The organism is Pseudomonas entomophila L48 (genome assembly GCF_000026105.1).
In the GTDB taxonomy this organism is placed as follows: Bacteria; Pseudomonadota; Gammaproteobacteria; order Pseudomonadales; family Pseudomonadaceae; genus Aquipseudomonas; species Aquipseudomonas entomophila.
Genome location: NC_008027.1, coordinates 2621311 through 2677834 on the forward strand (window position 1 = coordinate 2621311; position 56524 = coordinate 2677834).

Genomic DNA, 56524 nt, shown 5'->3' on the forward strand with positions numbered 1-56524 from the left:
AACGGGCCGATACCGATGCCAGCGATATCCACAGTGGGTAAGTCCTTCATCCGATCCATCTCCTTTGGTGCAGCAGTTCAAGAAGGCGCGGCCAGCGTTGCTGGCGCCGCGCCCTGATTCGTATCGTGTGATTCAGCCGAGCAGCCGCTCGACCTCTTGGGCGTTGCGGCAGCGCAACAGCTGGCCGGGCGAGAGCGACACACCGAACTGCGCCTGCAACTGGGCCGCGACGGCTTTCAGGTGCGGGGGGCGCAAGCCCAGGCTGATGAAGTCCACCGCGCTGTCGGTGCCGGCCTCGTTCGAGTGGCCCAGCACCTGCAAGTAGATCGCCAGCACTTTGTCCCGCACTGAGGCGGTGGCTGGCGCGCTCAGCAGCTCACGGGCGCGGCGCCGATCCGGCTTGCCGTTCTGCGACAGCGGCAGGGCGGCGACACCTAGCAGGCGCGTGGGCACATGGGAGTGGGGCAGGTGTTCACGGGCGTAGTCGCGCAGCTCGGCCATGCTGGGCTCGGCCGCCTGCGGATCGCAGACATACAGCGCGCCCAGGCACACCTCGCCCAGGCGCGGCTCGCCGTAGTCGACCACCAGCACATGGCGCAAGGCCGGGTGCTGGTTGAGCACCATCTCGATGTCCGGCAGCGAGACCCGCACCCCGCGCACTTTCACGTAGCCATTGACGCGGCTGTCGAACAGCAAGGTGCCGTCGACGCGATAGCGCCCGCAGTCACCGGTGCGGAACGCGCGCACGGCTTGGCCATGCTCGTCGTCCACCGTAATGAAGTCGCTTTGCTGCAAGGCGCCGTCCAGCAGGTAACCCAGCGCCAGGTTGGCCCCGGCCGTGTGGATGCGGCCCACCACGCCCACCGGGCAATGGCGGCCCTGGGCATCGAGCACGAAATAGCGGTTACCCGGTAGCGGCCGGCCATAGGGAATCAGCTTGCGGTCGTCGGCACCGATCTCATGCCAGATGCTCCAGATGGTGGTCTCGGTCGGCCCTCCCAGGGAAATCAGCCTGGCCTGGGGCAGCAGTTCACGCAGCCCGGCGATCACCGCCGGCTTGATGTAGTCGCCGCCCTGGGCGATCAGGCGCAGGCTCTGCAAACCGTGCTCGCCGCGACAGGCCAGGAGCATTTCCAGGATCGCCGGCACCGAGCACCACAGGGTGACCTGGTGCTCTGCCACCAGCTGGTTCCAGCGCAGCGCGTCCTTGTCTTCGCCGGGCGCCGGCAGCACCAGGGTGGCGCCGGCGGCCAGGCTGCCGAACACATCGAACACCGACATGTCGTGGTGCAGCGGGGTGACCGAGAGGAACACATCGCGCTCGGTCACCCGCCACTCGGCCAGCGTGCTGCCGATCACGTTGGCCGTGGCACGGTTGTTCAGCACCACGCATTTCGGTTTGCCGGTGGTGCCTGAGGTGTACAGGTAATACCCCGGCGCTTCGTTCAGCGACAGATCGGCCAGGTGGCCGGGCGCCGCCGCAGGCGTGGCGAGCAGGGCCGCGCAGGTGGTGCTGGGCTGCTCGAGTGTTTGCGCTTGGCCAAGCACCACCAGGTCCGGGTGGCAGTTCTCCAGCAGGTAGTGACGGCGTTCGGCCGGCGCCGCCACGTCGATCGGCACCCAGATCACCCCGGTCAAGGCACAGGCCAGGGTCAGCATCGTGTGTTCCGGGCTGCGTGGCAGGCAGATGGCGACCACCTGGCCCTGGCCGATGCCACGGGCGCGCAGCGCAGCGATGATCCGCGCCACGCCGTCGCCGAGCTCGCTGTAGCTGAGCCGTCGCTCACCGCTGATCAGGGCAGTCTTGTGGTTGCCGGGCGTGAACAGGTGGTCGGCGATCCGGGCCAGGTAGCCGTCGCGGCAGGCTGCCTCGACGGGGCTGTTCAGGCGATAGTGGTCGGTGTCGATGAGCGCTGCGGGCGCGAGAGCGAATTCGCCAGCGCCGGCGATCTGCCCGATGGCGCGCCCCAGCGTGCCCAGGAAGTCGCTGACCAGCGCCGGGGCGAGCACTTCACGAGCGTAGTCGATGTCCAGTTGCAGCGCGCCGTCGGCATCGGCCCAGAAACGGATGTCCATGGCCACTTGCGGCGTCTGGGTCAGGCCGCCCTGCAGGCGCATGGCGCTGTCGGAAGGCGCCACCGGCCAGGAGAAGCCGTTGGTGATCACCACCGGCAGCACCGGGCCGGGGCCGTGCCGCTCGAACAGCTGGCGCGCCAGGTCGACACCGGAGTAAGCCAGGTGCTGCAAGCCTTCCAGTACATCCACTTGGAGCCCGGCTGAGCGTTCGGCGAAGCTGCCGGCGGCGCGGTTCCAGTTGATGGCGAGGAAGCTGGAGCGGTTGGCGAAGGCCGCGTCGCTGGGCGGGGCCACCGGGACCGCGACGCACAGGCCGCCTTCGCTGACCCAGTGCGACAGCACTTCGAGGATCACCGCCATCAGCGTGGTGTTCTTGAACAGCCGTTGGCGAGCGCCCACCATGCAGAACTTCTTGAACGTCTCACGGGGCACGACCAGGCTTTGCCGCTCGTAGCGGGCGACACCGGCTTGGTCCAGCGGCACGCTCCAGGGCAGGCGAGGGGCGCCGTCGACTGCGGCCAGCTTGGTATTCCAGTAGGCGGCATCGGCCGTGCGTTGTTCGGTCTGGTCTGCCTTTGGGGCGCCGGTATCGACTTGGGGTGTTTCTTCCAGCTGGCCTTCGAACAGTTCCACCAGCAGCGTGGCGATGGAGCGGCCATCGAGAATCAGTGCATCGAGACGCACGAACACCACCCGCTCGCCGTGCGCCAGGTGGAACACCGTGACGTTCCAGGGCGAGCGGTCCAGCGGCGAGAGGGCATGGGCGTAGTCCTCGCGGCGTGCGTCGATAACGCCGAGGGCTTCAGCCAGCGGCAGGTGGCCGAGGTCGACTTCATCCAGGTTCAGGCGCACCTCGTCACTGACGTACTGCACGCGCCTGTCGGCATCGATGCGGGTGCGCAGGCTCGGGTGGCGGCGCACCATCGCGTCCAGACGGCTGCGCAGCACGGCGCTGTCCATCATGCCGCGGTATTCGCGGAACTCCTGCATGGCCACGCCGCCCAAGGGCATCTGCGTGGTGCGGCCCAGCAGGTAGGCCTGTTGCAGCGGGTTGAGCGGGCGCTTTTCCGGTGCGCGGGGCAGTGCCTGATCCAGTGTGGCGGGTTGGCGGGCGACCTCGCTTGCCAGGTCGACGAAGCGTTCGAACAACTGCGTCACCCAGGCCTCGGGCAGGGCATCGAGGCGGATATCCCAGTTAATCAGGATGCCGCCGTCGGCGCAGGCGATCTGCGCATCCAGGGCGACCTGCGGGCCTTGCGAGATCAGCCAGCCCAACGGGCCGAAGGCGTTCTTCACGCGTGGTGAAAAAAGTTCCTTGCCGGGCATGTCCAGCGCCGCGGTGAACACCACCGGGGCCAGCTGCGGCGTGCCGTGGTGGCGCGACAGGTCGCGCATCAGGTTCACCCCGGGGTAGGCGCTGTGCGCCATGCAGGCTGCCGTGGTTTTGGCCAACTGGTTGCACAGCGCTGCGATATCGGGTGCCGCATCGAGGTCGACATCAACGATCAGTACGTTGGCGAACTCGCCGACAATGCGTTCGACACCGTCGATCAGCGGCGCCCGCCAGAAGCTGGGCACGTTGAGGCGGAACTGGCGGTCGCCGGTCTGGGCGCCTAATGCGCTGGCGAACAGGCCGAGCATCAGGGTGGACAAGGTCACTTTGCGCTCGCGCGCCAGCTGCCTCAGCGCAATGTGCTGATTGGCATCGAGCCAGGTGGTCAGGCGCTGGCTGTGGGCCTGGGCGGGTTGCACGTCGAGCAGGGGCAGGGTAGGGGCCGGCGCGATGCTGTCGAGGCGGGCACGCCACCATTGGCGGTCACGTTCCTGCGTGGCTTTCAAGGCCGGGTCGGCACGCACGGCGTCCCACCAGGCGAAGAAACTCGGCGGGGTGGCGACAGGCGCGTCCGGGGCCTCGTAGCAGCGCGCCAGGTCTTCCATCAGAACGCGCAGGCTCGAGGGGTCGATGGCGATCATGTCAGTGTCGACATGCAGGCGTGAACGTTCGCCCTCCAGTTGGCTGACACTGAAACGTGCCGCGCAGCCATGGCGCAGGTCCAGTTGCTGGTGGGTCCAGGCTTCACGCTTGCGCAGCAGGCGCTGCGCGACTTCCGGTTCAGCAAGGCCGCGCAGGTCGTCGACCTCCAGGCGCGGCGCCTGTTCCATAGGCGCGATGCCTTGCAGGCCATCCTGGTCGATGCGCAGGCGCAGCATCGGGTGCAGCAGGGAAACCTGTTGGAGCGCTGCACGCAGCCGCTCCAGGTCAATGGCGTGGCCATCGAACTCGGCATACAGATGAGCTGAAACTTTCCCTAAAGCCGCATGAGCAGTGCGCCCGATCCAACAGGCCGCTTGCATTGAAGTTAACTCTCTCATGGGTCACTCGTATCGCGTGATTGACAAGTCCAGAAATATGGCGCCTCCTATTAAAGATGATAATGATTAAGATTAATATCATTATTTCTTTCGAATAAGCAGGAGGCTTAACCGAGATGAGAGCGAGTACGCTCATGACGACTGGCATGGATGAAGAGCAGGTCGCCGACCGTTCCATGGCCTTTTCCTTTACCTCGGGTGACCGAGAATTGGTCGTCAACGGTGCGTTGCAACGCATCGATACCCCGGCCGTCGGTGGCGAAGACGCCGACAGCCTGTTGCAGAAGACCCTCGCCCACGCCTTCGACCAGGCGCGCCGGGCAGGGCAGGCCAACCCTCTCGTGGTCGGCGCCATTCCCTTCGACCCCAGCGAACCTTCCTGCCTGTACATTGCCCGCGAGTCGCACTGGCGTGCGCGTGAAGCCACCGCAGCAGGGGGCGAGTTGCCGACGCTGGTCGAGCAAAAGCCGATTCCAGAAGAGGACGCGTTCAAGCGCTCGGTGGAGCACGCCATCGTCAACTTCCGCCACAGCGATGTGCGCAAGGCGGTGCTGTCGGTGCAGCGCGAACTGGTGTTCGCCGACGCGGTCGACGTCGATGTACTGCAGCGCAACCTGCGCGCGCAGAACCCCAGCGGCTATCACTTCCGCGTGCCCCTGGCCGATGGCGCCACCTTGCTTGGGGTCAGCCCCGAGCTGCTGGTGCGCAAGGAGGGCGCGAACTTCATCTCCAACCCGCTGGCCGGTTCGGCCAGGCGCATGGCCGACCCCGAAGCCGACAAGCGCAATGCCGACTGGCTGGTGGCGTCGGAGAAGGACCACTACGAACACGGCTTCGTCACCCAGGACATCGCCGCTCGGGTCGGCGAGCTGTGCACCCGTCTCGATGTGCCGCAGCGCCCGTCGTTGATCAGCACCCCAGCGCTGTGGCACCTGTCCACGCGCATCGAGGGCAATCTGATCGACCCACAGGTGACCGCACTGCAACTGGCCTGCCGCCTGCACCCAACCCCGGCGGTGTGCGGCTTCCCCACCGAGCGGGCGCGGCGCCTGATCCGCTTCGTCGAGCCCGCCGAGCGCGGCCAGTTCACCGGCATGGTGGGCTGGTGCGACGCTGAAGGGAACGGCGAGTGGGTGGTGACCATCCGCTGCGGCACCGTCAAGCACAACCGCGTGCGGCTGTTCGCCGGCGCCGGCATCGTCGAAGCCTCGCAACCGGCGGCGGAATGGGCGGAAGTCCAGACCAAGCTCGGCACCATGCTGCGCGCTTGCGGGCTGGCACATTAACCAAGGACGTTCGAACACCATGACCATCGAATTCACGGACTGGCCACAGGACCGTGCGCAGCGCTATCGCGACGCCGGCTACTGGATCGACCAGCCGCTCACCGAGATCCTCCATTCCCGTTGCCAGGCGCAACCACAAGCCCTGGCGATCATCTGCGGGGAACGTCGCTTCACCTACGGCGAGCTCGACACCCTGTCCTCGATCCTGGCCTCGCGCCTGGCCGAGCAGGGCCTTGGCCAGGGCGACACGGCCCTGGTGCAGCTGCCCAACGTGGCGGAGTTCTATATCGTCCTGTTTGCCTTGCTCAAGGCCGGGATCGTGCCGCTCAACGCGTTGTTCAGCCATCGTCGGCTGGAGTTGACCGCCTACGCCAAGCAGATCGTGCCCAAACTGCTGATCGCCTCCCGCGAGCACGAAGTGTTCCGCGACGACGCCTATGTGCAGGCCTTCGCCGAAGTCGGCGCGGCGCCTGCGGTGACGTTACTGCTGGGTGAGTCGGACCCTGCCGCCAGCCTGGCGCACTGGATCGAAACCCCTGGCAGCCAGCCGGTGGCATACGCGCCAACGGCGGCCGACCAGGTGGCGTTGTTCCAGCTGTCCGGTGGCAGCACCGGGATCCCCAAGTTGATTCCGCGCACCCACAACGACTACCACTACAACGCCCGCGCCTGCGCCGATGTCTGCGCGCTCAACGCCCACACCCGCTTCCTCTGCGCGGTGCCGGCGGCGCACAACTTCCTGCTCAGCTCGCCCGGCGCACTGGGCGTGTTCCATGCCGGTGGCTGCGTGGTGATGGCTGCCAGCCCCGAGCCGCTGAGCTGCTTCGCGCTGGTCGAGCAGCACGAGGTCAACACCGTCGCGCTGGTGCCGAGCGCCGTTGCCCTGTGGCTGCAAGCCGCGCCGGCGCACCGTGACAAACTGCAATCGCTGGCCTACCTGCAAGTGGGCGGCGCGGTGTTCGCCGACTCGCTGGCACGCCAGGTGCCCGGCGTGCTGGGTTGCCAGCTGCAGCAGGTGTTCGGCATGGCCGAGGGGCTGATCAACTACACCCGTCTGGACGACAGCGACGAGCAGATCTTCACCACACAGGGCCGCCCGGTCAGCCCGGACGATGAAATCAAGATCGTCGATGAACAGGGCGTGCCCGTGGCCCCTGGCGAACCTGGCATGCTCGCCACCCGTGGCCCCTATACCTTCTGCGGCTACTACAAGGCCCCCGAGCAGAACGCCAGTGCCTTCGACGCCGAGGGCTTCTACTACTCCGGCGACCTGGTGGTGCTGACCCCCAGTGGCGACCTGCGCGTGGTCGGCCGGATCAAGGACCAGATCAACCGCGGCGGCGAGAAGGTCGCCTCGGAAGAGATCGAGAACCTGCTGGTGCTGCACCCGGAAGTCACCCACGCCGGCCTGGTGGCCATGCCCGACGAGGCGCTGGGTGAAAAGAGCTGTGCCTTCGTCGTCTCGCGCAACCCCAGCCTCAAGGCCCCGGCCTTGCGCCGTCACCTGATGGAACTGGGTATCGCCGAGTACAAGCTGCCCGACCGCATTCGCCTGATCGAGGCCATGCCGCTCACCGCGGTGGGCAAGATCGACAAGAAGCAGTTGCGCCACCTGGTGAGTGTGGAGAACACCCGTACCTGGCTGCAGACCCGTCTACGCCAGCTGATCGAGGACAGCGAGGAGCTGGACCCGGAAGAGAACCTGATCTTCTACGGCCTCGATTCGCTGCAGGTCATGAAGCTGGCCGCCGAGCTCAAGGCGCGCGGCATCGAGGTGAGCTTCGAAGAGCTGGCCAGCACGCCGACCCTGGCCAGCTGGTGGGCGTTGGTGGAGGCGCGCCAGAAGGCCGCCTGATGTACTGCGGGCCGCGCTGCGCAGGGCGCGGCCCGCAAGTCAATTTAAAAGGAGTTGGATATGACTTTGTCTTCTGCCGACCAGGCCCGGCTGGATCAATTCTGGGAGCATTGCCTGAAAAACCAGTATTTCAATATCGGCTATCCGGAAAACGCCGATTTCAACTACGCCCAGCTGCACCGCTTCCTGCGTTTCTCCATCAACAACTGCGGCGACTGGGCCGAGCCGGGCAACTACCTGCTCAACTCGTTCGACTTCGAGAAGGACGTGATGGCGTACTTCGCCGAGCTGTTCAGCATTCCTCTCGAAGAGAGTTGGGGCTACGTCACCAATGGCGGCACCGAGGGCAACATGTTCGGCTGCTACCTGGCGCGGGAACTGTTCCCCACCGGCACCCTGTACTACTCGAAGGACACCCACTATTCGGTGGCCAAGATCGTCAAGTTGCTGCGCATCGACTGCCGCGCGGTGGAGTCGCTGCCCAACGGTGAGATCGACTACGACGACCTGATGGCGAAGATCGCCGCCGACCAGGAGCAGCACCCGATCATCTTCGTCAATGTCGGTACGACCATGCGCGGTGCGATCGACAATATCGCCACCATCCAGCAGCGCCTGGAGGAAGTGGGGATCCCACGTGAGGACTACTACCTGCATGCCGACGCGGCGCTCAGCGGGATGATCCTGCCCTTCGTCGATAACCCGCAGCCGTTCAACTTCGCCGATGGCGTCGACTCGATCTGCGTCTCCGGGCACAAGATGATCGGCTCGCCGATCCCCTGCGGCATCGTCGTGGCCAAGCGCGAGAACGTCGAGCGCATCTCGGTGGACGTTGACTACATCCGCGCCAACGACAAGACCATCAGCGGCTCGCGCAACGGCCACACGCCGATGATGATGTGGGCCGCGCTGCGCAGCCATTCACCGGCACAGTGGCGGCGGCGGGTGCGGCACAGCCTGAACAGCGCGCAGTACGCGGTCGACCGCCTGCAGGCCGCCGGTATCGACGCCTGGCGCCACGACAACTCGATCACCGTGGTGTTTCCGTGTCCGTCGTCGCGCATTGCCCGCAAGTACTGCCTGGCCACTTCCGGCGACACCGCGCACCTGATCACCACCCCGCACCATCAGGACAAGAGCATGATCGATGCCCTGATCGACGAGGTGATCGCCGAGCACCAGCCCAACGAGTGGCGCGCCGGCCTCGGCCTCGCGGGCCTGGACGGCGTGCCGCCCGAGCGTGTCGCCGCCTCGCATTTCGACGTTATCTGACCTTTTCCCTTTGTTGATTCGAGACCCTTTCATGCTGCAACCTAAAACCCCTGAAGCCTGCACCAGCCTCACCGACATTCGCGCCGGCATCGACTTTCACGACCGGCAGATCTTCGAGGCGCTGGTGAAGCGCCTTGGCTACGTCAAGGCCGCGGTGCAGTTCAAGGCCAACGAACAGGCGATCCCGGCGCCGGAGCGTGTCGCCGCGATGCTTCAGGACCGCCTCGAATGGGCGGCCAGTGAAGGGTTCGATGCACAGTTCATCGAGCAGCTGTACACGCTGATCATTCACTGGAACATCGACCAGCAGATCCAGCATTGGCGATCGATTCATGGCGAGAAGGCCTGATCGGTAGGGGCGTTAAGCACCGCCTGAAACATGATTGCAAGCGCTATGGCGGGGCAAGTCCGCGTCCACACCCACCTAAAGCCTTGCGCGAACCCCTGTGGGAGCGGCCTTGTGTCGCGAAAGGGCTGCGTAGCGGCCCCAGGATTTCGGTATTGAGCAAATATCGCTGGGGCCGCTTTGCGGCCCTTTCGCGACACAAGGCCGCTCCCACATGGGCTACGCCTTGCCGTACCTGTAGGAGCCGGCTTTGCCGGCGAACACCGGCAAAGCCGGTGCCAAGCCCCGCACAACCTGCTTCACGGCGAGCGACGCAACAGCGCCCGGCGCAAATGCCTGTAGGCGGCAGGTGCCTGGCGAGGCACGGGAAGCGCGACAAGGTCGCAAGGCTGCATCGTTGCCCTGACCCCATTGGTCGAAATCCGCCCGGTCACCCCGAACGACGGGCGGTCGCATTCCAATGTGCGCACCTGGTACGCAGCACGCAGGCATTTCAGGTTGAAGCGGATTACGAAGTCCTCATCGACAATCAGCGCGCCTTCGCGCCAGTCGTCCCAGAAATAGATCTTCAAGGGGCGCCTCGCCAGGCAGCGTCGGATTACGCTCGTCAGCCTGACCCCCGGCGGGAAGTCGAAGCCATCGCCCAGGTCCTGGCTTGCCTGGAAGTAACGCTTGTACCCCAACTGGATGCGGCGCTGACCATGCTCCACCCAAAACGCCCGCTCCCAGAAATGGAAGTCATCGCGCTCACCTATCAAGTCGAAGCCAGTTGTGACCAGGGCGTCGGCGGAGAAGTCCTGAAGCCCAAAGGTAGTCGCCCGCGCGATCTGGCCTGCCTTCAAGAAGCTGGCGAGCAGGGCGAAAGAATCGCAGCGGACCGTCATTGCGGCTCAAGCCCTTGGGCGGCACGCCTGGCTGCCTTTTCCCGCGCCACAACCAATCTCAGCTGGTATTGGTAACGCGCGGTCTCCACGACATCCTCGTCTTCGTCATGCAGGAGGCGTTCGAGAATGGGCAGTGGCGTTTTCTTGTTGACGGCAATCCGCGTTCGCACGTTGCTGCTCACATCCCGCGACAAGCGTTCGAACAGTTCCGGTGACAGCTTGCGCTTTTCAGCGACAAAGGTCCTGAGCCGTTCACCGAAATTGCACAGGTACTCCAGGATCTCCAGGGGGACGGTCTTGTTGTGGATCACCCATTGGCGATAGTCGGAGTATTTATCGATGACCTCGTACCAGACGCTGAGCGGGACTTCTTCCCAAGCGGAACGGTCGTATTCGCTTTTAAGGCGGCTGCTACGCAGGCGGATGAATTCTTCGGCGTCTTCGATCATGAGGGTTGCTCTTTAGGGGTATTGGCGCTCAGGTGTTTGGCGGGGAGGATGTAATTAGCTTGAGTGGTGAAAAATCAGCAACGCCCAGGGCTTCAGCCGCTGCTGTACAGCCTTCATTCGAGGCTGCCGCGTTCGAAATGAAAGTGTGCTTGCGCGGCGGACGAAAATTTCTGGATAAAAGCCGGAGATTTTTCTTTTTCGCGCTTGACGTGGAAGTGCCCGTTTTCGATTGCCCATTCGTAAACTGAAATACCCACGGGGTATTGAGTGAGCACGCCGCTAAGCGAATGCGCTTTTATCCAGTCTTCTGCGTCGGCGTACGCCGAGAAGACGGCAGACGGAAACCTACCCTCTTCACCAGTAAAAATCCAAACGGAGTTAATGATAAATGCTCATTGGCTGATTGAGTGTAAGGGCACCGAACGGGCAGTGCCCCAGGCCTTGTAATGTCTTGCCCAAGCAGTTTGGCCGTGTTTATCGGCCAGCTCCATCGGTGTACCGAAGTGAACGCAGTGGTACCTGAAACCGTGTCGAGCGGTTGTGGTTCACCTCGACATACCGCAGCGGGTCCTAGCCAACATTTTGTGTGAGGTAAGATATAACCTGGTTACCCGCTACGATAAATTAACAGGGCTTTTTCAGATGGCCTTAGGGAGTGTTTCATGTTAATTGAATTGCTTTGGTGATTTGGGCTTTTAGACTCTCTATGTTTTTTGCTGTTCCATGATACACAGGGTTCTCCCAGTCATGATTCTTGATTAGCATCACATGGAATTTTCCCTTGATGCTAAAAGAAGGTCGCCACCCCACATCTAGGATCAAGTTTCCAGGAAACTCAACTTGCAGCATGTCTTCTTTGAGGTCGTCTATATGAGACTCGATCGGTTGTGATTCTTCAATGTTGAAATCGTTAAAGGTAATGTTGCCTGCCTTGGCAGAGAAATCAATGTCAATCATTTTGTTAGCCTCTTGTACTCAGCTAGTGAGATTGGGTGCCCGTGAATGGTGCCTCCACTTTCCTCAACCCGCATCCATCTACTTTCTTTGCCTTCGCTAGCGCCTATCACTTCTCCTAAATCTTTGACCTTCCAAGACTTCCCATTGGTAACTGGCTGTCCGTCTCTGTGAACCGATCTTTCCAGAGCCTCAATGTCTGTTCCTGGCTTGTATTTTGCCGGGCCTTTTTTTGTTGACTTTACTATGTCTTTCCATGAGGAGTTTTTTGGGGCTACATGTTTGTAACCATGGGGGGTCCACTCTGGCTCTTTATCTGGGCAGCAATTTTTCTGCAGCCCCAATGGATCGACCCATCCAAGCGGGTTTGGAGCATATTCAAATAAGTTGAGTCCGCCCGAATAGCTAATAGGATCTTGGCAGATGAAGCGGGCGGCTTTCGGATCATAGTAGCGATAGCGATTGTAGTGCAGCCCGGTCTCATGGTCGTGGTACTGCCCCTGGAAGCGCAGCGGGTTGCCCAGCCCCTGCTGCTTGGCCCACGCCGAGCGCTCCTCTTGCACCTCGCCCCACGCCTTGTAGTGTCCTGACCACGCGACATTGCCCTGCTCATCGGTCAGTTCCATCGGCGTACCGAGGTGGTCGCAGTGGTACCAGGCAATCGCCTCGAACGGCTGCGGTTTCACCTCGGTGTGCCACAGCGGATCCTGATCGAAGTCGTACTCGCGCTGGCTCCAGTCCGGCTGCTTGTGCAGGCGGATCGGACTCTTGCGCAGGGCCTGGGCGACCGGCACGAAGCTGCCGGGTTCGTACAGGTAGTGCACGGTGCGGCCGGTGTCGCCCTCGTCGCGTGGCGGTGAGCTTTCCCAGGCTAGGGTGTCGCCATCCCAGCCGAACAGGGTGAAGCCACAACCGAGTTCACGTTGACGCTTGGCCCGTTGCAGTTGGTTCCAGCCGGTCCCCGCCTCGGGGCGGTCCCAGAAATGCGCCACCGAATGCTTGTGCAAACGCCGGCCCAAGGCATCGTAGCTGTAGTCGACCTTGAGCTTATCGTCGTTGTAGCTGGCCAGCCGGTCGAACAGGTTCCAGGCGAGCGAATAGGGGGTAGTTTATTTTCTCTACATGAGGCTATTAAAAATAAAGCCGTTCCCTGTTGCTCAATTATTTATATGGCATATGCGCAGGAGCTCCTCAATGTCGTCGTCATTGTGTGAGTGGTAGTACTTTCCAAGTAGCTCAATCTCCATCGCCTCTATTGAAGATAAATAGCTCTGAATTCTCCAGGTGTCGAGCTTTCTTGGGTTTTCTTCCATGTCGTCATGGGCGTCTATTAGTTCGCCTGTGGCGCACTTTTTAAAGCATACTCCTGCTCCGTGCTTGTTGAACTCCCAAGACTCCTGGTTAATTTTTATAGCTCCATGTTTTGGCCAGTTTTTTTCATTCTTTGTCAGTATCAGGTAGGCGTATACTAGTTGCTGCTGAATGTCCGAAAAGGCTTTCGTTATCTCAATGAATTCTTTTTCTGTGATTTTTTTCATGAGCACCTCGATTCATACATGTCATTCTCAAGTTTCTTTGCGGTTTCTGGATCAACTTCATGTACTATAACTGGAGCCTTGGGTATACCTGCTTTGCTCGCAGCCTGAGCTCTATGATGTCCGTCGATTATTATTATCTGGCCATTGACCTCTGCTACATCCACCGGGTGATCATGATCGTAGCCGTTCTTTCGCATCTTTGAAGCAAGTTTGTCAACTTTATTTCGCGACATTTCTGCGCGAGTCTGCCTGGATCTTAGGTTTCTTGGGTCAATTTCTTTCGGCTTGTCTGGGCAGATCTCACAGCTGCATACTGTGTCACCCATTTTTTTAGATAGACCTAGCGGGTCGATCCAGGAAATAGGATTGGGGGAGTAGACAAATAAATTTAAGCCGCCAGAATATTTTATAGGGTCGCTGCTTATAAATCTGCCAAGTTTGAAGTCGAAATATCGATAGCGATTGTAGTGCAGCCCCGTCTCATGGTCGTGGTACTGCCCTTGGAAACGCAGCGGGTTGTCCAGGCCGTGCTGTTTGGCCCACGCCGAGCGCTCTTCACGTGCTTCGCCCCACGCCTTGTACTGCCCGGCCCAGGCGATATTGCCTTGCTCATCGGTCAGTTCCATCGGCGTGCCGAGGTGGTCGCACTGGTACCAGGCGATCGCCTCGAACGCCTGTGGTTTCACCTCGGTGTGCCACAGCGGATCCTGATCGAAGTCGTACTCGCGCTGACTCCAATCCGGTTGCTTGTGCAGGCGGATCGGACTCTTGCGCAGGGCCTGGGCGACCGGCACGAAGCTGCCCGGTTCGTACAGGTAGTGCACGGTGCGCCCGGTGTCGCCTTCGTCGCGCGGCGGTGAGCTCTCCCAGGCCAGGGTGTCGCCGTCCCAGCCGAACAGGGTGAAGCCGCAGCCAAGCTCGCGTTGGCGCTTGGCCCGTTGCAGCTGGTTCCAGCCGGTGCCTGCTTCCGGGCGATCCCAGAAGTGCGCCACCGAATGCTTGTGCAGGCGCCGGCCCAAGGCGTCGTAGCTGTAGTCGACCTTGAGCTGGTCGTCGTTGTAGCTGGCCAGCCGGTCGAACAGGTCCCAGGTGAAGTGGGCATGTGCGCCGTTATGCAGGCGGTGGATCAGGTTGCCGCGTTCGTCGTATTTGTAGTGGGTTCCGGCGTACTCGCGCAGCAGGTTGTCCATCAGTTTGTTACGACGCGGATCGGCCTCCAGCGGGCGATTCAGTTCCTGAGTTTTCTGGTCGAGCAGGTTACCGGCCGGGTCGAAGGCGAAGGTTTCCACGCCCAGGCGGCTGGTGGCCTTGAGCAGGCGGCCGACGGGGTCGTACTGGTACTCCAATGGCCCGCGACGGCTGTCGTGGATGTTGCTTAGCTGGCCAGCGGCGTCGTAGCGGTACTGACGCTTGAGCAAGGTGGACTGGCCGTCATGGCTGCCCAACAGTTGCTCCTGCAAACGCCCGGCCGGGTCCCAGGCCTGGGTCTGCATCAGCTGATTGCCCTGGTGCCGCACGACTTCACGGTGCAGGTCATCGCGCTCGTAGGCCAGCATTTCGTGCTGGTCGAGGGTCATGCCCAGCAGGTGGCCGCTGCCGTAGGTCAGCCAGCTGACCTTGTGGCCATCCGGGCGAATCGTCGCGGTGCGCTGATTGAGCGCGTCGTACTCGTGCTGCCACACCGCAACCATCGGCGTGCCGGTGGCTAGGTAGTGCTGGTGCTCGCGAGTCAGGTTGCCCGCTTCGTCGTGGAACCATTGCAGCTTGCTGGCGGCGTTGATCGCTTGGATCAACTGGCCGTTGCCATCGTAGGCGAAGCTTTCGCTCTGGCTCTGGTTGCCCAGACGGGCCGTACGCTCACGCAAGCGGCCCATCGGGTCGAAGGTCAGCTCGATCCGGCGTTGGCCAACCTGAGTCGAGGCAAGGCGGCCGCTGTACGGGTCGTACTGGTAACGGGTGACCAGGCCATCGAAGCCAGTTTCTTGCAGCAGCCGACCGACCGGGTCGTAGAGGAAGCTGGCCTTGCTGGTGTTTTCGTTTTCCAGCCCGATCAAGCGGCCGAGCTTGTCCCAGCGATAACGCAGGGTGTGCTCGTTGGCGTCGATGCGTTCGGCGAGCATCCCAGCAGCGGTATAGGACCAGGTGGTGCAGCGATCGAGCGCGTCGACGTGGGCCAGCAGACGCCCTTCGGCGTCATAGTTGAAACGCTCCTCGGTCTTGTCCGGGTGAGTGACCTTGGCCAGTTGCCCGGCCTGGTATTCGTAGACGGTCTTGTTGCCGGCGGCATCGGCGAATTCGGTGAGCCGGCCGAAGGCGCTGTACACCCAGCTACTGGTCTTGCCCGAGCAGTCGGTGTACTCAAGCAGTTGTCCGGCAGCGTTGTAGGCGAGCGTCTTCTCGTTGCCCAGCGCATCCTTGATCGCCTTGACCAACCCGGCCGGGGTGTAGGCGAACTCGGTCTTGTGGCCCAGCGGATCGACGCTCTCGACCAGGTTGCCGCGTTCGTCGTAGTCACGTAGCCACAAGCCACCCTCGGCATCACGCAGCTTGATCGGCTGGTCATGATCGTCGTAGGCGTAGTGCACCGTGCTGTGGTCGGCGCGGATATGCTGCAGCAGGTTGCTGCGCTCATCGTAGGTGTAGCGGTCCTGGCTGCCGTCGGGGTGGACGTGGCGGATGACGTTCTTGCGTTCATCGCGGAACAGCCATTCCTCGCGGCCGTCCGGGTGGATCAGGCGGTAGGTGTAACCCAGGGCGTCGTAGTAGTGCCAAGTCTCCTGGCCGTGGGCGTCGGTGACGTAGGTCAGGCGGATGTTCGGGTCCCAGGCCAGGCGGGTCTCGAAGCTGCCGTCGTCGGCCCACTCGTGGATGGCCTTGGCCTGCGGGCCGCTGCCGTCCCATTCGAGGTTGATGCCGCGCCCGGTGCGGTCGGTGTAGCGGGTGATCAGGTGCTGGCGGTACTGATAGTGCCGGGCGGCGCCGTGCTCGTCCTGGGCGGCGATCAGGTCGCCGTGGGCGTTGTAGTGGTAGCCGCACAGCTGGCGCAGCGGCGTGCCGTCGACCACCTGCCACAGGCCTTGCAGGTGGCCGTGGTCGTCGAGCAGGGTGCCCAGTTGCAGGTGGACTTTTTCGGGGTCGTTGTCGGAGTAGGTGTTGATGTCCGACAACACCGGGCGACCTTGGAATTGGTGCTCGTAGTGCAGCATGGCCCCGGCGCCGCTGCGCAGCTGGATGTGCGTCAGGTAGAAGCGGTCACCCTGGCGGGCATAGGTTTCACGGCGGTCCAGGCCACGCAGCAACACCAGTTGCTGCTCGGCGGTGCGCACCAGGCTGAGGTACTCGATCGGGTCATAGTGCGGCTTGCCGACCTTGGGCAGCGGGTAGTCGTGGCTGCGGCCGTCGCTGTCGTGGAACACCACGCCCTTGTCCACGACATCGAGGCAGGTGGTGAATTCGGTGATCCAGCGGGCGCCGAGCGAACCTTGATCGAGCGCCGCCAGTCGCGAGTTGTACACCCGCGTCCAGTTGACCGGGAACGGCCCGGACAGACTGAAATCCTGATGGGCCAGCGTCTCGTCACCGAGCACATGACCAATGCTGAACCCGGTGCAGGCACAGGGTCCGTTCTTCGTAGGCTTGGGCTGCTTGTTGGCGCGAACTTGGCTGCGTACCACTTCGGTCGGCCCTTCGGGGTGGATATGCCGGGCCTGGTGGGTGACGCCGGGGCGAATGGCGACGGCCATACCCGGGCGGCGTGGGTTGGCCAACACGGTGTCGAGCAAGCGGGTCAGCAGCCAGGCGATGCTATTTTCCATACCGGCGCTGCCCAGCGCTTCCAGGCGGCGGGGCACGACTTTGGCCAGGTCCTCGAGGGTGCGCACCAGCGGCCCGAGCAGGGTGTCCAGCTCGCCGCTGAAGTGGCGGGCGACGCTGTTGTAACCGTCCTTGAGGCTGCCTTCGGTGGCGTTGGCCAGGGCCGACAGGGCCAGGCGCCAGGCGTCGGTCTCCAGGGCCGAGTCGTACAGCGCCACCTGGGCCATCTGCGCGCGGGCCAGGCGGTGGCTGCTGGCGGCATCCAGCTTGCCACGGGCGGCGGCGTCGATGGTCTTGGCCAACGAGGTGAACAACAGGCGCGCAGTGTCGGCGGCAGCGCTGAGCATGGCCGGCAACTGGGCCAGGGCCTCGCGCACGTAGTGCTCCAGGGCGCCGCGGATATTGGCGTGCAGATGGCCGTCGATGATTTCCAGGATCACCGCGCCGATGTGCGCGCCGGGGCGGCGGCGCAAGGTCTGGCGGGTCAGCTGCAGCACCGGGCGCAGCACCGTGCGGGCGCGGGACAGGCCGGGTGGATAGGGGACGATGCCGATCAGGTTGATGCCCAGGCTGACCCACACCAGCGGGTCGGGGGAAGGGCTTTCGACCAGTTCGAGGATGTCGATCAGCGCGTCCATGCAGGACAGGGCGTTGGCCATCACCGGCACGCTTTCGGCGGCCTGGCGCAGCAGTTGCAGGTCGACCAGGCCGTAGCTGATTTCCCGCAGCCAGTGGTCGACGGAAGCGGCGGCGGCGCCGAGGTCTTCGCTGAGGAGGGTGTCGAGGGGGGCAATGGCGATCTGGATTTCGCGCGTGGTGAGCGCGGCATCGGCGGGTGCGGCAGACATCGTGAAAGGGCCTTCCTAGGCGGGGGACGCGGGGTCCCGGGTGGTCCGTGAGGGCGAAATGATACTAAGGCGGGGGTGGTTCGGCCATGGGGGAAACCCTGATGCCTCTGTAGGAGCGGCTTCAGCCGCGATGCAGGCGACGCGGTGCCCGGCACCCGCTGCGCGGGTGATCGCGGCTGAAGCCGCTCCTACAGGGGAACGCGCGTAGGAGCCGGCTTGCCGGCGAACCGGTCCGACGCGGGACCGCGGTGTGGCCTTCGCCAGCAAGGCTGGCTCCTACCGGCGAGTGGGCGAATCCTCAATGCCCTTAACTGCCTTTCGCCTCCTGCGCCAGCACCGCCGTTCCCGGCATCTGTGCACGCGCCTCGCGCGTCTGCCGGTTGACGATCAGCTCCAGCCCCAGGTACATCGCGAAAGTTGCCGCCGCCAGGCCGATGGCCAGGCCGGCCCAGATGTAGCGCGGCCCCAGCTCCAAGTGGATGCCGAGGATATAGGCGGTCGGCAGGGCGATCACCCAGTAGAAGATCGCCACCAGCGCCAGTGAGGTCTTCAGCGCCTTCAGCCCCCTGAGGGCACCCAGCAGGATGTTCTGCGCGCCATCGAACAACAGGAACCACACCGCCACGGCCAGCAAACTGGCCACGGTGCTCTTGAGCAGCAGGCTGTCGGCGGTGCCGGCGTGCACGAACAGGCTGGCGATCTCGGTGGGGAACACCAGGAACAGCGGGGCGAAGATCAACGAGGCGACGGCGCCGCAGGCCAGGCCGATGCGCGCCACGCGCTTGGTCTCGGCCACGCGGCCGGCACCCACCAGCTGGCCGACCCGGTAGGAGGTGGCGCTGGAGAGACTTATGGGCACCACGAAGGCGATCAGCACCGCCTGCATGGCCACATGGTGGGCGGCCTGCACCACCACGCCGAAGTGCCCCATCATCAGCGCTGCGCAGGTGAACAGGCTCAGCTCGATGGCGAACGACAGGCCCACCGGTATGCCGAAGCGCAAGGCCTGGCGCAGAATGCCCCAGTCGATGTCGAGGAAGCCCTCGAAGATGCGGTACGGGTGGTAGCGGGGCGTCAGGGCGATGTAGCCGGCAAGCGAAACCGCCATCAGCAGCGACACGCTGGCGGTGACCGCGCCGATACCGCGCAGGCCCAGGAAGGGGATGCCGAACCACTGGTTGATGATCACCAGGTTGAGCGCCAGGTTCAGCACCGCGCCCGCCATGCTGATGACCATCACCGGCTTGGTGTCGCCCAGGGCACTGACGAAGTTGCGCAGGGCCATGAACACCAGGTAGCCCGGCAGCGCGAAGGCCACCGCGTGGGTGAAGGCGATGAACGCGTCGATGCTTTGCGGCGGCTGGCCGAGGCTGCGCAGCAACGGCGCGGCCAGCCACAGCACGAGCATGCCCAGGGCCGCCAGCAGCAGGGCGATCAGCAGGCCGCTCTGGCAGGAACGTCGTACGCTGGTGATGTCCCGCGAGCCGTGGGCGATGGCGATCAGCGTGCCGATGCCAGAGATGACCCCGGAAAACGAGAAGGTCAGGAACGAATAGATCGACGCGCCGACACCACCGCCGGCCAGGGCCTCGGCGCCCAGGCGGCCCATCATGTAGGTGTCGGTGAAGACCATGACCACCTTGGACAGCTGGGCGGCCATCAAGGGCCCGGCCATGGCCAGCAGGATCATCAGCTCGCCCGTGGGGCGGCGGGTCGTGGATTTGTGTTCAAGCATGCAACGGCCTCCGATGCCGGGTGAAGCAGTCCATTTGGCGATTCAAGCGAATGCCGTGTTCAGCGGTAAGCCCCTTTTTCCTGTACGGGAATTGGGGGTCACAACCTCATGAAGAATCATGATATCACGCGATGTTTTTATATCTTTAGGATATATGACAAGGTGATGAATAAACGAAATCGATATTTTGCACGGTTCGGCTATCTGGTCTAGTTTGTTTTATCGCACGTATATATCGATCTTTCCAAGCATAACATCCTGTGCGTGGCGAGATGATACAGGTCAATTAAACAGGCACTGTCATTCAGGATTGAGTGATGGCCAATTGATCGCAAATTTTGCGTTCACCTCTATATAGTCGCTGCAGGGAAGCAAACTGGCCAGGGATCAGGCTGCCGAGAAAATAAATATTGAGCGTGGATGGTTCTGCTCAAGTTATCTATCCGCTTGCATCTGTTTATCTGGAAACTTCTCTGCCTGCTGACGTTTTATCGGCGTGCGCCTCTTCATTGTCAGGGGCACATTGCAGTCAACAGGGAGTGGGTATGTTTGGCGAGAACCCCATAAGAAAGAAAGCGCCTGACAGCGAGACGCTCTGGGTCGAGGAAGTGTTCCGCACCTTGCAAGGCGAAGGCCCCTATTCGGGGGTGCCGTCGACCTTCGTCCGGCTCTCCGGATGCAACCTGCAATGCTACTGGTGCGACACCCAGTTCGAGGCGTTTCGCTGGTCGATGACCCCGCAGGCCATCGTCGAGATGATCCGCGGCCTCGAGGCGCCGGTGCCCGAGCTGGTCGTGCTGACCGGCGGCGAACCCTTTCGCCAGAGCATCGCGCCACTGATCCAGGTGTTCCTCGACGAGGGCTTCAAGGTCCAGATCGAAACCAACGGCACGATCTACCAGGCCATCCCCACGGGGCAGGACGTCACCGTGGTGTGCAGCCCGAAGACGCCGGTGCTGGACCTGCGCATGATCGAGATCATCACCCATTACAAATATGTACTGGCCCATGGCGAGATCGACGAAGTCGATGGCCTGCCGGGCACTTCCACGCAACGGGCCGGTAAAAAGGCCCGGCTGTTCCGCCCGCCCCAGGGCAAGCCGGTGTATGTCATGCCGCGTGATGATTATGACGAGCAACGCAACAAGGACAACCTCAAGGCTTGTATCGATGTCGCCACCCGCCAGGGTTACACATTGAATATGCAATTGCACAAGCTGCTGAATCTTCCATAAGGATATGACCATGCAAAACGATAAAGAACGTTCCCACGCCAAAGCCCGACAAGGCGTTATCGATATTCTCGAATACCTGGGTGAAGACACCAATCGCCAAGGCCTTCATGAAACCCCGGAGCGCTTCTTGAAATCGATGGTCGCGCAGACCGTGGGTTATTCCCAGGACCCGTATCGGGTACTGGAGAAGTTCTTCGAGGAAGTGGCCGGCTACAAGAACCTGATCATGTTGCAGAACATCCACTTCGAGTCGATGTGCGAGCACCACCTGGCGCCGATCGTCGGTAACGCCACCGTCGGCTACATCCCCAATGGCCGGGTGGTGGGCCTGTCCAAGCTGGCCCGGGTGGTGGACATCTTCGCCAAGCGCCTGCAGATCCAGGAGCGCCTGACTTCGGAGATCGGCCTGGCCCTGGACGAAGTGCTGCGCCCCAAAGGCGTGGGGGTGATCATCCGCGCCAAGCACAACTGCCTGTGCACCCGCGGCGCCTACAAGCCCAACGCCAACATGACCACCACCTACTTCTCCGGCGTGCTGGACAGCGACGCGATCAAGCGCGGCGAGTTCTACACCGCTGCGGCGTTGCCATGGGGCAATGGCGTTCACCACTCTCAGTAAGGGAAGACGGACATGTTCAAGATCGACCGCAAGATCGAAATCGACGCCGGCCACCGGATCCGCTCCCATGGCTCCAAGTGCCGCAACTTGCACGGCCACCGTTACTCGGTGCACATGACCTGCAGCGCCGACGAGCTCGCCACCCATGGCTCTGAGACCGGCATGGTGCTGGACTTCAGCTTTGCCAAGGATGCCATGGTGCAGTGCATCGACGAGTTGTGCGATCACGCGCTGATCGTCGACGCCGAGGACGAGTACCTGCTGCAGGTGCTGGACATCCACGGCCCGGCCCGCGATGTGCGCACCTCCGGCGTGGCGCTGCCGTTGACCAACGGCGAAGGGATGAAGATCTACCTGGTGCCGTTCTCGCCCACCGCCGAGGCGCTGGCCAAGCACTGGTACGAGTTGCTCAGCGACAAGGTCGCCACCCTCGGCCACGGCGCCGCGCAGGTGCGCGTGGACACCATCCGCGTATACGAAACCCCCAACTGCTGGGCCGAGTACCCGGCCGGCAACGTGGGAGGCGCGCAGCATGTTTAGAAAGGGCTATGTGTTCGACGACGTGCTGCTGGTGCCCAAGAAAACCCACCTGGCCAGCCGCAAGGACGCCGATATCGGCGTCGAGCTCAAGGGCCTCGGCCGCCTGAGCGTGCCGGTCATTTCGGCCAACACCCAGTGGTGCACCGAGGACCGCATGGCCATGGAAATGGCGCGGATGGGCGGGTTGGGCATCGTCCACCGCATGTGCAGCATCGAAGACCAGGTGGCCTTCGTCCATGCGGTGAAGAGCGCGCCGGTGAGCCAGCGCGAACCCGACTTCGCGCCGACCCTGGACAGCCAGGGCCGCCTCAAGGTCGGCGGCTCGATCGGCATCGTCGACGACTACCTGCAGCGCGCTGCGGGGCTGGCCGCCTGCGATGTGGACTTCCTGACCCTGGACATCGCCCACGGCCATTCCACCCACGCCATCGCCGCGATCGCCAACGTGAAGGAACGCTTGGGCGATATCCCGATCGTCGCCGGCAACGTCGCCACGCCCGAAGGCGTGCTCGACCTGGCGAAGGCCGGGGCCAGCGTGATCAAGGTCGGCATCGGCCCGGGTAGCGTCTGCACCACGCGCTCGGTGACCGGCGCCGGGGTGCCGCAGCTTACCGCCATCCTCGAATGCGCCGCGGCGGCGAGGGAGGCGGGTGTCAGCATCATCGCCGACGGCGGCATCCGCAGCTCCGGGGATATCGTCAAGGCCCTGGCCGCCGGCGCCCACGCGGTGATGCTCGGGCGCATGCTCGCCGGCACCGACGAAAGCGCCGCGCAGTTGCTGGAGGTGTCCGGCAAGCGCTTCAAGCTGACCCGTGGCTTCGTCACCTTCGGCACTAACCTCGAACTCAAGCGCCTGCAAGGCCAGAAGATCACCGAGGAGCAACTGCTGCGCTACGTGCCCGAAGGCATCGAGGCCTGCTTCGAGTACGCCGGCCCGTTGCGCGCCTACCTGTACCAACTGATCGGCGGTGTGCAGTCGGGCTTCAGCTACTGCGGCGCCAGCGACTACCAGCAGCTTCTGGAACGCCACGAGTTCATCGAGGTGTCGGTGCAGACCAGCCAGGAAAGCCGCCCTCATGCTTTGGACGCGGCCAAGCATCCCATCGACTACAAGGCCGAGGTACTCAGCCATGATTAACCTGACCTGGAACGACGTGGAGCAGCTGTCACTGGCCATCGCCGAGGCGGTACGCAAGTCAGACTACACCTTCGATACCATCGTCGGCGTGGCGCGCTCCGGCTGGGTGCCGGCGGTGATCGTGGCTCACGAACTGGGCGTGCGTGAAGTGGCCACGCTGTCGATCCGGCGCAACCTGTCCGATGGCGTCGACTCGCACAAGGCCGCCCCGCGCCTGGTGGACATCAGCCCGCTGGCGCAGGCCGGCAAGAAATGGCTGGTGATCGAGGATATTGTCGGCAGCGGCGAAACCGTGCGCTTCATCCGCGAGCAATACGGCGTGGATGGGCGTGACATTTATGTCGCCAGCCTGGTGTTCAACGCCGCCAACGGCGACCGTGCCCAGGTCAACGAGATGGTCGAGTTCCATGCCCGGGAAGTCACCGAATGGGTGCGCTTCCCCTGGGAAAGAAGGATCGACGCCTGATGAGAAGCCTACTCAGCGAGGCCCGCGTCGACGAAGTCGCGGGCCTGTTCGAGACCGACCTCGAGATCTCGCGTTACCTGCACCAGCACTACGACCTCAAGGCCTACCCGGTGGTGAAGTTCAGCAATGTCGCCTGCGCTTCTGGGGTGCCCTATGTCGACAACGCCTTCAAGCGTGAGCTGATGTTGCGCGGGCTGGGCTTGAACGAAGAGAACGTGCAGCCGGAATTCGCCCGGCGCGCGCGTGGGGTGCACGCCGACCAGCGCGCCCCCGTGCGGGCGCCGTGGGCGTTCCAGCGGATGGACTGGTCGCTGCTGGACCTGCCATTTCTCAAGTACCAGCCAGGTGACGGCGGGCGCTACCTGACCTCGTTCGTGTTCTGCGTGCAGGACAAGGCCGGGTGCTACAACCTGGGCTTCTACCGCGGCGAGATCAAGGACGGGCGCACCATCGCGGTGTTCATCGACCCCCGCACCGACGCCCACGCGATCATTCACGAGCGGCTGCGCGAGGAGGGCGAGGTCAAGGTCAGCCTGTTCAACGGCGGGCCGATCTCGGCCTATATCGGCGGGGCGAGCAAGATCCCGGCGGACGTCGACAGCTACGTGTTCTCCTCGGCCATCGCCGATGCGCCCATCGACCTGTGCCGTCTGGGTGACTACCCGGCAGTGCCGGCCGAGAGCGAACTGGTGCTGCACGCCACCCTGAGCGGCAAGATGATCGACGAAGGGCCGTTCTGCGAGTTCAAGGGCTACTACAGCGAGAAGACCGTGGGCTTCGAGCTGACCGTCGAGGCGATTCACGCGCGGGACAATCCGCTGTTCTTCGGGATCTTCTGCGGCAAGGAGTCGGGCCTGGACCTGATGCGCCTGCAGAACGAGACGTTCATGTACGGCTTCCTCGAAAGCAAGGGCATCCCCGTGCGGCGGGTGGTGTACCCGACGGCCTACTTCGGCGAGTTCGGGGTGATCGTCGAGTGCGATACGGTGAACGAAGCGACCCTGCGGCTGGTCATGGAATATGACTTGCGCAGCAAGCTGTTCTTCCTGGTGAGGAACGCCGACACCCTGTTCGCCGACCTGTCGACCTTCGCCTTCGAGACGGTGACCGACGACTACCGCAAGCGCGGGGTACGCATGGGCGGGCGGCTGGGGTTGCTGTGCGACAATGCCAACGACTTCAACTGGAAGACTTACTGATGGATCGATCGATGAGCCCCAGGCTCAGCACCCTGGTGTACTGCACCTACGAGGGGCAGGTACTGCTGCTGGACCGGCAGACTGCGCCATACCGCAGTTTCCTGCTGCCGCCGGGCGGCAAGTGCGAGTTCGGTGAAATTCCCATCGACTGCGCACGCCGCGAGTTCGCCGAGGAGACGGGCTACGAAATCACCGAGCCGCTGCGCCCGCGAGGGTTGGTGTATGACTACTCGCGGTCGCCGGACTGGAACTGGTTGATCTTCGTCTACAGCTTCGAGGCCAAGGCCCGGCCCACGCTGGTCGAGGAGAAGCACCCGCTGGTGTGGGCGGACCTGGACAACCTCGATGCCTACCGGATTCCGGAGTCGGACCGGTTCCTGATGGGGCGGCTGTTCGACGAGGGGTGCAGCTACCTGGAGCTGGCGATGGAGTATCGCCAGGCCGAGGTGTTCGTGCGCTGTAGCGCGCATTTCGAAGGGCAGGGCGGGCTGTTCAGGTGAACTGTTCAAGTGTCCGCCGATGTTAGATGCTGGCGGACACTTTTTCTACAGTGCCTAGCTACCAGTAGTTCGACTCCAGGTGCTTGGCCAATCATCGAAAGAACCGACAATGATTTCGTTATAAATCAAGGTGTAAGCTTGTTCTGTTGGGAAGTCGTTAAGTGTGATTCGGACCTCTTTTCCTGCGAGCGTGGCTTTGTAGTCAGCTTCAGGCGTAGTGCGATTCCAGTGGATGTTGGTCAAGAGAAATTCATTCAGTTCCATTTCTATTTTCCTGGTGGTGTCACGCCCAATGCCTTGTTAACCTCTTGATTTGAGCGCTGGGCTGCTTCGATAATCGTAGTCCAGACACAATCATCTTGACACGTAGTGCTGCTGTATTTTGAGACCGTTTCACTCCAGGTCAAGTTTGCCCGAGTCTTGTTCAGGGTAGTGGCCTCACTCTGGTCCAACATCGCGTACCGGGCGGCTGTTCTGAACGAGTTACGCAAGCTCCAAGCCTGGCGGGCCTGCTGCTCTAGCGTACACGCTTTTTTGTTGATCAACGATGGTATACGCCCTTCTTGCTCCAAGTACCAGATACGTACATCGACATTTGATAGTGAAGCGAATGCTGGGAAAACAACCTTTCCTAAGATAGGCGTATATACCCCGGTTTCCGGGGTGTCGCATGGCTCTACGCTCTCATTGTTTGAATTGGATTGTGCTTGGGAAAATCCGACCGCACCTGTCGACAGGCCCGTTGTCATGTCGGCTAATGATGTTACGCTTACCATGCAGGCGAGTGAAAGTAGTAAGCATTTAAGTGCGCTTTTCATGAGGGCTACTTCCATATTTGAATGGCTGGTTGAGAATCTGGTTTGTGATTTTAAGTGCCTTGAGCGATATTTATTCACTCTCGTCGAGGGCGCAACTAGTAAAAATGCTAGGTCGGCTGAGGTGATGTAGTAGTGTTCTAATCTGTCTGAAGACTTATTTGGGCGAAAATACCCGCCATTGAGGATGTGCGATGAGCAAGCGACACCGCGCCTTTACACCTGAGCTCAAGCGAGAAGCCGCAAGTCTGGTACTTGGCGAGCTACAGTCACATCGAAGCGGCCCGCGCTCTTGATGGCCGAGGAATAAGAGCGTTTGCATTGATCCATCGACAGAGCTTTGAGGGGCCGTTTGATCTGTTGTGCTTGGTATTTGAGGACACTCGATCCTGTTATTGTTCCCACTGCCGCAAGCATCGGACGCCGGACCCGCTCTTTCAGGGAAGTCCTTGTCAGCGAGCCTGGCGGCGAGCAGTCATTACCCATGGCGTGCTTCAGATGCTTGTGTCAACTCAGGTATCAGGCCGCGCTGCACCGCATTCAACAGCAGCGCATTGACCTGACGCTTGAGCGTATCGTACTCAGCCTTTTCCTCCGTATCACCCAGCCGCACCAGGTTGACGAGGCCCACCCGCTGGTCGATCGCATCGCTGTTGGCAGCCCAGGCCAGAGGCTGCTTGTCCGGGCCATGCAAGCTCAGTATCAACTTGAATTCTTGTGGCCGGCTGCTGGGGACAAGCCCCAAGGTGACCAGTGTGGCCATGCTTGCCAGTGCCTCGCCGGCACTGAACGGCCAGTAGGTGTAGACACTCAGGTCCAGTTGGTAATCACCAGGACGCACCGCTTCGCCATTCATGCTGACATGCGCGAACAACCCGGTTTCGTCGAGTATCTGGCGCACCTGTTGCGTGGTGTTCTGCTGCACGCCAACGGGGGCGAGCGGGGAAAGGGCGGCCAGCCTCTGCAAGCGTTGCGTGTCCGTCTCCAAGCCAGCGCCCTTGAGCGAACCCGCCAGTTGGTGAGGTAACGGGGAGCCGAAGTAGTGGCTGACCGAAACATGGACACTCGGCTTTTGCGCCTCGTTCACCGGTGACGGCAGGGTGACCGGTGCCACTTGATTCTGGGGGACGGCGGCGCAACCGCCGAGGGTGAGGCCAAGGCACAGGCACAGGCGTGTGAAGACAGTCATGCAGAGCTTCCAGGGAAATCGGGGCATGATTGTAGAGACTGCGCGATGATTCTAAAAGGCTATCATTCGCCATTTGTGGCCTCCGCGCACGGGAGGCCACCCGGCTTCACACCCTTGCGTCAGAACGCATAGACCAACGTGGCCGTGGCACTGCGCGGGGTGCCATACCAGCCCCGCGAACCGATTGCGGTGTAGTACTTCTCGTCGAACACGTTATTCAGGTTCAGGGCGACGCTGGTTTGCGGCGTGAACGCGTATTGCGCCATCAGGTCGACCACACTGTAGGCGCCCTGGTTGAACGTCTCGCCGTCGGGCCCTGCGTTCTTGCTGTACTCCGCACCTTGCCAGCGCACGCCACCGCCCACTTTCAACTGCGGCAGGGCCTGCAGGCGATAACTGGTGAACAGCTTGAGGGTGTCGCGCGGCACGTCCGTCAGCAGGCGCTTGCCATCGGAGTCCCTGGCCACGGCATAGGTGTAGCCGGCGGAGACTTGCCAACCGGGCAGGACCTCGCCGGCCATCTCCATCTCGAAGCCACGGGTCTTGGTGCCGGACTCGGCGCGGTAGGCCTGGTTGCCATCGGGGGCGAGGTTGCTGCCGTCCGCCACGGCCAGGTTGTCCTGGTGCACTTCGAAGACACTGAACGCGGTGGTCAGGCGCTTGTCCCAGAACTCGCTCTTGAGCCCCAGCTCGTAGTTCACGCCTTCTTCCGGCTCGATGTAGCCGCCACTGACATCCTGCTTGCTTTGCGGCTTGAAGATGGTGGTGTAGCTGGCATACGCCGACCAGTTTTCGTTGAGGTCGTAGACCAGCCCCATGTAAGGCGTGACGACGCCGGTCTCGCTGCGCGAGGTGCGGCTGGTGTCGCCGGTGGCCAGGGTGGTGTTGGCTTCGTCGCGTTTCCAGTCGATCACCCGCGCACCGGTAATCAGCGACAGGTCGTCGGCCAGGCTCCAGCGCACTGACGCCACCAGGCCGTCCTGGGTTTCGTCCAGCGCGTCTTTCGTCGACTTGGTGTGGATGGCGTCCGGGATCGCCAGCGAACCGTCCCAGGTGTGGATGTTGTCGATGGTCTGGAACGACCAGAGCGGGTAGCCGTTGTTGCGGTAGTAGGCCTTGTAGTGACTGGCACCGAGGTACGCCTGGTGTTCACGGGTGAAAAGCTCGAACGGGCCATTGGCCGACAGATCGAACGACGTCTGCCGGGGCTCGCCCGCCCAGCGCCCGGTCCAAGTGTTGATGCCACTGCCATCGGGGTTGACGGTGCCGCTGGCAGCGGTGGCGAAGGCGTCGTCGTAGCTGCGGCGGCTGTGCTCGGCGTTGAGTTTCAGCTGCCAGCCGTTGTCCAGCTGGTGCTCCAGGGTGGTGAACAGCGTCTTCGCGCGGCGCTTGTGGTAGCTCCAGTCCGAGGCCGAGTTGAACGAGCGGGACGGCTTGAAGTGGCTGCCATCGGTGTTGTACATCGGGAAGCCATGGTTGCCAGCGCCGTCGCTGTCCAGCTCCTGGTATTCCGCGCCCACGGTCAGCATCGTGCTGTCGGTGATGTCCCATTCCACCACCCCGTAGGCCACTTCCTTCTCCAGCGACTGGCGGTCGATATGGCTTTGGCCGTCGGTGGTCGACATCACGAAACGCCCACGTACATGGCCGCTTTCCGACAACTTGCCGGACATGTCCAGCTCGGTGCGGTAGTTGTCCCACGAGCCGGCCTTGAGCGTCAGCTTGCGCTGCGTCTCGACGGTCGGCTTCTTGCGGATCAGGTTGATGGTGGCGCCAGGGTCGCCGGTCCCCGACATCAGGCCCGTGGCCCCGCGCACCACTTCCACTCGATCGTACGAGACCATGTCGGCCAGGTCGTCGCGAAAGCCATAGGTGTCGGGGCGGTTGACGCCGTCGACCTGGATGCTTCCGACCTCGAAGCCACGCACATAGATATGGTTGGCGTCGCTACCGGCCGGCCCCATGCTGTTGACCACCACGCCTGGGGTCTGCTCGAGCACCTGGGCAACGTCGGTCAGGTTCTGGTCTTCGATCTGTTGGCGGGTGACCACGCTCACCGACTGCGGCGTCTCGCGGGCGGAGAGGCGCAGCCCGGTCGCGGTGTTGGCCGAGCCCGTGGTGTAGCTGCCCGTGCCTTCGGTGGTGCTGCCCAGGCCCATGGCGTCGATGCTGGTCGCACCCAGTTCGACGGCACCGTCGGTGGGCGCCTTGCTCAGCACATAGCGCTTTTCGCCCATCGGCTGCACCCGCAACCCGGAGCCCTGCAGCAGCGCGGCAAAGCCTTGCTCCAGCTCGAAGCTGCCGCGCAACCCCGAAGACTGCAGCCCAGTGGTTTCGTCGTGGCTGAAGCTGATGGTCACGCCGCTGGCGGCGGCGAACTGGCTGATCGCCGAGGCCAGGCTGCCGGCCGGGATATCGTAGCGCTGCGGTGCGGCCCAGGCGGTCGAGGTCGCCAGCGCGGCACTGCAAAGGCTCAGCGCGAGGGTCGCCTGGCGAATGCTGCAGGCTAGCGAGGTACGGCGTGCGGACATGAAAGGGGGTTCCTGTTCTGGTTGGCTTGGGCGCGGCTGATGCGCGCGTCCTCTAGAGCCGAAGCAGTGAAAGAAATCTGTCACCCCTGAATGCGAAAAATTCTCAGTGGTGTATGGGGAGGTGGCGGGCAGTTGCCTTAACCGATGCCGAGCGGCTCAAGGCGCACCCAATAGCGGGTCATGCGCCGGGCGCGGACGGGCAGGGCATCTTCCAGGCTGGCCAGGGCGACGTCGGTGTCGTCGAGGTTAAAGGCGCCGGACAGGCGCAGCCCGGCAATTTCGCCTGCGCACCCGAGATAACCCAAGCGGTAGCGCGCCAGCTCATGGGCCACATCGCCCAGGCGCCAATCGACAGTGACCAGCATGCCCTGGGCCCAAGCCTGGGCGCCGGGGGGCAGGGGACTTAGTGGCCCCGCGTCGTCGGCGCTGAAGCTCAAGCGGTACCCGGAATCGATGCGCACTACCTGCGCCGTTCGGATGGGGCGCACTTCCACGGCATGGGCGGTCACGGCCACATGGCTCAGGCCAGCGTCCTGGCGCACGCTGAACCGGGTGCCGAGGGCAAGCACCTCGCCTTCGGCGGTGCGCACACTGAGTGGGCGCGGGTCCTTGGCGGTTTCCACCAGGATCTCGCCCTGGCGCAGATGGATCAGGCGCCAGCCACTGTCGAAGCGAACATCCACACGGCTGTCGGTATTGAGGTCCAGGCGCGTTCCATCGGCCAGGGTCAGCTGGCGCCGCTCGCCGACCCGTGTCGAGTAATCGGCATGCCACGGTGAGGCCCGAAAACCCTGCCAACCGACCACTCCAACCCCGAGCAACAGGCCCAATGCTTTCACGGCATGGCGTCGATCCCGTCGGGCGATTTCCAGCGTTTGCGCAGCGCCGCTGGGGGCGTTGCCCAGGCGGCATTGCAGTTGTTCCAGCCGTGCCCAGGCGGCGGCGTGCCTAGGGTCGGCGGCGTGCCAGGCTTGCCATGCGGAGCGGGTGGCGTTATCGACATGGCTGTCATGCAAGCGCACGTACCAGTCCACGGCATCGGCGAGAATGGCCTTCATGCGCCCTCGATCAGCAGGCAATGCATCAGTGCACGCGCCAGGTGCTTGCGCACGGTGGTCACCGAAACGCCGAGGTGTTCGGCGGCTTTTTCGTAGCTCAGGCCGTCGAGCTGCACGGCGAGAAAGATCGCCCGCGTGCGTGGGCCGAGGCCATCGAGCATGCGGTCGATGGCCATCAGGGTATCAAGGACGGCGGCCCGGGTTTCGGCGGAGGGCGCGTAGTGCTCCGGCTGTTGTGCCAGGGCTTCGAGGTAGGCGTTTTCCAGGCTGCGGCGGCGGTACAGGTCGATGACCAGGCCACGGGCGATGGTCGCCAGGTAGTGGCGCGGTTGGTTGAGCGTGCCAGCGGTGCGGGCCAGCAGCACCCGGATGAACGTGTCCTGGGCCAGGTCGGCGGCATCGGCGGTGTTGTTCAGCCGCTGGCGCAACCAGCCGTGCAGCCAGCCGCTGTGCTCGCGGTAGAGCGTTTCCAAGCCAAAGTGTGCAGCTCCGTCGGACACAACGGTGGACATCGAGGTTCCCCTGACGACATATCTGGATGCAAATAAGAATTTGTCGCAAGTGTACTGGGTGCGGGCGGGATTGGGAATGGTGGGAAGTGGGGGGCTGTCGTCCTACGTGGATGGATCAGACTTTCCCTATTTCGAGTAGGGCGTTTCCGAAGCATGCTTTGGCCGCTTTTGCGCCTTCGCCGTGAGGTCTAGTCTCGCCGGGTCATTGCCAAATCAACGACCGGGTCTGCAAGCCTGCGCGGTATTACGAAGGTGCTCACCATGGGCCCCGGCGCTTTGCCGTGGGTTTCGCGCAATGGTGGCTACGTGCGGGTGACCTCTTGGTCAGCCGGGTTTTCGCCTCGTAATGCCCCGGTCTTGCAGGCCCGTACGTAGCTGCCACCCTTCACCTGCAAGTGGAGCGGCGGCGGTCCGACTTCCGCATTGCGAGGTGTTTATGCTCAAGATCGTTCCCGATCCACCCCATTCCACCGAGTCTCCTTACTTTCTCGAAGACACCCTGGTTCACGCCACTGAATACGTCATGTGTGCCTTGGCGGTGACGCATCAGTCCTTGACCCACCTGCCCAAGTCACCCGCCACGCTGGTGATGCTGACGGTGATGCACGAACTCGATGCTACCCGCACGTTGTTGGAGTCGGCGTTGGCTCAGCTACAGATGAGCGCCCGGCCACCGTCCTACACGCTGCACTGACTGGCCTGCGCAGGCCTCCTGTAGGAGCGGCTTCAGCCGCGATGCAGACGCCGCGGTGCCTGGCACCAGCGTTGCTGGTGATCGCGGCTGAAGCCGCTCCTACAGGTAGCTCGGTCACCCTTTCAAAGCTTCAGAGGAATCCCGAATGGGCAACGAAATCCCAGCAGACCACGGCCAACTCGGCTGGACCGTCGGCGCGTGCACGTTTATGGAGGGCGCCACCAAAGGCACGCGCCTGTTCCGCGTAGAACCCGGCAACTGCGCCAACCACGCCATGGAACAAGCCTCCGTGCTACTCGACAGCGCCCGCCGCGCGTCATTCATCGGTGTGATGGACAACGAACCGGTGCTGGTCTGGGCTTCGCACTACCTCAGCGATATGGCCAAGGCACTGATGGACGATGCGCATATGGGCATATTGAAGAAGGTCTGAAACGACAATCGAGGGGGAGGGCCGCTTTGCTTCATGACTCGAAGCAGAGCAACCTCCTCTGGTTCACGGAAGCCCCTTCGAGCAAGAGCACCCACGCCAGCTACGCTATTCCAGCAGACACGCAGGTCAAAGTGAGGCTAGGAATGACAGTAGGCCGTAGAGATGATCTTGCCTATTCCATCCTGTTGATTGTTCCCGGACTTTTTTACGCCAGCATGGGGGCCAACCCACTGTATATCGGCAGCGGTTACCTGATCGCCGTGCCCGTGGCGGCACTGATACTGGGCCTGATTCTCCGCCCTCCGGCCCTGTTTTTAACTGGGGCGACAGCGGCAGCGGTAGCCACCTTGCTGATCTACATGAACATCATGTCCCGCCCAGGCCGTCCCGAGGGGTTGACTGGGCTGGGGCACGTGTTCTCAGTACCTGGCATGTTGGCTGGCGTAGGTGGGGCGGCTTGGTTGCTGAGGTATCGCGTGAAGGCAAATTTGCCATGGATTGTCGCGAGCATTGGTTTTCTGGGAGCAGCATTGGGATTTATGGTCTCCCAAATGGTTCTCTGCAACACTCTGATGTTTTGTGGTTCGTTGTCAATTGAGATGTAACGCTGAATCCAGGTTTTCGCTTCTGGACGAAGGCAGCTATTTTTGAACGGCAGCTTTCGCCCCATCGCGGACGTCCCTGTTGACCTGGAATCTCTCAACATATTGGAATGCGTGCATCTCAGATCACGTAAGAGACCGAATTACGCAAGCCTTTTGGTATGCCCCGGAACTGGTGGCCAGGCAATTAAGAGCTACTGCTCGCAAAGCACCGCTCGAACTCCATCGGGCTGAGATAGCCCAGGCGAATTTTCATGAGGAATGCAGAGTCTGTGGTGCACTCTATGCTTGATAGTCAATCGCTACCTCGCCAAGGAAGACGCCATGAAGCAGATACGCTGTGCCGTTCTAGTAACCATTATTGCGTTCCTCACGATCTGTGCTTCCAAGGCGTTCGCATTTCAAGTGAACCCTTGTTATCGCGTCCTGGAAATAAAAAATGGCGTTCCAGACCAGGGCAGGATCCGGGCTTGGTTCATCAATACGTGTTGGCTGAAGAATGATTTCAACACCGTCCACGAGCACCTCACCAATTTTGCTATCAATGAGTACCTTGAGCCTGCCTACTACTTAAGGAACCCCAAGGTAGCTTTGGTGAACCGTGCTGGTGGTGACTCAGTGAATTTCATTACTGGTGCTGAGTGGCCCAAAGGAGCAAAGCCCCGGCACACCACCTATGGGATCATCTATGGCAGTTGGTGGAACGACGATCCGCTCATGTTCACTTGGGGTGAGGGCGCGAATTTCACCACTGGACTGCTCAAGCTAAGGAGGCAATTCGAAGACACCCATGCCGAGTACCGAGGCGGTGTCAGTGGCTGCAGGGTCAAGGCGGCAGACTATCTTCCCTGGCATTCCCACTACGGCAGTATGCAATACCTGCACTTTATGACAAACGAACCCAACGCTGGGGATGATCAGGCGAGGTTAAGAAAAACTACATCTGAGGCACTCCTCTGGATGGAATTCGCCTACAAGGTAGCGATCAAGAAAATCAAGGCAGACGACCCTTTGACTGAGGCAGATGAGATCAAGCTTGGGATGCCTCGGGTCGACCTCAACTACTGCCTTGAAGACAAGAAGAACGAGAAGGTTCGGACGCTCTTTGCTCCTGCCGGAACGGACTATGAGGGCCGCAACCTTCTCACACCGGATGTTGCTCTTGGGAGCATGCTGCACGTCATGCAGGACTCCTTCTCACCAGCCCATACCTGTCGGGTCGATGAGTATGTAGCCGGAAGGCCATACGCTGTGCTGACGAAGGTCTACAACTATGGCGAACAGGTAGAAGCAAACCTTGGGGACTATCACCACGACAAGGATGACTATCCGGGGTGGCTGATCACCTACACCCGAACCGGGAAGCACGTCTACGAAAACGATCCCATTGTGGTCGGAGCCTGGCTGATCAAAGCTGTCGACCAACAAATGGAATGGGACGATGTGCGTAAACACCTAGAGCAAACAATCTTTAAGCGGTCCGATAGACCTGCGAGCGAGCCTTCGCCGGCGTGCATAGGAAGCAGTAAGGCATAAACCCAGGCCCCAAGACTTTGTTCCTTGCTCGGCAAGGAGCAGCTCACTCGGGGTGTTCGTATCCGAACGCTCCGGGTTCCCCCTTGGAAGGGCGCCTGAGACACTGCGGTATTCCCCGCTTCATGATCAGGGCTTTCACTCCCCAGTGGGGCTGGCGGCGTGCCAACAGCGCTCATGCCACAGAGCTCGACTACTCCTGAGTGTCTGCTTCTGGCCGTTAGCTGCCGGTGGTGAAGGGCAGCTGACGGTCGACAACAGCCCTCGCCAAGGACAGAAAACGGCCAGTACGTGACTATAGGTTGTTTGAGGGCTACTAAATACCCCCTTGTCCTACATCAGGTTTTTTAGCAGCTTTAATCTGTTTGTTAAGATTTCTGACTAACTCGGGCAACTTGCCAAGATTGTCCCAATCCTGAATCGATGAGGCTATGACGGCAGCAATATCAACCAGAGATGCAATAATTCCAATGATTTTTGCCGCTTCCTGCAAGGAGAAGATAGTGTCCGCAGCGTCTTTGATCCCATCTTTGACTTTTTTGGCGCTACTTTGAATATCCTTTATGGCATTGGCAACGTACATATCGTAAGCGCTATTCGCGCCTACCATGATCTTGCCCGCGTCGCTACTCATTTTCAGCAAATCATCATGAGGCAACCTTGTCGCTGGAGGGTTCTCCATTTCAGCATCAATTTTGTTCCTTATGTTGTCGTGCGATCTCTTCAAATCGTCATATATTTTCTTCAAGCCGGCGGGGTCAAGCGTGTTTTCGCTCATTTGGAAGACTCTCCTTTGAAGGCTTCGTCATACTGCTTCCGTGCGGCCACGACCTTTTCCCTTGCCGCCTTCACATACTCGATAATTTGCTTTCCGGAGTCTGAATCAAGGGATCCAGATTCTGTCGCTAACTTATGGTGTGTGTTCTTGATTTCCAATAGCGCCTCAGAGTAGGCCTCTGCCGCTTTCTTTTTGCTGGATATCTCGGCTAGCTTCGCATCTCTTTCATTTTTAACATACAAGGCCCCCTCCAGTGTGTCAGCAGGGAAAGTGCTATCAGCCAAGTTGTACCAATTGCTCACGACCTTAGATTCTGAATCAATCTTGCCGGCCTGGTCGCGTAGGATACTCGCAAGAAGATTCGCAAGAGTTCCAATGCTTTCATCGTTCTCCTGAATGATCCTTTTTAGCTCATGTTGTCGCCATAGGTCGAGCGGTATGCTTATTAGCTTAACCATGGCGCCATAAGCAGCATTTCGTTTCTCCTTCTCTTCCTTTGATGCGGACTCTGCTGTATAGGGGAGCTTGTTTAGATTGCTCACCAGTTCGTCAGTGCTCTTGTCAAGCGATACGACATCACTGCCAGAGAGTACCGCTAATTTTGCCATGTAATCCGAAATGACTACGTGAAGACTTGCAATGGATTTTTTGTTGTCTTCATTAAGGCCTGCCGGGAACGGAGGGACAGTCAGCAGTGGTGGGCACGTTATTTCGCTCTTCTTCTTTTTCTGTATCCGAGCCTGCCTGCTTGAGTACTCATCGCAGTTGACTGAGTACAAAAGAGAGTTGTTTGTCTCTTCCAGTTTTGCCCGCCGGGCCGCTCCCTTGTCTAAATATCCAGTTATTTCGTTGGAGGAAGAAAGCGCTGCGGACTGCTCTGTGAACTTTTGTACTTCTTCAAGGTTCACACAACCAGCAGTAATCGAAAACAACACGACAACCAAGGCATTCCGAAACACGTTAAAGATCGCAGACATTCGCATAGCTAGATCCCTCATGTAGCCTGCGTAGGAGATGAGTGCACTAATGCCTGTGCGCTCGACGTGAGCAATTGCTCAGAGAGAAAGTCTAGACGAGTGGTCGAAAAGACAGCAAATCGTTCCAGCATATCCTGAGGTTAGCTTGAGCACTGATTGCATCTGGCTGTGGCGGCTTCACACCCACACATCAGAGAAATTGCGGTCTTGCCAAGCAACGACTGTGAATCGTTCCTGGTTTCGGAAGCGCTCGATGACCGCTCATGAGGGCTTTTGGCCTAGAGCTGTCCGCTTTGAACCACTGCTCCTGGCCATCTGCAACCCTCCACGAACGCCCGCGATGGGGCGAAAGCCGTCGTTCGCGAGTACCCGTTTTCGGCCCATAGCCCCCGCAGACAAGCGATAGAGGGCTTGCATGATGGTGAGCTGTCAGCTCGATAAGCCCCGGATTACCTGTCGGCCAAACGGTCATGGCGGATTGCCTTGCGGGGACTATCGTTGCTTCTCTGGGCACCGACTACCGACCGAGGGCGCTGCAATGAACACCAGTGATCTACTCGAACAGTTACTTCGGGCCGGCCAGGCCTCACAAGCGCAACAAGGGAGCGGCGGCCTGTCATCGCAAGACGGCCTGGGTGGTTTGGGCGGCTTGCTGGGTGGGCTGCTTGGCGGCGGCAGTGCGGCGGGTGGCGGTGGTGGCCTTGGTGGTCTACTCGGCGGCCTGTTGGGTGGCGGTGGCGGTGGCGGCGTTACCCAGGGACGCTCCACAGGTGGTACCAACTACGCAGCCCTGGCGTCGTTGGGTATGCTAGCGTTCCAGGCCTATCAAAGCTGGCAGCGCAGCCAGGCGGCAGCCCCGCAACAGGCCCTGCGTACTGTCGATCAATTGTCCGGCCCCGAGGCCGACGATCACAGCCATGCCATCTTGCGCGCGCTGATTGCGGCAGCCAAGGCTGACGGTCGCATCGACCAGCAAGAAGAACAGTTGATCTACGCCGAAATCAAACGTCAAACCAACGATCCGCAACTGCAGCAATGGCTGGACGAGGAAGTCAGCAAGCCTCTCGATGCTGCCGAGGTGGCGCAGTCGGCTCAGGACCCGGCCATGGCCGCGGAAATGTACCTCGCCAGCGTGATGCTGGTGGATGACCAGCAGGCCGCAGAGCGGGCCTATCTGGACGAATTGGCCAGTGCACTGCAAATCGATCCGACATTGCAGGTGCATCTGGAGCAGCAAGCCAAGGGAGCCGCTTGACCGGGCTGAAGTGTCCGCGCTCCTCATCAATCCGAAGCCTGTACAGGTAAGCCCTGAGAAATTGCATGCACGCTTGTTTCTAGCTCAACCATTTCAACGTCTCAGAGGAGCAAGGAGCGTTTGGAGCGGCTGCCGGGCGGGTAGGGAGGGCGCTCGGCTTTATGCAGAGGTAGTTGAACCTCCGTTAATGGAACGCACAGATATTGTCACAGGGTGACTGTTGATTAATAGCAAAGCGCAATATTCATCACGCTCTATCTGATATAAGCGGTTTAACTGGTTTGTTCTTGGTTTTTACGCATTGTCAATGCTCGGCGCGAGAACCGTCGATTCCTCTGCTCCAGCACCTGCTGGTGATTTGCCAAATGGCGTTCTAGCGCCTCTACTGTAGAGAGTTGGGTAGCATCGAGAGGGGACCGACATGGCGACAGGTAAGCAGGAGCATTCGCGTGGCGAAGCTGTTGGTGATTCGCTTCATCATTTCACAGATGCTGCGCGGTCCATAAAGAAGAGCTTTGTTGATCCGCGCCGAGACTGGTATGCGAAGCACCAGTCTTACCCTTTCTATATGTTCAGGGTGTGTGGCATCGTAACAATAGTGCTTGGAGTTATCCTTCCCGTCATTACAGTTACAGATCTTCAGCATAAAGACGTAGTTATGCCGGTAGTGAGCTTGACGATAGCCGTACTGACAGGAGTAAGTAATTTTTTTCGTTGGGAAAGAAGCTGGCGAGGGCGGGAGCAATCAAAATTTGCGATCGATGCACTCGAGGCAAAATGGGAGTTAGAGCTTGCGAAAGCCACCCATGTACTTGCGGAAGAAAAGCGTTTGGAGTACGCCTACACTGCGACCAATGATTTTTTCACAAATGTTCGAATCGTCTCTGCTGCCGAGACTGACGAATTTTTTAGTGGCATGCAATTCCCTCAGGTAGAAAAACCGGAAAAAACGGGTGAAAAATGACTGCTGGATGGTGTCGGGATAATCGACGTAAGCAATAAGGTTGTGTATCAACTGTGAAGATTGTCTGGTCGCCAATTCAACTAATAAAAATAATCTTCGAAACCAACTCCGCACTGTTCTTCGCCTGCAGCTTCTTCATCAACCGCGCCCGATGCACCTCCACCGTCCGATGCGATATCCCCAGCTGCCGCGCCACCTCCTTGCACGTCAACCCATTCACGATATGCAACGAAATCTCCCGCTCCCGAGGCGTCAGTTGCACCGTCGGCGCCGGCTGCCGATCCAGCCGCTCGAAATGCCAGATCATCAGCTCGAACGGATCCTCCGTCGTCAACGTGAACCCATGCGCCCGCGCCCAGAACACCTCGCCATTGCGGTGCTGCATGAAACGCTCATCGGTATAGAAAGCCCCCAGCCCATTGCGCAGCCAGTGCTCGCTGCGCTCACCAATGGCCTGGTAATCCGCATGGGAGGGATACAACAACAGGGTCAGGTGCCCTTGCAGTTCCTCACGGGTATACCCGAACAGCCGCGCAAACGCCTGGTTGCAATCGAGCATCCGCCGATGCCCGGTAATCAGTTGCGGCGCGGGCGACACCTGAAATGCCAGGCGCTCGAGGTCGGGGTAGGGTGGGGTGTGTACGGTCATCAGGCGTCCTGCCTCGGTGTCATGGTCATGCCCCGTAGCGCTCACTACTTACTCACGTACGTAGTTGCCCCAACTAGCGTGGGATTCGGGTGCTGACACATTGTATGGATTACCCGCTTCAAGGACAGAAGAAAATCACCATGTTTCACGATTCCGTTTCCATCGTCGCAGCCGCGCACAGTCCTTTTGGTCGCCTGGATGGCCTGAACCTCGAGGACCTGATCGTCAAGGTCACCCGCGACGCCCTGGCCGATGCCGCCATCGAGGCCGCCGAGATCGATGCGTTGTTCCTCGGCCACTTCAACTCGGGGCTGGTGGCCGATGGCTTTCCCGCCTCGCTGATGCTGCAGGCCGACCCGCAACTGCGCTTCAAGCCCGCCACCCGCTGCGAGAACGCCTGCGCCTCGGGGGCGGCGGCGATCCAGGCGGGGATCCACGCTATCCGCAGCGGCGCCGCCGAGCTGGTGCTGGTGGTGGGGGCCGAGAAGATGACCGGCAACAGCACGGTCGAGGTCACCCGGGCGCTGGCCGGCGCCGGTTACCAGAACGCGATGTCGGAGGCTGGGCTGAGCTTTGCCCAGCTGTTCGGCCAGGTGGCGCAGCAGTACACCGAGCGTTATCACAGCCCGCTGGCATCGATGGCGGCGATCGCGGTGAAGAACCACGCCAACGCCATGGCCAACCCGCTGGCGCAGATGCACCGGGTGATGGATTTCGAGCACTGCAACAACCCCTCGCCGAGCAACCCGCTGATCGCGCCGCCGCTGCGCCTGACCGACTGCTCGCTGATCAGCGATGGCGCGGCGGCGATCATCCTGGCGTCGCCGCGCCGGGCGCGGTCGATGCGGCGCCAGGTGGCGATCCGTTCGATGGTGCAGGTCAACGATTTCCTGCCGTTGTCGCGCCGCGACATGCTGGCCTTCGAGGGGCCGCAGCGGGCAATTCACGGGGCGTTGCGCGAAACCGGTGTGACCCTGAACGACCTGAGCTTCGCCGAGGTCCACGACTGTTTCACCATCGCCGAACTGCTGATCTACGAGGCCATGGGCCTGGCGCCCAGAGGGGAAGGGCACCGTGCCATCGACGACGGCACCGTGCGCCCGGGCGGGCGCCTGCCGGTGAACCTGTCCGGCGGGCTCAAGGCCAAGGGGCATCCGGTGGGCGCTACCGGAGTGTCGATGCACGCCCTGGGCTTTGCCCAGCTGGTTGGCGAACCTATCGGCCTGGGGGTGCCGGGTGCCGAGTTCGGCCTGCTGTTCAACATGGGCGGCATGGCGGTGGCCAACTACGCCAGTGTCCTGCAGGCGGTGCGGGTGTGACATGAACATCGCCAACTGGTTGTGCGACACCGCCCAGCGCTGGCCCCAACGCGCGGCGCTGTTCGAGGGCGCGCGCCAGGTGGCCGATTACCAGGCGTTCGCCGCGCGGGCCCGGGCTCGGGCCCTGCAACTGCGTCACGAACATGGCATCTCACCGGGCGACCGGGTGGCGCTGCTGATGAAGAACAGCTGCGGCTACCTGGAACTGCTGTACGCCATCTGGTGGTGCGGGGCGGTGGCGGTGCCGATCAACAGCAAGCTGCACGCCCTGGAAGCCGCCTGGATTGCCGGCAACGCCGGGGCCTGGCTGATCTACACCGATGACGGCCAGGTGTTTGATGGCATCGCCTTGCCGCTCGGCTGCCGGGAACTGGCCGCGCCCGGGCTGGGTGAACTTCGGCAGATGGCGGGCGTTGAACTGGTGCGGCCTCAGCCTCGGGCAGACGCCGACCTGGCCTGGCTGTTCTACACCTCCGGCACCACCGGGCGCTCCAAGGGGGTGAAGCTGTCCCATGGCAACCTGGTCGCCATGTCCCTGTGCTACCCGCTGGATGTGGACACGGTGGACGCGGACGATGCGGTGGTCTATGCCGCGCCGATCTCCCACGGCGCCGGGCTCTACAACTTCATCCACGTACGCTGTGGCGCCCGGCATGTGGTGCCCGAGTCCCGCGGGTTCCAGGCGGCGGAGCTGTTCGATCTGGCCCGGGCGGTGGGCAATGTCAGCCTGTTCGCCGCGCCGACCATGGTCAAGCGCATGGTCGAGCAGGCCCGGCAGCAGGGTTATGGCGGTGAAGGGCTGAAGACCATCGTCTACGGCGGCGGGCCAATGTACCTGGCCGATCTGGAACAGGCTTTGGACACCTTCGGCCCGCGCCTGGTGCAGATTTACGGCCAGGGCGAATGCCCGATGACCATCAGCGCGCTGTCCCGGGAGGTCATCGCCGACCGTAGCAACCCCGACTGGCCGCGCATCGCCGCCTCGGTGGGGCGTGCCCAGGCTTGCGTCGAGGTGCGGGTAGTGGACGCTGACGGACACCCCTTGCCGCCCGGGCAAACCGGTGAGATCGCCGTGCGCGGCGCGCCGGTGATGCAGGGCTATTGGGACAATCCGCAGGCCACCCGTGCCGCCCTGGTGGACGGCTGGCTGCTGACCGGCGACATTGGCCAGCTCGATGAACAGGGCTACCTGACCCTCACCGACCGCAGCAAGGATGTGATCATCTCCGGCGGCAGCAACATCTACCCGCGGGAAGTGGAAGAGGTGCTGATGCAGCACCCCGGGGTGTTCGAAGTGTGCGTGGTGGGTGAGGCCGACCCCGAGTGGGGCGAGTCGGTGGTGGCCTTTGTGGTGCCGCGCCGGCCGGGTTGCCTCCAGGCCCAGGCGCTCAACGACTGGTTCCTGGCGCGCATGGCCTCGTTCAAGAAACCGAAAAAATACCAGTTCTGCACCGAGCTGCCGAAAAACAGCTATGGCAAGATTCTCAAGACCCGCGTGCGGCAGTGGCTGCAAGACCCGAAAGGGGCCTTGAGCAGCCCCTGAAGCACGCTATTCATGGACAGCAACACGACAGGAGTTCCCTTGATGGGCATGTCACTCAGTACCCCCCAGCGCCAGCGGCGCCGGGCGTTTCTCGGCGCCACCACCGGCCACTTGATCGAATGGTACGACTACGGCGTCTACGGCTTCCTGGCCTTGTACATCGGCAAGGCCTTCTTCGTTTCCGACGACCCCACCAGCAGCTTGCTGGCCAGCTTCGCGGCCTTTGCCCTGAGCTTCTTCATCCGCCCCTTGGGCGGTTTGTTCTTCGGCCCCCTGGCAGACCGCATCGGCCGCCGCCGCACGCTGATCACGGTGCTGGTGCTGATGGCCGGCTCCACCTTCCTGCTCGGCCTGTTACCGACCTACGCCAGCATTGGTATCGCCGCGCCGGTGATCCTGGTGCTGATCCGCTGCGTGCAGGGCTTCTCCGCTGGCGGCGAGATCGGCACCATCACCAGTTTCATCTCCGAATACGCTGGCCCCGGGCGCCGTGGCTTCGCCACCTGCTGGCTGATGGTCACCGCCGTGCTAGGCCTGTTGCTGGGTGGCGCCGTGGCCAACGGCATGACCTGGGCGCTGGGTGCCGAGCTGATGCAGGAGTGGGGCTGGCGCATTCCGTTCCTGATTGCCGGCCCATTGGGCTTCATCTCGCTGTATATCCGCCTGAAGCTGGAGGACAGCCCGGAGTTCATCGCGCTGGTGGAGGCCGGGGAAACCTCCAAGGCGCCGCTGCGCGAGGTGTGGCAGTGGAAGCGTTCGATCGCCCTGGTGTTCTTCATCATCACCTTGCACAGTTCGATCTTCTACCTGGTGCTGACCTTCGCCTCGACCTACATGTCCAACACCCTCAAGTTCGACAGCGGCACCACCTTGCTTTACGTGTTCGTCGCCAGCCTATCGGCGGCGGTGGTGATGCCGTTTGGCGGCGCGTTCACCGACCGCTACGGGCGCAAACCGTTCCTGATGGTGATCGGCGTCCTGGCGACCCTGGCCATGTACTGGTTCTTCAAGGCGGCGCCCGGCGCCACCCCGGCCACCTTGTTCTGGCCGTTGATGGCGGTGGCGATCCTGTTCGGGCTGTATGCGTCGTCGACCTATGCGCTGATGAGCGAGCTGCTGCCGACGCGTATCCGCTCCACCGGCATCGCCATGGCCTACAACATCCCAGTGGCGGTGTTCGGCGGCAGCGCGCCGTTGATTTCCACCTGGTTGATCAAGGTGACCGGCGACATCACCGCGCCCTGGTATTTCTATGTGGCGACCGGGGTGGCATCGCTGATTGCGCTGGTGGTACTGCGCAAGGAAGATTTCGTGGCGTGTGCCCAGGATGTGCGGCAGCCGGGTGATATTGAATCGAGCCCCTTGAACCTGCGTTCGGTTTGACCCCGTGTAGGAGCCGGCCTTGCCGGCGAACACCGGCATAGCCGGTGCCAGCCACCGCGTTGCCTGTTTCGCCGGCAAGGCCGGCTCCTACAACTCCATTCGCACCTGCCTGTTGAGGCTTTGCCTGCTCTCGGCAACAATCGGTTACGATGCCGGTTGCTGAAAACGGCACAGACTCACTGGCCTGCGAAGAACAACATGAAATCAGCGCGCACCGTCATCTCGGAAAACTTCTTCCGCCGCTTCAAGCCCATCTTCGCCCCGCACCTGGACGCCCTGGGCATCGACCTGCCGTTGCTGGACCGCGCCGACATCGAGATCCCCGGCGACCAGTACGTCGCCCTGTGGGAAGCCGCCGGCACCCGCAACCCCGCCATCGGCCTGACCCTGGGCAGCCAGACCGAAGCCGACGACATCGGCGCCCTGGGCCACGCCCTGCATTGCGCGCCCAGCGTCGAAAAGGCGCTGATGACCTTGCACACCTACATCGTGGTGTTCGCCCAGGAGTCGTCCATCGACTACTGCTGCGAAAGCCGCCAGCTGCGCATCACCTACCAGGTCACCGACACCACCGTGGTCAACCGCCGCCAGGACGCCGAGTTCGCCATCGCCACGATTCTGCGCCAGCTGCAGTTGATCACCGCCAACCCGCTGCGGCCGTTGCGGGTGGACTTCGAGCACCCGCGCCCGGCGGATGTCTCGGTGCACAAGCAGCTGTTCATGTGCCCGTTGTTCTTCGGCCAGGCGACCAACCGCCTCACCTTGCCCATCGAGGTGCTCAAGCTGCCGGTGGCGCAGGGCAACGAGCGGCTGTTCCAGGCCCTGGAACCCTACCTGCAACGGGAGCGCGAGCAGCGCAGCGTCAGTGACGAACTGCTGCCCCAGGTCACCCGCATGATCGCCCTGGGCATGGCCAGCGGCGTGCCGTCGCTGGATGAGGTCAGCGCGCGCATGGGGCTGAGCCGGCGCACCCTGCAACGTCGGCTCAAGGACCAGGCCATCGAGTTCTCGGTGCTGGTGGAGGAGGTGCGTCGCGACCTGGCGCTGGACTACCTGAACCATTCCGACTACTCGATGACGCAGATCTCGCTGCTGCTCGGTTACGCCGAGTCCGGCTCGTTCACCCGAGCCTTCCGCCGCTGGACCGGGCAGTCGCCGCAGCAGTTCCGCCAGGCCGGGCGCGAGCCTGGCACGGCGTGCTGAAAATCTGGCGTCTGCAGTCAATCCAGGTGTCGTGCCGCTCGATAGGCTCGAAGGGACCGCATGTTCGTATGCGAAACCCGAGAGTCCAGCATGAATGACAACAACAATGACGCTGCGCATGAGCACCGCTCCTTCTGGCAACACGACTATGGCGCCTACGCGCCCAACACGCGCCTGACCGAAGACCTCAAGGTCGATGTGGCGGTGATCGGTGGTGGCTTCACCGGGCTCAACACGGCCTGGCAGTTCAAGCGCGACAACCCCGGCGCCCGGGTGGTGGTGCTGGAGGCGGCCTTGATCGGCTTCGGCGCCAGCGGGCGCAACGCCGGCTTCAGCACCAAGCTGTTCGGCCTGGAGCCGGAGCTGGTGGTGCTGCGCTGGGGGCGGCAGAAGATGATCGACGCCCACCGCTACCTCGAAAGGGCCGTGGCCTATACCCGCGAGGTGATCGACAGCCATGGCCTCGATTCGGATTACCGCCATGCCGGGTTGGTGCGGGTCAGCTATTCGCCGCAGCAGGTGGCACGCCTGGGCAAGACCCTGGAGCTGTACGAGTCGCTGGGGCTGGCGGCGGACATGCGCTGGCAGGACAGCGACGCGCTGCGCCAGCAATACGATTCGCCGCGGCTGCTGGGCGGCATTCGCGAAGCCGAGACCGGCTACCTCGACCCTTGCAAGCAGGTGCGCGGGCTCAAGGGCCTGGCGGCTTCGGTGGGGGTGCGTATCCATGAGGCGACGCCGGTGCTCGATATCGACAGCAGCGGTGCCGGCATCGTGTTGCGCACACCCGTGGCCAAGGTGACCGCCGACAAGCTGGTGATCGCCACCAATGCCTACTCGCGGCAGGTTCCTGGCTCCCGTCCGCTGGAGCGCCGGCAATTCCCGCTGTGGACCTACCAGGTGGTCACCGAGCCGCTGGGCGACGCGCTGTGGCAGCGCCTGGGCTGGCAGGGCAGGGAAGCGTTCGGTGACAACCGGCAGATGCTGCACTACTTCCGCCCGACCGTGGACGGGCGCATCGTCATGGGCGGCGGCGATGTACTGGCCTACACCGGCAGCGCCATGGACGAGCAACCGTCACCGGCCTGCTGGGCGCACTGCGAGGCGCACCTGAAGTGGATCTATCCGCAGCTGCGCGATGTGCGCATTGCCTACCGCTGGGGCGGGCCGGTGTCGGTGAACGCCGACATGGTGCCGGAGATCAGTTTCATCGGCGATGAGCGCATGGTCTACGCCGGCGGGTGTTTCGGCCATGGGGTTGCGCTGTGCCACCTCAACGGGCGGACCATCGCCGACTTGCTGCAGGGGCGGCGCAGCGAATTGACCGACTTCTGGATCGTCAATCGCAAGGCCATCGCCATGCCCGGCAACACCCTGTCGTGCTGGGCCGGGCGCACGGCGCGCCAGGCGCTGCGGGCGTGGGACTGGTGGGAGGAGCGCGCCCTCAAGGCCTGACAGGTTCTAGGGGATGTTCTTGTGGCGATCATGAAATCGAGCGCCGCCTGCGCGGCGCTCGGTCTGATCGGCGATGCATCTCCCCCGTCATGCCCTGGCACCGGATGACAAACACCCTGGCGCACGCGGCCAAGCCGCTGCCCACCGCCATTGAATACTGTCTGTTACGCAGAGCCGGAAACGCTTTTGGGGCCGCCCCTCGGCGGCCTCTTTTTTCCACCGCTCTGCCTGCAACGAACTGCCTTTCGATAACCACAACAATCACGCAAGGAAAGGTTCATGAAACGACGCCCCCTGTCCCTGTTGGGCGGCGCGCTGCTGGCGCTGCTCGGTACCACCACCTCGTTCACGGCCGTCGCGGCCCTCACCCCCACAGGCGCCGAGAAGGCTGGCAACGCCGACGGCAGCATCCCCGCCTGGACCGGCGGCCTGACCCAGGCCCCGGCCGGCTGGTCGCCAGGCCACGGCGACCCCTACGCCGGCGATAAGCGCCTGTACTCGATCGACGCCAGCAACGTGACCCAATACCAGGCGCAGTTGCCGGAAGGGCAGGTGGCGCTGATCAAGGCCTACCCGGGCTACCGCCTCGACGTGTACCCCAGCCACCGCAGCTGCGCGATCCCTGACGAGGTGGCGCAGCGCACCCAGGCCTTCGCCGGCCAGGCCAGCATCGGTGCCGACGGCTGGCGCCTGGAGCGTGCCGCCGGGGCGGCAGTACCGTTCCCGCAACCCAAGAGTGGCATCGAGGTGCTGTGGAACTACAAGCTGCGCTACATGGCCAAGGGCCGCAAGGCGCAGATCTCGTTCCTGCGCCGCGAGCCGGCCGGCGGCCTCACCGAGGTGCGCCAGTGGGCCAGCGAGTACTACCCCTACAACGACCCGGCGGTGAAGGCCCCGGCAGACACCGACGACGTCGAGGCCAAGCTGCTCTACGACATCCAGTCGCCGTCCTCGCGCGCCGGCGAGATGTACCTGGTGCACGCCCGCCTGGACCAGCCGCAGAACGCCTGGATCTACTTCCCCGGCCAGCGTCGCGTGCGCCAGGCGCCGACCTTCGCCTACGACAACCCGATCGCCGGCTCCGACAACCTGTACTTCGTCGACCAGATCAACATGTTCACCGGCGCCCTGGACCGCTACGACTTCAAGCTGCTGGGCAAGCGCGAGATGGTGGTGCCGTACAACTCCTACCGCCTGGTGGACAAGACCAACACCTACGACAAGCTGATCGGCGAGCACTACCTGGACCGCGACGCCCAGCGCTACGAGAAGCACCGGGTGTGGGTGGTGGAGGCCACGGTCAAGGCCGACAAGCGCCACTCGTTCGCCAAGCGCGTGTTCTATTTCGACGAGGACAGCTGGAGCCTGCTGCACGTGGACATGTACGACGCCAAGGGCAACCTGTGGCGGGTGCAGGAGGGCAGCCTGTGGGCCGATCCCGAGATCCAGGCCTGCACCAGCTTCGAGTACGTCAGCTACGACCTGATCGCCCGGCGCTACATCGCCGACGGCTTCACCCAGCAGGGCGCGGCCCTGGACCTCACCGCCGGCCTGCAAGGACGGGTCAGCGACAAGCAGTTCAACGCAGGCGAGCTACGCCGTCGCGGCGAGCGCTGACCGCCAGGAGACCAGAGCATGAACACATTCCCTTCGCGGGCATGGGCGAAGGCCGCCCCGTGCCCGGCGCTGGCCCTGGCTGCCCTCGGCCTGCTCGGCGCGCAACCTTGCCAGGCGTTCACATTCGGTAGCGAGGACGGTGTCTCGGGCAGCTTCGACTCGACCCTGTCCTACGGTTTCGCCAGCCGCCTGCAATCGCCCGACTGCCACTTGCTGGGCAACGACAACGGCGGCTGCAACACCGGCACAAACAACGAGCTGGGCCGCTATTACAACCTGGAGCGCGGCAACGGCTACGCCAACGCCGACATCAACTACAGCAACGCCGACGACGGCAACCTCAACTACCACAAGCACGACGTGTTCTCCCAGGTGCTCAAGGGCACCCACGAACTGAGCCTGCGTTTCGGCGAGGGTTGGAGCGCCCTGGGCCGGGTGGCCTGGGCGCGGGACTTCAAGATGGACGACACCCGTCGCACCGACCTGGAAGGCCCGGCCAGGCGCGATGCCACCAAGCGCTTCGACCTGCTGGACCTGTGGGTGGCGAAGCGCTTCGACATCGGTGAGATGCCGGCCAAGGTCAAGCTCGGCAACCAGGTGATCAGCTGGGGCGCGGAGCTGTTCGTCAGCGGCGGCATCAACCAGATCAACGCCCTGAGCCTGCCCAAATACCACACCCCGGGCACGCAACTGAAGGAGGTGTTCATCCCCGCGCCGATGGCCTCGTTCAGCCTGGGGCTGAGCGACACCCTGAACCTGGAGGGTTACTACCCGTTCAAGTGGAACGGCTACGACGTCGACCCGGTGGGCACCTACTTCTCCAGCGCCGACATCGCCGGCGAAGGGCGTCGGGCGATCTACTACCCGACGGGCTTCGTCGAAGGCCTGCAACCCGGCACCTGCGCGGGGACACCGACCGGCCGCTGCGGCGACCCGCTGACCAGCGGCCTGAGCCACGAGCAACTGGTGGCCAGCGGCCTGGCGGTGCCCTATGACGGCGAGCGCAAGCCCGGCAACGGCGGCCAGTACGGCCTGGCCCTGCGCTGGACGGCGGAGTCGATCAACACCGAGTTCGGCCTGTTCTACCAGCGCTACCACGACAAGCTGCCCTTCATCGGCTACACGGCGCGCAGCAACCCGGATGCCCTGGTGGTGGACGACTACTTCATCAACTACGGCGAGGACAAGGACCTGTTCGGCGCGTCGATGAGCACCCTGGTGGGGCCGGTGGCCGTGGCCGGCGAGCTGTCGTTCCGGCCCCACGACAGCGTGGCCATCGACCCGACGGTGGCCTTCGGGCAGGGCCTGACCGGCAGCCACAACCGCTACAGCGTGTTCGACACAGGGGTGAGCAAGGGATTCGTCGAGGAACGCAAGTGGCAGGCCGACGTCAACGCCACCTACACCTTCTCCGGCAACGACCCGCTGGGCTTCATCCCCAACGCCCTGGGCGCCTCGGACGGCTTCCTGCTGGCGGAGGTGGCGGTCACCCGCTATCCGGGGCTGGACACTTCGGGCCGGGTGCCCTACGTGCTGCCGGACTATTCGCTGCCGGACCGCACCTCGTGGGGCTATGTCACCGAGTTCGGGCTCAACTACCCGAACCTGTTCGACAGCGGCGTCACCGTCACCCCGCAGCTGGACTTCAGCCACGACGTCAAGGGCACCACGCCCAACGCCATGCCCTTCGTCGAGGGGCGCAAGTCGCTGACCACCGCGCTGCTGTTCAACTACCGCGACCGCTGGAAAGGCGGCCTGCAGTGGGTGCGCTACTGGGGGGGCGGCGACAACAACCTGATGGCCGACCGCGACTTCGTCAGCGGCAATATTTCCTACTCCTTCTGATCCGGCCGCCACGTGCTCGCGGGGCGCGTGGCGGGGAGGCTATTCATGCTGGCTTATCTGGTCTCGGCGCTCGAGCGCCTGGTCTTTCGCCATCGCCTGGCGACCCTCGGCCTGCTGGCCGTGGTCACCCTGGTGATGGGCCTGTTCGCCGCGCGTCTGGAGATGTCGGCGGGCTTCGACAAACAGCTGCCGCAGCAGCACCCCTATATCAAGACTTTCAACCAGTACCGTGACGTGCTGTTCGGCGCCAACCGGGTCATCGTGGTGCTGCGGGCGCGCCACGGCGATATCTGGAACCCGGCGGCGCTGACCCGCCTGCACGACTTGACCCAGACGCTGTTCTTCCTGCCGGGCATCGACCGGCGCAGCGTCACCTCGCTGTGGACGCCGAACACCCGCGCCGTGCAGATCACCGAGGAGGGCATGAAGGCCGAGGACGTGGTCGGCGGCGATGTCACCGTCGGCAACCTCGACGCCCGGGCCATCGCCGGCATACGCGAGCGCACCCTGGCCGGCGGCTTCGTCGGCAGCCTGGTGGCCAACGACCAGCGCGGGGCGATGGTGGTGGCGGAGCTGGCCGACCCGGACCCGGCCACGGGCAAGCGCCTGGACTATCTCGCCTTTAGCCGGCAGCTGGAGGAGCAGGTGAGGGCGCAGTACGCCAACACCGACTTCGACGTGCAGATCATCGGCTTCGCCAAGCAGATGGGCGATATCGGCGCCGGCGCCCGCAGCGTGGTCGAATTCTTCGCCCTGGCGTTCGTGCTCACGGCGCTGGCGGTCTATTGGTACACCCGCTCCTGGCGCCTGACCGTGCTGCCGCTGGTGTGCTCGCTGGTGTCGGTGGCGTGGCAGTTCGGCACCCTGACGCTGCTGGGCTTCGGCCTCGACCCGCTGGCGATCCTGGTGCCGTTCCTGGTGTTCGCCATCGGCGTTTCCCATGGCGTGCAGCAGGTCAACTTCATCGCCAAGGAGGTGTGTGCCGGTGCCGATGGCATGACCGCCGCCCGGCGCAGTTTCGTCGGGCTGATGATCCCGGGCACCCTGGCACTGATCACGGCTTTCGTCGGGTTTGCGACGCTGGTGCTGGTGCCGATCCCGATGATCCGCGAGCTGGCCATCACCGCCTCGGTGGGGGTGGCCTACAAGATCGTCACCAACCTGGTGATGCTGCCGGTGCTGGCCAGCTACTGCTGCTTCGACAGCCGCTACGTGGCACGGGTCGAGCGCCTGCGGGCGCGCCGAGAGGGGCTGATGACCGGCCTCGGGCGTATCGCCGAGCCACGCAACGCGGTGCTGGTGGCGCTGCTGGGTGCGGTGCTGATGGTGCTGGCGGTGTGGCAGAGCCAGGGCCGGCATGTCGGCCATGTGCTGCCTGGCGCACCCGAGCTGCACGCCGACTCGCGCTACAACCAGGACGTGGAGCAGGTGGTAGGGCACTTCGCCCTGGGCCTGGACCTGTTCACCGTGGCCGTGCAGACCCCGGCGGGCGGTTGCTACCGGCATGATGTGATGGCCTATGTCGACCGCCTGACCTGGTACCTGGGCACCTTGCCCGGCGTGTTGTCGGCGCAGTCGCTGCCGGCCATGGCCAAGCTGGCGGCCTCGGGGGTAAACGAAGGGCAGCCGAAGTGGGCGGCGCTGCCGGTCGACGAGCTGTCCCTGGGCGAGGCCGTGCGCCAGGTGCCCGAGGCGCTGCGCCTGTATGACGCCGACTGTACCGTGCTGCCGGTCAACCTGTACCTGGCCGACCACAAGGCCAGCACCCTCAAGCAGGTGACTGCGGCCATCGAGCAGTACCGCGAGCGCTATGTCCTGCCCGGGGTGAACGTGCGCCTGGCCAGCGGCAACGCCGGGGTGCAGGCCGCCACCAACGCGGTGGTGGAGGGCTCCGAGCTGCCGATGATGCTCTATGTGTACCTGACCATCGTGCTGCTGGTAGGGCTGGTGTACCGCGACTGGCGGGCCATGCTCGCCTGCTGCCTGCCGCTGACCCTGGCGACCTTCCTCGGGTACTGGTTCATGAAGGCCCTCGACATCGGCCTGACCGTGGCCACCTTGCCGGTGATGGTGCTGGCCGTGGGCGTGGGGGTGGATTACGCCTTCTACATCTACAACCGCCTGCAACTGCACCTGGCGGCGGGCCGCGACATCGTTGCCGCGTTCCAGCAGGCGTTGCGCGAGGTGGGCGTGGCCACGGTGTTCACCGCGCTGACGCTGTCGGTGGGGGTGGCCACCTGGTCGTTTTCGGCGCTGAAATTCCAGGCCGACATGGGCCTGCTGCTGACCTTCATGTTCATGGCCAACATGCTGATGGCGGTGACCCTGCTGCCGGCCCTGGCCGTGGTCCTGGAAATACTGGTTCCGCGACGGGGGCCGGTACGTGCGCCCCTGGTCGCCCATTAAGACGGAGGCATGCCGATGACGGCTGTTCGATTGCTGCCCTGGGTACTGGGGCTGATGTGCGCGGGGCAGGCCTGGGCGGCACCTGCCATTGCCTTGAATGATGTGCACCAGGCGCCGTTGGTGGCGGTCGGCCGGGCAGGGTCGGGGCTGGTGGCTGTGGGCGACCACGGTGTGGTGGCGTTGTCCGCCGATGGCCAGCAGTGGCGCCAGGCACGCAGCGTGCCGGTGGAAGGGCTGCTGACCGCGGTGAGTTTCATCGATAGCCAGCAAGGCTGGGCCGTGGGCCATGGCGGGGTGCTGCTGCACAGTGTCGATGGCGGCCAGGACTGGACCTTGCAAAAGCATCTGGAGGGCAGGCCGGTGTTGCTCTCGGTGCTGTTCACCGATGCCCGCCACGGCGTGGTGGTCGGTGCCTATGGCTATGCCGCGCGCACGGCCAATGGCGGCGTCACCTGGCAAGCGTTGCAGGTGGGCGAGGAGGGCGATGATTTCCACTTCAACCAGGTGTTCCAGGCCGCCGACGCCAGCCTGTTCATCGTCGGCGAGGCCGGCCACGCCTACCGCTCCACCGACCAGGGCGATTCCTGGCAAGCCCTGGACACGGGCGTCAGTGGCTCGCTGTGGACCGGCACCGGCCTGCGCGATGGCCGTGTGTTGCTGGCGGGCATGAGCGGGCGGGTATTGCTGGGCGACAGCCAGGGCCGGCATTGGCAGGTGCTCGACAGCGGCAGCCGCGAGGCGATCACCGCCGTGGCGCAACTGGACGACGGCCGCGTGGCCCTGGTGGGCAACGCCGGCCTGGTGGCGGTCTCCGACACGTTGGTGGCGCACTTCACCAGCACCCAGCGCGAGGACCGGCAGAACCTCGCGGCCCTGGTCGCGCAGCCGGGTCATCTGTTGCTACTCGGCGCCGCAGGTGTGGTCGACAGCGTGGCACCGGATGCCAAGCCGACTGTCACCGCGCGCCAATCCACCGAAAATGCCCCTCGATAGACTCAAGCCCAGGCCGATCGCCTGTTGCGGAGCCCCTATGTTCAAGCGTTCCTTGTGTTATCTGCTGTGTGGCCTGTCGTTGCTCGCCGGTGCTTCAACGGTGTTGGCCGGCTTCGTGCCGGAGCAGGCCCGTGTCGAAGTGCTCGGCGATCATCGTGACCAGCACTGGTTCTGGATCTGGGGCAGCAATGCGCCCAACATGGTCGATGGCCGTGCCTACCTGTTCGACGACGAGGGCCGCAACCTCGGCCAGCTGAGCACCGGCATCTGGTCCAACGGCCTGCAACTGGCGCGCAGCCGCGACGAGTTGTACGCCACCGAGATCTACTTCAGCCGGGGCGTGCGTGGCCGGCGCAGCGACGTGGTCACGGTGTACGACGCCAGGACACTGAGCCCCAAGCGCGAGATCCCGATCCCGGCCAAGCGCATGACCGCGCTGATCTCCACCGGCCTCAGCGTGCTGTCCGACGACGAGCGTTTCCTCTTGGTGCTCAACTTCACCCCGGCGCAGTCGATCTCGGTGGTGGACTTGGAGCACAACCGCTTCGTCACCGAGGTGCCGATCCCGGGGTGCGCATCGATCTACCCGGCCGGCCCCCGCGACTTCTATGCCATCTGCGGCAATGGCGGGTTCTTCCACCTGCGCCTGGATGAGCAAGGGCAAGTGGCGTTGCAGGAACGCACCCCGCCGGCATTCGACCCGTTGCAGGACCTGCTGCTGACCACCGGTGTGCGCGATGGCGACACCTGGTACTTCGTCTCCCAGCACAACCGCGCCTATGCCCTGGGCTTGGGCGCCGACGGTGTGCGGCCGCTCAAGCAGTGGTCGCTGGTCAGCGACCAGGAACGCGCCGATGGCTGGGGCATCGCCGGCAACCACGGCGTGGCCCTGCACCAGCAAAGCGGGCGGTTGTACGTGCTGATGCACAAGGATGTGCCGGAGAACTACCAGAAGCCCGGCACCGAGGTGTGGGTTTACGACGTGGCCACGCAACAGCGGGTGACGCGCCTGTCCCTCGAGGGGCAGAGCACCGCCATCGGCGTCAGCCAGGGCGACCGGCCACGGTTGTACAGCCTGGACTGGGTGGTGCCCATGCCGAGCCTGTTCACCCTGTGGGTCTACCTGACCGAAGGCGAGGCCGGGCTGACGCCGCTGCTGCGCCAGGGCGTGAACCTGTACGACGCCGACAGCGGCGAGCACCTGCGCAGTGTCGGCGATATCCCTTTGGGCTTCCTCAACGTGGTGATGCCATGGTGACTTTCGAACTGCTGCATGACCCCTTGGTGCATGTCGCCAGCGTCGGTGGGCTGACCCTGCTGCTGGGCACTGCCGTGTTGCACAAGCTGCACGACCCTGAAGCGTTTGCCGGTGTACTGCAACGCTACGCCCAGGTATTGGGCCGCTGGTGCGCGGCGCCCGTGTGGCCGCACCTGTTGCCGGTGCTGGACGTGCTGGCCTGCGCCGGGTTGCTGCTGAGCCTGTGGTGGCCGATGGCGGCGCTGCCCGCCGTGGCGTTGCTGGTGCTGTATGCCGGCGTGCTGGCGGTGGCTGCGGGCGAAGGTAGTTCCCTGGAAGACTGCGGCTGCCACTTCGGCGGCCGCCGCCAGCCGCCGTCCCGGGCGCTGGTCTGGCGCAACCTGCTGCTGGCGCTGGCCGCCGGCAACCTGCTCATACCGATGAGCGAACGCTCGCTGACCTGGCTCGACGGCTGCACCCTGGTGTTCGCCTTCATCAGCGTCGCCGCCCTGTACCTGCTGGCCAACCAGTTGATCTCCAACCGTGCAACCCCGAGGCAACGGCCATGACTTACGCACTGATCATTTCCAGCCTGCTGTCCTGGGCGATCATCCTGATGCTGACCCTTGCCGTGTGGGCCCTGGCGCGCCAGGTCGGGCTGCTGCACGAACGCATCCAGCCGGTGGGGGCGTTGTCCCTGGGCAAGGCGATCAAGGCCGGAGACACGGCGCCGGTGTTCACCCTGGCCAGCCTGACCGGAGGCTCGGTCAGCCTCGGCGGCGCCAACGGGCAAGGGCAGGGCACCTTGCTGTTCTTCCTGTCCGAGACCTGCCCGGTGTGCAAGACGCTGCTGCCGGTGCTCGATGCGCTGCGCCGCCAGGAGCGCCTGAGGGTCGTGCTGGCCAGCGATGGCGAAGCGGATGAGCACCTGGCTTTCATTGCCGCCCACGGCTTGCAGGCGTTCCCCTACCTGCTGTCCCGAGAAGTGGGCCTGGCCTACCAGATCAGCAAGCTGCCCTACGGCGTGCTGATCGACGAGCGTGGCACCGTCGCCAGCCACGGCCTGGTCAACACCCGCGAGCACCTGGAAAGCCTGCTGGAAGCGCGGCGCCTGGGGCATGCCACCGTCCAGGCATACAACGCCGCGCAACAGGGGCTGCAGCCATGACGATTCGCTGGTTCGACGAAGCCACCCAACTGCTGACTCGCCGCGTCGCCCGTGGTACCTCGCGCCGGGGGTTCCTCGGCGGCCTGGGCACCTTGCTGGTCGGCGCCGGGGCGACCACGTTGCTGCCGGTGTTCCGCGGCGGCGCCTTCGCCCAGCCCAGCGCCGGCCTGCAGGAGTCGGGCGACCCGAACAGCTGCGAGTACTGGCGCCACTGCGCCATCGACGGCTTTCTCTGCGGCTGTTGCGGCGGCACCTCCAGCAGCTGCCCGCCGGGCACCGTGCGTTCGGACATCACCTGGATCGGCACCTGCCGCAACCCCACCGACGGCAAGGACTACGTGATCTCTTACAACGACTGCTGCGGCAAGAGCAACTGCGGCCGCTGCGTGTGCCAGCGCGACCAGGGCGATACGCCGCTGTACCGCCCGCAAAGCTCCAACGACCTGAACTGGTGCTCCGGCAGCCAGGCGGACATGCCCTACCACTGTTCGCTGTCGGTGGTGATCGGGGTCAAGGAGTAGGGCATGGCCGGATACCTGTCGTGCGCGTTCACCCTGGCCCTGCTGGCGTTCGCCGGCAGCGCCCTGGCCACCGAGCCGCGCCAGTTCGACTACATGCTCAACTGCCAGGGCTGCCACCTGCCCGACGGCAGCGGCAACCCGGGGCGCAGCGTACCGGCGTTCCCTGGGCAGCTGGGCAAGTTCCTCGGGGTGCCGGGTGGGCGCGAGTACCTGGTGCAGGTACCGGGCTCGGCCTTGTCGGGGCTGTCGGACGACGCCCTGGCAGGGGTGCTCAACTGGATGCTGGCGCGTTTCGACGCCGGCAATCTACCTAGCGATTTCAAACCCTACAGCGGCGCCGAAGTGCGGCAGTGGCGCGGCTCGGTGCCCGCCGATGTCGAGGTCACGCGCAAGCGGCTGCTGCAACGCATTGCCCAACGAGAACAACAATGAGAGCACTTCAACCGATGAAGCCACGCCTTTGCGCCGGCCTGCTGGCCCTGGCCAGTACCTTCATGGCCCACGCCGAAGCCGCGCCTGCCCAGGCCGCCACCTGTGTCGTCTGCCATGGCGCCCAAGGCCAGGGCAATCCGGCGCTGGGCGCACCGCGCCTGGCCGGGCAGCAGGCCGAATACCTGCTCACGCAGCTGCGCGATTTCAAGGCTGGGCGCCGGGGGTATGACCCGCAGGACAGCCATGGCGCGCAGATGCGGGCGATTGCCGCGACGGTTCAAGAGGG

General features: G+C 63.1%; 50 protein-coding genes and 2 pseudogenes (2 of these 52 running past the window's edge). 32 read left to right on the top strand and 20 right to left on the bottom strand.

The genetic code is table 11. The features are described 5' to 3' along the window. Positions 1-50: the 5' portion of a putative histamine N-monooxygenase gene (basC, locus tag PSEEN_RS11645; RefSeq protein ID WP_011533705.1), read on the bottom strand. The gene continues 1270 nt to the left of window position 1, outside the view; only the first 50 of its 1320 coding nucleotides appear in the window; it begins with the start codon at positions 48-50; its stop codon lies off the left edge, out of view. A gap of 82 nt (positions 51-132) precedes the next feature. Beyond that, positions 133-4431 (bottom strand): amino acid adenylation domain-containing protein, encoded by a 4299-nt coding sequence (locus PSEEN_RS11650; protein WP_231845305.1) that lies wholly within the window; start codon positions 4429-4431, stop codon positions 133-135. A 134-nt stretch (positions 4432-4565) separates the two neighbouring features. On the opposite strand from PSEEN_RS11650, the gene PSEEN_RS11655 reads away from it, so the two are divergent. From PSEEN_RS11655 to PSEEN_RS11670, 4 genes are read left to right on the top strand one after another with little or no spacing between them, the layout of a single operon-like run. Then, on the top strand, positions 4566-5735 hold the full coding sequence (locus PSEEN_RS11655) for an isochorismate synthase (RefSeq protein WP_011533707.1): 1170 nt from the start codon (positions 4566-4568) through the stop codon (positions 5733-5735). A gap of 19 nt (positions 5736-5754) precedes the next feature. Then, on the top strand, positions 5755-7590 hold the full coding sequence (locus PSEEN_RS11660; RefSeq protein WP_011533708.1) for a (2,3-dihydroxybenzoyl)adenylate synthase: 1836 nt from the start codon (positions 5755-5757) through the stop codon (positions 7588-7590). 60 nt (positions 7591-7650) lie between these two features. Beyond that, positions 7651-8862, top strand: coding sequence for a histidine decarboxylase (locus PSEEN_RS11665; RefSeq protein WP_011533709.1), 1212 nt, complete (start codon positions 7651-7653; stop codon positions 8860-8862). Positions 8863-8893: 31 nt separating this feature from the next. Further along, positions 8894-9211: an isochorismate lyase gene (locus PSEEN_RS11670; RefSeq protein ID WP_011533710.1), complete on the top strand. Its 318-nt coding sequence runs from the start codon at positions 8894-8896 to the stop codon at positions 9209-9211. 296 nt (positions 9212-9507) lie between these two features. Here the strand turns inward: PSEEN_RS11670 and PSEEN_RS11675 are convergent, their stop codons facing one another. The 9 genes and pseudogenes from PSEEN_RS11675 to PSEEN_RS11705 all read right to left on the bottom strand — a co-directional run bounded on the left by PSEEN_RS11675 (position 9508) and on the right by PSEEN_RS11705 (position 19429). Further along, positions 9508-10092, bottom strand: a complete 585-nt coding sequence (locus PSEEN_RS11675) for a hypothetical protein (protein ID WP_011533711.1) — start codon at positions 10090-10092, stop codon at positions 9508-9510. Beyond that, positions 10089-10541, bottom strand: coding sequence for a hypothetical protein (locus PSEEN_RS11680; protein ID WP_011533712.1), 453 nt, complete (start codon positions 10539-10541; stop codon positions 10089-10091). Before PSEEN_RS11680 ends, PSEEN_RS11675 begins: the two co-directional genes overlap by 4 nt. Positions 10542-10654: 113 nt before the next feature. Next, positions 10655-10927 (bottom strand): DUF7710 domain-containing protein, encoded by a 273-nt coding sequence (locus tag PSEEN_RS27295; protein WP_083789168.1) that lies wholly within the window; start codon positions 10925-10927, stop codon positions 10655-10657. Between the two features lie 6 nt (positions 10928-10933). Further along, positions 10934-11047: pseudogene (locus PSEEN_RS27300) on the bottom strand (RHS domain-containing protein); the annotation flags it as partial. A 154-nt stretch (positions 11048-11201) separates the two neighbouring features. Next, positions 11202-11498, bottom strand: coding sequence for a hypothetical protein (locus tag PSEEN_RS11685; protein ID WP_044488034.1), 297 nt, complete (start codon positions 11496-11498; stop codon positions 11202-11204). 326 nt (positions 11499-11824) lie between these two features. Further along, positions 11825-12583 (bottom strand): annotated as a pseudogene (locus PSEEN_RS26630) (RHS repeat-associated core domain-containing protein); the annotation flags it as partial. A 69-nt stretch (positions 12584-12652) separates the two neighbouring features. Then, positions 12653-13033, bottom strand: a complete 381-nt coding sequence (locus tag PSEEN_RS11695; RefSeq protein ID WP_011533714.1) for a DUF6896 domain-containing protein — start codon at positions 13031-13033, stop codon at positions 12653-12655. Continuing rightward, positions 13030-17694 carry an RHS repeat-associated core domain-containing protein gene (locus PSEEN_RS11700; RefSeq protein ID WP_011533715.1) on the bottom strand — a complete coding sequence of 1555 codons (4665 nt, stop codon included), beginning with the start codon at positions 17692-17694 and terminating at the stop codon, positions 13030-13032. Before PSEEN_RS11700 ends, PSEEN_RS11695 begins: the two co-directional genes overlap by 4 nt. 307 nt (positions 17695-18001) lie before the next feature. Further along, positions 18002-19429, bottom strand: coding sequence for a NorM family multidrug efflux MATE transporter (locus PSEEN_RS11705; protein ID WP_011533717.1), 1428 nt, complete (start codon positions 19427-19429; stop codon positions 18002-18004). Positions 19430-19974: 545 nt separating this feature from the next. Between PSEEN_RS11705 and PSEEN_RS11710 the strand changes: the two genes are divergently transcribed. The 7 genes from PSEEN_RS11710 to PSEEN_RS25805 are packed head-to-tail and all read left to right on the top strand — an operon-like array spanning position 19975 to position 25126. Further along, positions 19975-20664, top strand: a complete 690-nt coding sequence (locus PSEEN_RS11710) for a 7-carboxy-7-deazaguanine synthase QueE (protein ID WP_011533719.1) — start codon at positions 19975-19977, stop codon at positions 20662-20664. Between the two features lie 10 nt (positions 20665-20674). Beyond that, positions 20675-21283 carry a GTP cyclohydrolase I FolE gene (folE, locus tag PSEEN_RS11715; protein WP_011533720.1) on the top strand — a complete coding sequence of 203 codons (609 nt, stop codon included), beginning with the start codon at positions 20675-20677 and terminating at the stop codon, positions 21281-21283. A gap of 12 nt (positions 21284-21295) precedes the next feature. Next, positions 21296-21823 carry a 6-pyruvoyl trahydropterin synthase family protein gene (locus PSEEN_RS11720; protein WP_011533721.1) on the top strand — a complete coding sequence of 176 codons (528 nt, stop codon included), beginning with the start codon at positions 21296-21298 and terminating at the stop codon, positions 21821-21823. Beyond that, positions 21816-22961 (top strand): IMP dehydrogenase, encoded by a 1146-nt coding sequence (gene guaB / locus PSEEN_RS11725; RefSeq protein ID WP_011533722.1) that lies wholly within the window; start codon positions 21816-21818, stop codon positions 22959-22961. Before PSEEN_RS11720 ends, guaB begins: the two co-directional genes overlap by 8 nt. Then, a complete protein-coding gene (locus PSEEN_RS11730; RefSeq protein ID WP_044488038.1) occupies positions 22954-23427 on the top strand; it encodes a phosphoribosyltransferase in 474 nt (157 codons plus the stop codon). The genes guaB and PSEEN_RS11730 overlap by 8 nt, the downstream gene beginning before the upstream one ends. Continuing rightward, a complete protein-coding gene (locus tag PSEEN_RS11735) occupies positions 23427-24626 on the top strand; it encodes a UbiD family decarboxylase (RefSeq protein WP_044488040.1) in 1200 nt (399 codons plus the stop codon). The genes PSEEN_RS11730 and PSEEN_RS11735 overlap by 1 nt, the downstream gene beginning before the upstream one ends. 11 nt (positions 24627-24637) lie before the next feature. Next, positions 24638-25126 (top strand): NUDIX domain-containing protein, encoded by a 489-nt coding sequence (locus PSEEN_RS25805; RefSeq protein WP_011533725.1) that lies wholly within the window; start codon positions 24638-24640, stop codon positions 25124-25126. Between the two features lie 54 nt (positions 25127-25180). Here PSEEN_RS25805 and PSEEN_RS26635 read toward each other — a convergent pair whose 3' ends face one another. From PSEEN_RS26635 to PSEEN_RS11760, 6 genes are all read right to left on the bottom strand, one after another. Further along, positions 25181-25390, bottom strand: a complete 210-nt coding sequence (locus PSEEN_RS26635) for a hypothetical protein (RefSeq protein ID WP_011533726.1) — start codon at positions 25388-25390, stop codon at positions 25181-25183. A gap of 2 nt (positions 25391-25392) precedes the next feature. Continuing rightward, positions 25393-25944, bottom strand: a complete 552-nt coding sequence (locus tag PSEEN_RS26640) for a hypothetical protein (protein ID WP_158020244.1) — start codon at positions 25942-25944, stop codon at positions 25393-25395. 475 nt (positions 25945-26419) lie between these two features. Beyond that, positions 26420-27130 carry a hypothetical protein gene (locus PSEEN_RS11745; RefSeq protein ID WP_011533728.1) on the bottom strand — a complete coding sequence of 237 codons (711 nt, stop codon included), beginning with the start codon at positions 27128-27130 and terminating at the stop codon, positions 26420-26422. Between the two features lie 119 nt (positions 27131-27249). Further along, complete coding sequence (locus tag PSEEN_RS11750; protein WP_011533729.1) at positions 27250-29661, bottom strand: TonB-dependent siderophore receptor; 2412 nt, start codon at positions 29659-29661, stop codon at positions 27250-27252. A 137-nt stretch (positions 29662-29798) separates the two neighbouring features. Further along, positions 29799-30719 carry a FecR domain-containing protein gene (locus PSEEN_RS11755; RefSeq protein WP_011533730.1) on the bottom strand — a complete coding sequence of 307 codons (921 nt, stop codon included), beginning with the start codon at positions 30717-30719 and terminating at the stop codon, positions 29799-29801. Next, positions 30716-31231, bottom strand: coding sequence for a sigma-70 family RNA polymerase sigma factor (locus tag PSEEN_RS11760; protein ID WP_011533731.1), 516 nt, complete (start codon positions 31229-31231; stop codon positions 30716-30718). Before PSEEN_RS11760 ends, PSEEN_RS11755 begins: the two co-directional genes overlap by 4 nt. 436 nt (positions 31232-31667) lie before the next feature. On the opposite strand from PSEEN_RS11760, the gene PSEEN_RS11765 reads away from it, so the two are divergent. The 4 genes from PSEEN_RS11765 to PSEEN_RS11780 all read left to right on the top strand — a co-directional run bounded on the left by PSEEN_RS11765 (position 31668) and on the right by PSEEN_RS11780 (position 34496). Then, on the top strand, positions 31668-31925 hold the full coding sequence (locus tag PSEEN_RS11765) for a hypothetical protein (protein ID WP_011533732.1): 258 nt from the start codon (positions 31668-31670) through the stop codon (positions 31923-31925). 145 nt (positions 31926-32070) lie between these two features. Continuing rightward, positions 32071-32358, top strand: coding sequence for a DUF3077 domain-containing protein (locus PSEEN_RS11770; RefSeq protein WP_011533733.1), 288 nt, complete (start codon positions 32071-32073; stop codon positions 32356-32358). Between the two features lie 143 nt (positions 32359-32501). Further along, a complete protein-coding gene (locus PSEEN_RS11775) occupies positions 32502-32963 on the top strand; it encodes a hypothetical protein (RefSeq protein WP_162042919.1) in 462 nt (153 codons plus the stop codon). 321 nt (positions 32964-33284) lie between these two features. After that, a complete protein-coding gene (locus PSEEN_RS11780) occupies positions 33285-34496 on the top strand; it encodes a hypothetical protein (protein WP_011533735.1) in 1212 nt (403 codons plus the stop codon). A gap of 313 nt (positions 34497-34809) precedes the next feature. Here the strand turns inward: PSEEN_RS11780 and PSEEN_RS11785 are convergent, their stop codons facing one another. Together PSEEN_RS11785 and PSEEN_RS11790 are read right to left on the bottom strand one after the other, a co-directional pair. After that, complete coding sequence (locus PSEEN_RS11785; protein WP_044488043.1) at positions 34810-35271, bottom strand: hypothetical protein; 462 nt, start codon at positions 35269-35271, stop codon at positions 34810-34812. Further along, complete coding sequence (locus tag PSEEN_RS11790) at positions 35268-36248, bottom strand: hypothetical protein (RefSeq protein ID WP_158020245.1); 981 nt, start codon at positions 36246-36248, stop codon at positions 35268-35270. The genes PSEEN_RS11785 and PSEEN_RS11790 overlap by 4 nt, the downstream gene beginning before the upstream one ends. 538 nt (positions 36249-36786) lie before the next feature. On the opposite strand from PSEEN_RS11790, the gene PSEEN_RS11795 reads away from it, so the two are divergent. Beyond that, complete coding sequence (locus PSEEN_RS11795) at positions 36787-37503, top strand: tellurite resistance TerB family protein (RefSeq protein ID WP_011533738.1); 717 nt, start codon at positions 36787-36789, stop codon at positions 37501-37503. A 421-nt stretch (positions 37504-37924) separates the two neighbouring features. Further along, the gene (locus PSEEN_RS26120) at positions 37925-38467 is read left to right on the top strand and encodes a DUF4231 domain-containing protein (RefSeq protein ID WP_083789172.1); all 543 of its coding nucleotides are present in this window, start codon (positions 37925-37927) and stop codon (positions 38465-38467) included. Positions 38468-38543: 76 nt separating this feature from the next. Here PSEEN_RS26120 and PSEEN_RS11805 read toward each other — a convergent pair whose 3' ends face one another. Further along, positions 38544-39116: a LuxR C-terminal-related transcriptional regulator gene (locus PSEEN_RS11805; protein WP_011533741.1), complete on the bottom strand. Its 573-nt coding sequence runs from the start codon at positions 39114-39116 to the stop codon at positions 38544-38546. Between the two features lie 140 nt (positions 39117-39256). On the opposite strand from PSEEN_RS11805, the gene PSEEN_RS11810 reads away from it, so the two are divergent. From PSEEN_RS11810 to PSEEN_RS11880, 15 genes are all read left to right on the top strand, one after another. Then, positions 39257-40435 carry an acetyl-CoA acetyltransferase gene (locus tag PSEEN_RS11810; protein ID WP_011533742.1) on the top strand — a complete coding sequence of 393 codons (1179 nt, stop codon included), beginning with the start codon at positions 39257-39259 and terminating at the stop codon, positions 40433-40435. 1 nt (position 40436) lies between these two features. Then, complete coding sequence (locus PSEEN_RS11815; protein ID WP_011533743.1) at positions 40437-41978, top strand: class I adenylate-forming enzyme family protein; 1542 nt, start codon at positions 40437-40439, stop codon at positions 41976-41978. 42 nt (positions 41979-42020) lie between these two features. Next, positions 42021-43361 carry an MFS transporter gene (locus tag PSEEN_RS11820; protein WP_011533744.1) on the top strand — a complete coding sequence of 447 codons (1341 nt, stop codon included), beginning with the start codon at positions 42021-42023 and terminating at the stop codon, positions 43359-43361. 198 nt (positions 43362-43559) lie between these two features. Continuing rightward, entirely contained in the window at positions 43560-44564 is a 1005-nt protein-coding gene (gene qhpR / locus PSEEN_RS11825) for an AraC-like transcriptional regulator QhpR (protein WP_011533745.1), read from the top strand. Between the two features lie 90 nt (positions 44565-44654). Continuing rightward, positions 44655-46019: an NAD(P)/FAD-dependent oxidoreductase gene (locus PSEEN_RS11830; RefSeq protein WP_158020246.1), complete on the top strand. Its 1365-nt coding sequence runs from the start codon at positions 44655-44657 to the stop codon at positions 46017-46019. A gap of 279 nt (positions 46020-46298) precedes the next feature. After that, the gene (locus PSEEN_RS11835; protein ID WP_011533747.1) at positions 46299-47636 is read left to right on the top strand and encodes a DUF1329 domain-containing protein; all 1338 of its coding nucleotides are present in this window, start codon (positions 46299-46301) and stop codon (positions 47634-47636) included. Between the two features lie 18 nt (positions 47637-47654). Continuing rightward, positions 47655-49481 carry a DUF1302 domain-containing protein gene (locus PSEEN_RS11840; protein WP_011533748.1) on the top strand — a complete coding sequence of 609 codons (1827 nt, stop codon included), beginning with the start codon at positions 47655-47657 and terminating at the stop codon, positions 49479-49481. Between the two features lie 45 nt (positions 49482-49526). Continuing rightward, positions 49527-51887, top strand: a complete 2361-nt coding sequence (locus PSEEN_RS11845; RefSeq protein WP_011533749.1) for an efflux RND transporter permease subunit — start codon at positions 49527-49529, stop codon at positions 51885-51887. 15 nt (positions 51888-51902) lie between these two features. Further along, entirely contained in the window at positions 51903-52880 is a 978-nt protein-coding gene (locus PSEEN_RS11850) for a WD40/YVTN/BNR-like repeat-containing protein (protein ID WP_158020247.1), read from the top strand. Between the two features lie 37 nt (positions 52881-52917). After that, positions 52918-54138, top strand: coding sequence for an amine dehydrogenase large subunit (locus PSEEN_RS11855; protein ID WP_083789173.1), 1221 nt, complete (start codon positions 52918-52920; stop codon positions 54136-54138). Next, positions 54132-54686, top strand: a complete 555-nt coding sequence (locus PSEEN_RS25810; protein ID WP_011533752.1) for a MauE/DoxX family redox-associated membrane protein — start codon at positions 54132-54134, stop codon at positions 54684-54686. The genes PSEEN_RS11855 and PSEEN_RS25810 overlap by 7 nt, the downstream gene beginning before the upstream one ends. Continuing rightward, positions 54683-55285: a methylamine dehydrogenase accessory protein MauD gene (gene mauD, locus PSEEN_RS11865; protein WP_044488048.1), complete on the top strand. Its 603-nt coding sequence runs from the start codon at positions 54683-54685 to the stop codon at positions 55283-55285. The genes PSEEN_RS25810 and mauD overlap by 4 nt, the downstream gene beginning before the upstream one ends. After that, positions 55282-55806, top strand: coding sequence for a methylamine dehydrogenase light chain (locus PSEEN_RS11870; RefSeq protein ID WP_011533754.1), 525 nt, complete (start codon positions 55282-55284; stop codon positions 55804-55806). The genes mauD and PSEEN_RS11870 overlap by 4 nt, the downstream gene beginning before the upstream one ends. A gap of 3 nt (positions 55807-55809) precedes the next feature. Beyond that, positions 55810-56238 (top strand): c-type cytochrome, encoded by a 429-nt coding sequence (locus PSEEN_RS11875; protein ID WP_011533755.1) that lies wholly within the window; start codon positions 55810-55812, stop codon positions 56236-56238. Further along, positions 56235-56524 carry the start of a c-type cytochrome gene (locus PSEEN_RS11880; protein WP_231845307.1) on the top strand. The gene runs 331 nt beyond the window's last position, so the window shows 290 of its 621 coding nt (coding positions 1-290); the start codon lies at positions 56235-56237; its stop codon lies off the right edge, out of view. Before PSEEN_RS11875 ends, PSEEN_RS11880 begins: the two co-directional genes overlap by 4 nt.

Bases quoted from the DNA above. Each gene is read 5' to 3' on its own strand.
- PSEEN_RS11650 (WP_231845305.1), bottom strand. From the start codon at position 4,431: ATGCAAGCGGCCTGTTGGATCGGGCGCACTGCTCATGCGGCTTTAGGG.
- PSEEN_RS11655 (WP_011533707.1), top strand. From the start codon at position 4,566: ATGAGAGCGAGTACGCTCATGACGACTGGCATGGATGAAGAGCAGGTC.
- PSEEN_RS11660 (WP_011533708.1), top strand. From the start codon at position 5,755: ATGACCATCGAATTCACGGACTGGCCACAGGACCGTGCGCAGCGCTAT.
- PSEEN_RS11665 (WP_011533709.1), top strand. From the start codon at position 7,651: ATGACTTTGTCTTCTGCCGACCAGGCCCGGCTGGATCAATTCTGGGAG.
- PSEEN_RS11670 (WP_011533710.1), top strand. From the start codon at position 8,894: ATGCTGCAACCTAAAACCCCTGAAGCCTGCACCAGCCTCACCGACATT.
- PSEEN_RS11675 (WP_011533711.1), bottom strand. From the start codon at position 10,092: ATGACGGTCCGCTGCGATTCTTTCGCCCTGCTCGCCAGCTTCTTGAAG.
- PSEEN_RS11680 (WP_011533712.1), bottom strand. From the start codon at position 10,541: ATGATCGAAGACGCCGAAGAATTCATCCGCCTGCGTAGCAGCCGCCTT.
- PSEEN_RS11685 (WP_044488034.1), bottom strand. From the start codon at position 11,498: ATGATTGACATTGATTTCTCTGCCAAGGCAGGCAACATTACCTTTAAC.
- PSEEN_RS11695 (WP_011533714.1), bottom strand. From the start codon at position 13,033: ATGAAAAAAATCACAGAAAAAGAATTCATTGAGATAACGAAAGCCTTT.
- PSEEN_RS11700 (WP_011533715.1), bottom strand. From the start codon at position 17,694: ATGTCTGCCGCACCCGCCGATGCCGCGCTCACCACGCGCGAAATCCAG.
- PSEEN_RS11705 (WP_011533717.1), bottom strand. From the start codon at position 19,429: ATGCTTGAACACAAATCCACGACCCGCCGCCCCACGGGCGAGCTGATG.
- PSEEN_RS11710 (WP_011533719.1), top strand. From the start codon at position 19,975: ATGTTTGGCGAGAACCCCATAAGAAAGAAAGCGCCTGACAGCGAGACG.
- folE (WP_011533720.1), top strand. From the start codon at position 20,675: ATGCAAAACGATAAAGAACGTTCCCACGCCAAAGCCCGACAAGGCGTT.
- PSEEN_RS11720 (WP_011533721.1), top strand. From the start codon at position 21,296: ATGTTCAAGATCGACCGCAAGATCGAAATCGACGCCGGCCACCGGATC.
- guaB (WP_011533722.1), top strand. From the start codon at position 21,816: ATGTTTAGAAAGGGCTATGTGTTCGACGACGTGCTGCTGGTGCCCAAG.
- PSEEN_RS11730 (WP_044488038.1), top strand. From the start codon at position 22,954: ATGATTAACCTGACCTGGAACGACGTGGAGCAGCTGTCACTGGCCATC.
- PSEEN_RS11735 (WP_044488040.1), top strand. From the start codon at position 23,427: ATGAGAAGCCTACTCAGCGAGGCCCGCGTCGACGAAGTCGCGGGCCTG.
- PSEEN_RS25805 (WP_011533725.1), top strand. From the start codon at position 24,638: ATGAGCCCCAGGCTCAGCACCCTGGTGTACTGCACCTACGAGGGGCAG.
- PSEEN_RS26635 (WP_011533726.1), bottom strand. From the start codon at position 25,390: ATGGAACTGAATGAATTTCTCTTGACCAACATCCACTGGAATCGCACT.
- PSEEN_RS26640 (WP_158020244.1), bottom strand. From the start codon at position 25,944: ATGAAAAGCGCACTTAAATGCTTACTACTTTCACTCGCCTGCATGGTA.
- PSEEN_RS11745 (WP_011533728.1), bottom strand. From the start codon at position 27,130: ATGACTGTCTTCACACGCCTGTGCCTGTGCCTTGGCCTCACCCTCGGC.
- PSEEN_RS11750 (WP_011533729.1), bottom strand. From the start codon at position 29,661: ATGTCCGCACGCCGTACCTCGCTAGCCTGCAGCATTCGCCAGGCGACC.
- PSEEN_RS11755 (WP_011533730.1), bottom strand. From the start codon at position 30,719: ATGAAGGCCATTCTCGCCGATGCCGTGGACTGGTACGTGCGCTTGCAT.
- PSEEN_RS11760 (WP_011533731.1), bottom strand. From the start codon at position 31,231: ATGTCCACCGTTGTGTCCGACGGAGCTGCACACTTTGGCTTGGAAACG.
- PSEEN_RS11765 (WP_011533732.1), top strand. From the start codon at position 31,668: ATGCTCAAGATCGTTCCCGATCCACCCCATTCCACCGAGTCTCCTTAC.
- PSEEN_RS11770 (WP_011533733.1), top strand. From the start codon at position 32,071: ATGGGCAACGAAATCCCAGCAGACCACGGCCAACTCGGCTGGACCGTC.
- PSEEN_RS11775 (WP_162042919.1), top strand. From the start codon at position 32,502: ATGACAGTAGGCCGTAGAGATGATCTTGCCTATTCCATCCTGTTGATT.
- PSEEN_RS11780 (WP_011533735.1), top strand. From the start codon at position 33,285: ATGAAGCAGATACGCTGTGCCGTTCTAGTAACCATTATTGCGTTCCTC.
- PSEEN_RS11785 (WP_044488043.1), bottom strand. From the start codon at position 35,271: ATGAGCGAAAACACGCTTGACCCCGCCGGCTTGAAGAAAATATATGAC.
- PSEEN_RS11790 (WP_158020245.1), bottom strand. From the start codon at position 36,248: ATGTCTGCGATCTTTAACGTGTTTCGGAATGCCTTGGTTGTCGTGTTG.
- PSEEN_RS11795 (WP_011533738.1), top strand. From the start codon at position 36,787: ATGAACACCAGTGATCTACTCGAACAGTTACTTCGGGCCGGCCAGGCC.
- PSEEN_RS26120 (WP_083789172.1), top strand. From the start codon at position 37,925: ATGGCGACAGGTAAGCAGGAGCATTCGCGTGGCGAAGCTGTTGGTGAT.
- PSEEN_RS11805 (WP_011533741.1), bottom strand. From the start codon at position 39,116: ATGACCGTACACACCCCACCCTACCCCGACCTCGAGCGCCTGGCATTT.
- PSEEN_RS11810 (WP_011533742.1), top strand. From the start codon at position 39,257: ATGTTTCACGATTCCGTTTCCATCGTCGCAGCCGCGCACAGTCCTTTT.
- PSEEN_RS11815 (WP_011533743.1), top strand. From the start codon at position 40,437: ATGAACATCGCCAACTGGTTGTGCGACACCGCCCAGCGCTGGCCCCAA.
- PSEEN_RS11820 (WP_011533744.1), top strand. From the start codon at position 42,021: ATGGGCATGTCACTCAGTACCCCCCAGCGCCAGCGGCGCCGGGCGTTT.
- qhpR (WP_011533745.1), top strand. From the start codon at position 43,560: ATGAAATCAGCGCGCACCGTCATCTCGGAAAACTTCTTCCGCCGCTTC.
- PSEEN_RS11830 (WP_158020246.1), top strand. From the start codon at position 44,655: ATGAATGACAACAACAATGACGCTGCGCATGAGCACCGCTCCTTCTGG.
- PSEEN_RS11835 (WP_011533747.1), top strand. From the start codon at position 46,299: ATGAAACGACGCCCCCTGTCCCTGTTGGGCGGCGCGCTGCTGGCGCTG.
- PSEEN_RS11840 (WP_011533748.1), top strand. From the start codon at position 47,655: ATGAACACATTCCCTTCGCGGGCATGGGCGAAGGCCGCCCCGTGCCCG.
- PSEEN_RS11845 (WP_011533749.1), top strand. From the start codon at position 49,527: ATGCTGGCTTATCTGGTCTCGGCGCTCGAGCGCCTGGTCTTTCGCCAT.
- PSEEN_RS11850 (WP_158020247.1), top strand. From the start codon at position 51,903: ATGACGGCTGTTCGATTGCTGCCCTGGGTACTGGGGCTGATGTGCGCG.
- PSEEN_RS11855 (WP_083789173.1), top strand. From the start codon at position 52,918: ATGTTCAAGCGTTCCTTGTGTTATCTGCTGTGTGGCCTGTCGTTGCTC.
- PSEEN_RS25810 (WP_011533752.1), top strand. From the start codon at position 54,132: ATGGTGACTTTCGAACTGCTGCATGACCCCTTGGTGCATGTCGCCAGC.
- mauD (WP_044488048.1), top strand. From the start codon at position 54,683: ATGACTTACGCACTGATCATTTCCAGCCTGCTGTCCTGGGCGATCATC.
- PSEEN_RS11870 (WP_011533754.1), top strand. From the start codon at position 55,282: ATGACGATTCGCTGGTTCGACGAAGCCACCCAACTGCTGACTCGCCGC.
- PSEEN_RS11875 (WP_011533755.1), top strand. From the start codon at position 55,810: ATGGCCGGATACCTGTCGTGCGCGTTCACCCTGGCCCTGCTGGCGTTC.